This window comes from Streptomyces roseoviridis, from assembly GCF_039535235.1.
GTDB lineage: Bacteria > Actinomycetota > Actinomycetes > Streptomycetales > Streptomycetaceae > Streptomyces > Streptomyces roseoviridis.
In genome coordinates this window covers 6,465,580-6,522,568 of the sequence record NZ_BAAAWU010000001.1, presented here as the reverse complement: position 1 = coordinate 6,522,568, position 56,989 = coordinate 6,465,580, and the positions used below count along the sequence as shown (strand labels likewise).

Sequence of the window (56,989 nt, the reverse complement as noted above, 5' to 3'; positions counted from 1 at the left end):
GCGTTCGAGCCGGCGGGCCGGGGTCACGGCGGACGCACCGGCTTCCCACCTGATCGAGGCATACGGCGGCGACGCCGGCGGGGCATCCTGTCCGAGCTCTCCGCGGTCTGCTCTCTGTCCCGGCTCACCGGCCGCCGGCTCAACCACCGCCCCGAACGCCACCCCCGCAACGGCCTGGCCTTTCTCGCCCTCGCCGCAGCCATTTGCTGCTACGAGCGGCCCGTCCGTCTCACCACACCGGACACGGTCTTGAGGTGCCGCGTCCACACCCGATCCGGTAAGAGTTCAACAATGGCGGGTGCGTAACCCTTCACGCCTCGAAGCGTTCTACCGAGCAAACGCATTGATTCGGGGCTGTGACGGCCGGCCGGCGACTGTCACCCCAACCTCACGAACTTCGACGAGCACCGCTCGGTGGGGGTGACGGAGGGGCCCGGATACAGGGGGAGGGCGGCGTGCGCGTCATCGGCACCGAGCTGGTCACCAACCGTCGGCTGCGAGGCCAGGGACGGCGCGCACGGCCGCCCCGTCTTGCCGGCGCCCTCTCGGTCGTCGGCGCTCTCCTGTTGCTCTCCTGTTCGGGGCAGAGCCCGGACGGAAGCTCGGGCCCTCCGCCGGCATCATCCTTGAAGAAGGTCGGCGCGGCGGTCGAGCAGGCCAAAGTCCTGCACTGGTCAGGGTCGTGGTCATACGACGACTGGTTCCCGGAAAGGTCGGCTGCCCTCACGTCAACGCACGTCACCGCCGACCTGCGTGCTATGGGCAGCGGTGATGTGTTCGGCACCGTGAGCGCCGATGATCACAAGGCCCAGGTCGTGTCGGTCGCGGGCGCGGCGATGTTCGTCAAGGCCGATCGCGTGATGCTGCAGATGATGGGCGTCGAGGAGCCCCAGGCGCACGTCGGCCGTTGGACCGAGATCCGCCGGTCGGCTGGCACTCGCCAGGTGCTCGGGCTGGATCTGGACTGGTTGGCCCCTTCTCCGCTCGCCTCGGCCCTGGCGTCCGCAGCCAAGGCCACCGGCACCGGTGGGGCCGAGGGGGGCACCTCGTCGGTCTCGTCCTCCGCCGCGGAGCGATTCCCGCGGCCGGACGGGGTGCCCGCCGACGCGGCCCCTGTCGCCGTAGTCGGCAAGGGGAGCACCAAGTCAGGCACGTACTGGGTCACGGCGTCCGAACCGCACCGGCTGCTCGGCTACTCGGGGCTCGACGCCCTGCACGACAGCGACGGTCAGCCCGAGGAGTCCGAGTTCGACCCCGTGGCGAAGCTGTCGGTACGCACGGAGAACGCGGCCACCGCCCGCGGCACGTACGAGGCGATGCACACGGCCATCCGCTCCCTGCCGCCCGTCGTGCCGATCAGCGCCGAACCCGCCCCGAAAGAGGTCTCGGAGACCGTCGACGAAGTGTGCGGGGCGCTGTGCCACACCGTCACCGTGACCGTCAGCCTGACGAACCGCATGCCGTACGAGTCCGTCGCCGCCCGGTACGCACTCGCGCTGGAGGCCCTCCTGCACAAGGACGAGGACGGTTACCGCCTGGGCAATCCCCGCTCCGTGGACATCGGTTCCTGCACCGTGCGGCTGCCCACCGCCAGGCCCGGCACCACCGTACGGGCCGCCTGCACCATGGGCGGTCCCGCACTGCGGAAGGCGGTCCAGGTGGCCAGTGACCAGCACGGATTCGTGCAGATGACCCTGCAGACCGACGCGACCCGTGAGGTCACCGGCCTCACCGGGCCCAGCAACTCGACCGGCCTGTTGCAGAAGCTCGGCTCCCACGCCGACCACCTCCTGGGCGCGAGCTGACCCGGCTGACCCGACCGCACGACGCCGTACGCCTCGAGCCGAGAGCCGCGTACCGGCTCCCGCTCCTGATGCGGGCGGGAAAACCGCCCGCATGCCGCGCCATCCGAGGGAGGAACCGTGGCATCCGCTGCGCACGAAGACGACCCAGCCGGGCCGGGCGACAAGGGCCGGACAACGGCGAAGGTTCACATGGACCTGTTGGAGGAGGAGAGCAGGCACAAGGACGGGGACGTGGTGGAGCCGCGTGTCGGTGAACCGCGTCCGCAGACACGGTTCCTGGTGGTGGGCGCGGTGATCGGTGTGATCGCCCTGGGGACGTCCCTGGCCGTGCAGTTCTCGGGGTCCATCGACCCTGAGATGCCGAAGATCCCGGGGCTTCCCTCCCTCTCCCCGGGGCCCGGGGGCATTCCGACGGGGCTTCCCACCACGCCGGGCGATCCGCCCTCGCTGCCCACCGAGCTGCCCTCCTTCTCCTGGCCCGCCGATCCGCCCGCGGGCGGAGTGCCCACGGATGTCGAACTGCCCACGGACCTTGAGCTGCCCACGGATCTCCCCGGCCTGCCCGGTGATGTCTCGTGACGGAGCGACCCACCATCGGCACCCCCACACCCCCCTCCGACCTCCCCCGCCCCTCCCCTCCAGCGCCCGCGTCCACGCCCGCGTCCACCGTCGCGGCCGGCCGACGGCTCCTGCGGGACGACGAGGTCGCCCGGGGACGCGCCCTGCTCGTGGTCCGGCTGGTCATCGGGGCGTACCTGCTGGAGCTGCTGCTCAACCTGACCCGGCCGCACGTGCTGCCCGACGAGCCCTCGCTCACCATCTTCTGGCGGTTCCCGGGGATGCCGGAGGAGGGTGCGCTGGACTCGTTCGGCTCCCTCTTCGCGATCCCCCGGACCGCCTTCTGGGGTGTGCTCGCGGGCATCGTGGCGGGTATCGCGCTCCAGGCGGTCATCGTCCGGATGCCGTCCGAGGACCGCCGGGCCACCGTCCTGACCTGGGCGGCGCTGGCAGTGCTCCTGGGCCCCTTCGCGCTGTTCTCCCTGTTCGTCCTCGCGAAGTCCCCGCTGCTCGTCCTCGCCTGCGTCCCCACCAGCGCGTTCGCCCTGTGGCTCATCCACCGGGCGCAGCGGTTCGGCTGGCTGCCCCTGCCGATGCTGCTCACGGCGTTCGGCTGGGGCGCGCTGATCCAGTGGGGTGTGGGCCGCGCCTTCACCAACCTGGCGTACGGCACCGTCAACGGCTACATGTACGAGGGCACGGACCTCACCGGGTCCACCACCGATGGATCGGGCAACCAGGTCGACTTCACCTTCACCTTCGACCTCGGCTACCGGACGATCGACGTCACGCTGCTTCACCTGAGCACGGTCAACCAACTGGCCGCAGCCGCCGGCGTCGTCCTGCTGGTCCTGATGTTCCGGCACCGTGTCACCGACGTCGTGACGGGCCTCGTGCTCGGCGCGGCCGCCGGGCTCGGGTACAACTTCACGGAAAGCGTCATCGTCATCGAGCTGTGGTCGATCCTGAGCAGCCTCAACGGCGCGACCGGCGGCTTCGAGTACTGGATCCGCCAGTGCGCGTCCCTGTTCGGCAGCCAGGTCGTCTTCGGCGCACTCGTCGGTGCCGGGATCGGGCTCGCGGCCCAGACGCGGCGACGCGCACAGCGTGTCGGCCTGGTCACCGCGGGGCTGGTGGCGGCGATCGGCGGGGCCGTGGCCAACGAGGTCCTGTCGGCGTGGCTGTCCGGGCTGGTCCGCGACCGTGTCGGCATCGGCGGGACGCTCGACACCCTGGTGATCTCCCCGGCCATCTGGCTGGCGCCGCAGGTGCCGTTCCTCACGGTGTGCCTCCTGCTGCTGCGCTCCGGGAGCCGCGCCCGCGTCGCCGCCGCGCGTGGAGCGGTGACGGCCGAGGCCGCCGAGGCGGGCGTCGGCGGCGCCGTCACCGAACGCGAGGTGCCCTTCCTCCTGGACCCGGCCCTGCGGTTCTGGGCCCTGGTCAGCACGTGGCGACGGCACGGACCGGCCGCGGCACGGGCGTTGCGGCGCTTCCAGCGGGCCCAGTTGGAGGTGGCCGGCTGGCGCTGGCAACAGGAACGTGCCGCGGCGGCGGCCCTCGGTGCGCGGGAACAGCCACAGGCACGGGAAGAACGAGAGACGCAGGACGCTCGAGAAGCACAAGAGACTCAGGAAGCGCAGCGGGCTCAGGAAGCGCGGGAAGCCCGGGAAGAGGGAGAGGCGTTGCGGGCAAGGGCGATGCGGTTGCGTACGGACGTCGGTCGGCTGGTGGGGTCATGACGTCACGCACCGCTCTCACGGCGACGCGACGCACGGCCCGTGCGCTGTGCCTGCTGCTCGCGGCGCTGCTTGCGCCCCTTTCGGCCGCGCCCACCGCGTCCGCCTGCGACGTCAGCTACCGGTATGCGCCCTCGATCAGGTTCGACGGGTCCGGTTTCGGCGTCACGCCGTGCTCCAACGCCACGTCATTGGCGGCCACTTCACTCCTCGCCCTCGTCACGGCAGCGGCCCTGATCGCCGTCGGTGCCGCCCTCTTCCGCAAGGGCGAGGCCACCGCGAGGACCCTCGGCGACGAAACCGGACCGGAGCGGGTCCTGGAGGACTACCTGCGTGCCGCCCACGCCACCGGGGACGCGCCCACGGTCGGGAGAGGCCACGCTCCCACGGCCCGGGAAGGCCGCGTGCCGCACCCCCAGGAAGGCCACGACCCGCGGGCCGAGGGAGGCCGTGATGCGGATCCCCTCGCCTAGGCGGGCGGCGCACCGACGCCTGTGGCGGCGCCTCGTCACCCTGGTCGTCGCATCGGTCGCGAGTGTGTCGCTGGTGGCACCAGGCGCCCTGGCAAAGCCCTCGGTGCCCGGCTCCGATTCCGGCGACGTCCTTCTGATCGTCCCTCGGGGCAAGAGCCTGAACTCCCACCAGGAGAAGCAGGAAGCCGCCGAGAGGCTGCTCGCGACCCCGATGGGACGCGACCTGGCGCGGGCGAGGAAGAAGTTCGGAAAAAGATCCATTCCCGGGAACGTGTCGGTGGAGTACTTCGACCTGGGCTGGTTGAAGGATGACCCCCGGTTCTCCTGGCTCAACGTCGAGCGGTTCTACGACCGTCTGACGAGAGGACTCAATTCCCACTGGTCCCACTTCCGCATCGAGGGGAAGTACGAGATCGACGCGTTCGCTGTCCCGTACCGGGAGGAGAACGAGGACCTGTACGAGGAACTCGGGCTCGGCAGCCGGAGTCGCCTGATCAAAGCCAGGTCCTACAACGTGTACCAAGGGGCCCACTCCGAAGAGATCCCCATCCTGCGCTTCCAGTCCATCGCCGAGGCGGCGATCCGTCTGGAGCGCAAGAACCTCAGCGCCCGGCACGTGAAGGATCTGGCCCTCGCGATGGTGCACGGGTCCGGGGCGGGCCTCATCAGCGAGAACAGTCCCTGCATGAAGAGCTGCGACAAGAAGACCGACTTCTTCCCGGTCAGGAAGGCGATCTCCTACTACGGCTACGGGAAACCCACGTCGGATCTGTCCGTGGTCACCGCACGGGAGGTCATGAGCAAGGCCACGCCCGCGATCCAGAAGAGGGACGAGGCGCGCGGGAAGCAGGCGGAGCCGCAGATGCAGCGGACGATGAACCTCGCGCAGGGTGACTGCCCCACCGTCAGCGCCCCCCTCGTGCCCGGCCGGGCCGACGGCGAGGGGCAGCGGGACGGCCTCGTCCTGGCTGCGGCACCACTGGCCGCGCCCTGTGATCCGGAGGCTTCGTCCAGTGGTCTCGGCAAGGCGCTCACGTCCGCCGACTACGGCGGCGTCGACTTCTCCACGATGGAACTGCGCTACCTCTCCGACCGCCCCGACACCGAAGGAGTGCGGTACGCGTTCTCGGCCCGGTCGAATCCGGCAGGACAGCAGAGCCACCGGGACCCCGAATCCGGTTACAGCGCGCTGACCACCACGGCGGAGGATCTACGGACCTGGCTGGTCCTCGATCCGCAGGATTTCTGGGTCAACCTCAATCCCACGGAACCGGACCGCATCATCGATCCGGCCCTGGGGCGCACCAACGCGGGCCGCGCCATGCTGGAGGCAGATCTGCAGATGAAGCGCACGGAGGCGCAGATCCTGCACCCCGACTCGGAGACGGGGGCACGTTTCTGGCGGGAGTTCCGGTCCGCGGCGGACGGCTCGTCCTGCTTCTCCGGCCGCATGTGGATCGTCCCCGGAAAGGTCGAGGTCCGAGAGGACGGCGACGAGTTGTACGTCCTCGACGCACGACTCGACGTGAGGAGCGAGTCGGAGAACATCGACGACCCCCACGCACCGCCCTGCACGGCCGACGCGGCGACGGACGCCCACAACGAGGACCTGGAGCGGACACTGGTCCTGCCCGAAATCGTCAAGGCGGTCAACACCGCACCTGAGTACGCGCCCCTGCGCCGGGCCTTCCTGGCGCGCGTCGTCGCGCAGTGGGTGCGCGAGAGGCACCAGCAGGGGCACCGCACCTCGTTCGACGACCTCATCGACTCGAAAGACCTCGGCCCGGCCGCGATGAGCGGCGCCTGGCGGCCCCGACAGGTCTTCGACGACTACGTCGAGTCCTACCGGAAGAAGGAGTTCGACCTGACCCGCGAGACCCGCGACGGCGACACCACCCGCATCAACCGCTACGTCTACGGCGGTGCCGACTTCACTGACCTGGACCTGACGACTGTGGGGAAGGCGGAGGCGGAGCGACGCTTTCCGCAGCTGGCCCGGTCGGCACGGACCTCGGTCGGCAGTCCGGTCACCGCGGCCGACGGTTCCCTGTGGCTGGGCGGCGCGGCACACCTGCCGGACAAGGGCTTCTGGGAAGGCCTTGCGGACGAGGTCACCGGTCTGACCGGGGGGAACGGCACGACACTGGTGCTGATCCTCCTCGCCGGCGGCGCCCTCACCTTCGGCTTCCGCACCCGCGGCCGGCAGCGGCCCGCCGCGTGAGCACCCCGTCACGCCCCGTCGTCGACGAAAGGGCACGGGCGGCCGTCCCGGCTCCCGCGCCCGAGGCGGTCGCCGATGTCCTGCCGACGTGGCCGTCCCGCAGGCCGGTCGGTCAGCTCGTCGCCCGTACCGCGTCTTTGATCAGGTCGGCGACCCGGGTGGGCTCGGAGAGGGCGACGGCGTGGGAGGCGTCGGGGAGTTCGACGACGACGGCTCCGGCCCGTGCGGCGCCGAAGCGCTGGACCTCGGGGCTGATCGTGCGGTCCGCCCCGGCCACCAGGGCCCAGGACGGCTTGGTCCGCCACGCCGCCGCGGACGCGGTCTCGGTGAAGGCGGCCGCCGCGAGCGGGCGTTGAGCGGCCGCCAGGACGCCGGCGACGTCCTCGGGCACGTCCGCCGCGAACACGGAGGGAAAGGCCGCCTCCTCGATGGTGACCTCGACCCCGGAGTCGCCGTCGAGGAGGGGGTACGTCCACTCCTTCAGGCTGCCCGTCAGCGGGGACTCGGGGAATCCCCCTTGGAGCTGGCCGAGGCTCTCGCCCTCGTGGGGCACGTAGGCGGCCACGTAGACGAGCGCCACGACGTTCTCCGCGGTGCCGGCCACGGTGATCAGCGCACCGCCGTATGCGTGGCCGACGAGTACCGCCGGGGCGTCGACCTGCGCCAGGACGGAGGCGAGATAGGCGGCGTCCGACGTCAGGCCCCGCAGCGGGTTCGACGGAGCGATCACCGGGATACCGCTGCTCCGCAGTTCCGAGATGACGCCTATCCAGCCCGTCGCGTCGGTGAAGGCACCGTGCACGAGGACGACGGTGGGGTTCATGCGCGTTCTCTTCTCGGTGTCGGGCCACGTGGGGCGCGTCGTCACGACGGTCAGGTCGCGGCCCGGGATTCGGCGAGAGGTCCTTGCGACCGTTACTCACGGTAGGACCGTGGACGTGACGCCTCTTGCGCGTGCGCGCATCCGTGCTGTCACACGCGCGCACGCAGGTCTCGGCGCCGCCGCGCGGCCGGCGCGTCGGCGCTCGTCGCCGCGAAGGCCGATGTCGCCAGCGCCTGCCATTCGCTGGGGCTCATGCCGTAGGCCCCGCGGAACGTGCGGCTGAAGTGCGAGGGGCTGCTGAAGCCCCAGCGGTGTGCCACCGCGGCCATGGTGGTTCTCCGGTCGGAGCGGCCCAGCTCCAGCCGGCAGAACTCGAGCCTGCGCCGCCGCACCCACTGGCTCACCGTGCTGCCGTCGTTCTGGAAGAGCTTCTGCAGGTACCGGACGGAGATGTGGTGGGCGCGTGCGATCGACTCCGGCGAGAGGTCCGGGTCCATCAGATGTTCTTCGATGTAGCCGTGGACACGGGACAGCATCGCGTGGGCGGCCCCGGACGCGTCGTCGGCCCCGTCCGTCGTGTCCGCGTCGAGGAGCTCCATGACCAGGACGGAGAGGAGGTGTACGGCCGTCCGGGCGCGTCGGTCCCCGATCGTGGACCCGCGGGACTCCGCCGTGGCGGCCAGCCCGGTCAGGAAGTCGGACGCCAGCGCCCCGATGCCCTCCCCGCCGCGTACGGGGACGCCGAGCACCCGGTCGAGTTCCGCCTCCGAGACGCTCAGGTAACAGCGGGGCACCCGGAAGAAGATCATCTGGCAGTCCTCGCCGAAGCGCAGCAGGTGCCGTCGGGCCGGGTCGCAGAAGACCAGGTCGTTCGGCTCCAGCGAGGTCGTGGCCGACTCGTGGACGACGGTGACGGGCCCACGGACGTGGACGCCAAGGTAGACGTGGTTGCGGTCCTCGGTGTCCGGCATGTCGGAGAGCATCCGGACCAGCCACCCCGAGGAGGAGGGGGAGGCCGGGGCCGGAGCAGTCGCCTGCCGGGGCACCCGTTCGGGCGCACGTGGCATGAGGGTGAGGGGCATGGTGGTTCCTGACCGTGGTTTCGTGCGGACGGAGGGCGGGGTTCACACCCCTCGCGCCGGCTCCTCGGCCAGGAACTTCTCCACCACGGCGTTGAAGGCCGGCGGGTTCTCCAGGAAGGGGAAGTGCGAGCTCGCCACCTCGGAGGCGAAGACGTGCAGGCGTGCGCCGGGAATCCGCTCGGCGACGTAGCGCTGCGAATCGGGGTGCACATGGCTTCGCTCACAGCCGATCACCAGGGTCGGCACATCGATCCGGGGAAGCACGTCGCGCCAGTCCTGCGCGCAGTGGTCGAACAGCAGCGGTACGCCCGCATGGGGGGGGTGTCGACCGGATCTCCTCGGCGACGAAGGCCAGCACCTCGGGGTCGGGCTCGCCGGAGAACATGCCGCGCACGAAGTCGGCGCGGACCGTGTCGCCCTCCGGCCCCGCGAGGGACGCGCCCAGGTACAGCAGCCCCGACACGTCGAAGATGGCGCCGGAGTCCCGCTGTTCCCGCTCGGTCATCCAGGGCACGGCGGCGACCGCCGCGGGCTGGTCGACGGCGACGAAGCGCCGGATCCGTCCGGTCCCGTACTGGTCGACGAAGCTCCACCACACGGAGACGCCCATGGACCAACCCAGGGCGTCGAACCGTTCCAGGCCGAGGTGGTCGACGAGTTCGAGCACGTCGCGGGAGAGCCGGGCGATGCGGTAGCCGTGGTGCGGCTTGTCCGACCGACCGTGGCCGCGCAGGTCGACGGTGACGACCCGACGGGCCGGTGCGAGCCCCTCGATCTGGTGGCGGAACATCGCCTGCGTCTGCCCCCAGCCGTGCAGCATCACCAGGGGGACGCCGTCGCCGCCGGTGTCCTGGTACGCGAGCCGTGCGCCGTCCGTCGTGATCAGTTGCTCCATGACCTCTCCCCTGGTCAGAGGCGGTACGTCGGCCCCGCCCGTCCCGGACATCATCGAATGGGGCCCGTCGCCCGCACCACCGCGAGCTGTAGGAATCGGGCCGTGGGTCCTCCTCGCTTTGTCGAACCGGGTCGGGGTCAGACGGCCCTGCCGGCGCCCGCGTCGAGGAGTTCGCCGACCCTGAGGCCGAGGTGCAGGGCGAGCCGGTGGGCGCCGTCGTCGAGGTCGAGTCCGGTGATCTTCTGGATCTGGCGCAGGCGGTAGTACAGCGAGGTGCGGTGGATGCCCAGCGTCTCCGCGGTCTTGGGGATCGACCCCGCGTGTTCGAGGAAGCAGCGCAGGGTGTCCCGCAGGCGGTCACCGCCGTGGGCCTCGGCCAGGGTACGGAGGGGCTTCGGGACCAGCGACGCGTTCAGGGCGTGCTCGGGGAGCTGGAGCAGCACGGCGAGCTCGCCGAGGGATTCCCAGTCGCCGATGCCGTTCAGGGAGGGCAGTCGGCGTGCCGCGCGGGCGGCCACGAGCGCCTGCTCGTACGACGTCCACGCCTCGTGCAGGCCGGCGTGCCGGCCGCCGACGCCGATCACGGGGTCTGCCGAGGAGTCCAGGAAGGTGCGGAGTTCGTCGAGGATGTGGGCGGACTGGGCGGCGACCTCGTCCGGGTGCGGTGGCCGGTCGCGGAGCTGGAGCAGTGACGCCCGCTCCTTGCCGATCGCGATGAGTCCCTGGGCGGAGCGCGTCTGCCGGTACCCCTCCAGCGCCGCCCACAGGGCGGCCTCGGACTGGCGTACGAGCTCCGTCCCGCTGTTCAGCTGGACGACGGTGACCAGGACGTGCTCCGCCGCGCCGAGCAACCCCAGCTCCCTGCCGCGCCGATGCGCGGTGGTGCGTGCGGCGGCGTCGGCGCCGACGAGTGCGAGGGCCAGGTCCCGCTCGTCGGACTTCCGGGTGTCGGCGGCGATCCGCTCCCCGTACATCTGGGCCGCCATGGCGTGCGCGGCCCGGGTGATGGCGGTCGTCTCCCGCTCTTCCAGCGTCTTCTCGGGGACGACCACCACGAGCAGTCCGAGGAGGTGCCCGCGTTCGCGCAGCGGCACGATGTACCGGGGCAGCAGTCCGAGATCGTCGCGGCCGTCGATGAAGCCGGGCCTCGACCACTGGGTCACGCCCTGGTCGAGGACGTAGCGGATGGCGGCGTTGTCGGCGCGGCCCTGCAGCAGGGTGGCGATGCGCACCGGGTCCTCGTCGCCGAAGTGGCGGCTCGTGCAGACCATGCGGACCAGCGGGTCGTCGACGGCGACGGACCGGCCGAGCCGCTCCGCGAGCTCGTCGACGAGTGCCTGGAGCTCGGGGCTGCCGGGGCGGGCTCGCTGGAGCCTTCCGGTCATGCGTTGTTCCTCTCTCGATCACTTGTCCCCGCGGGCTTCTCCCTTCCGCGGTTCTTGATCAGTCTGAGGAAACGACGACGTCGGCACATCGCATGAATCGTCCATTGCCACGGCACCCACGCGGGATACGAAGCGGTTACTCTCCGCTGTCACGATGCTTCACCAGCCGGGTCAGCTCCGCGCGCGAGGTGACGTCCAGCTTGGTGAAGGCCCGGCGCAGGTGCGAACCCACCGTGTGCGGCGAGAGGGAGAGCTGCTCGGCCACCTGCCGATTGGTCAGCCCCCGGGCCACGAGCCGTACCACCCGTGTCTCCGCGGCCGTCAGCTCGGCCCATTCGCCGTCCCGTCCGGCCGGCGAGGGCCGCTTGCGGAACCCGCCGGCCCGCAGGCGCCGGCGCACCCGTGCGGCGTCCCGTTCGGCGCCCGCCCTCGCGTAGAGCGCGAGGGCCTTCTCGAAGTACGGCACCGCTTCGGGCTTGCGGGTGGCCGCCGACTTGCGTCCGGCGTCCTCCAGTGCGGAGGCCCGGGCCAGGACCCGGGGGCAGTCCTCGTACAGCCGGACGGCGCGCACGAGAGGGGCGAGGTCGTTGTCGAGGAGCCCCCGGGCGTGGGCGGCGGTGGCGGCGAGGAACGGCAGGCCGGGATTGAGCACGGCCCGCTTCTCGGCCATCGCGACCGTCTGCACGGCCCGTTCGTGCCGGCCCGCGCGCAGTGCCATGCGGACGAGCACGGGGGCGTCGGCCGGGTCGATGAGGCCGGCGTAGGCGGGCCGGTCCGCGGCGGGCGACGTCATCACCGCGTCGAGTTCGGCCATGGCGCGGTCGGGCCGGCCTTCGTGGTCGGCCATCAGTGCCAGCATCCAGGCGCCGAAGTGCCGGACGACGAGTGCGTCGTCGCCGCGCATGCGCCTCGCCTCCGCCGCGTACGCCTCCGCGGTCCGCCGGTCGCCGGTATGGAGGGCGACGCGCAGCATCACGTACCGGACCGTGACGTCGGCGAGGTTGCCCGGGCCGGGTTCGCCGGCCGCCGGGGACGCGGCTTCGGCGTCGGCCCGGGCGTCCGACAGCCGTCCGGTCTCGAGGAGGACGCGGGTGCGGGTCATGAGCCACATGCGGGTGGCGGCCGTCCGGCCCTGCTGCCTGGTGGTCCGGATGCCCTCCTCCGCGACGGCGAGCGCCTCGGCGGTGCGTCCGGTGGTGTTGGACAGGAGGGCGTGCCACAGGGCTTCCGGGACCCACTGCGAGGTGCTGACGCCCAGGGCGTCGGCCAGCGCGGCGGACCGCTCGGCCTGCCGGAACGCCTCGGCCAGGTCCATGCGGTGGAAGCTCACGGCCGAGCGGACCGTCGTCAGGGTGGCCTCGGCGGCACGGTCCCCCGCTGCCCGGGCGGTCTCCCACGCCTGCGCGGCGACCTGCTCGGCCGCCGCGTGTTCGCCCGACATCGACAGGCCGACGGCGAGCATGGCGAGCAGTCGCCCCCTGGCGGTCGGGGAGATCCCGGGCAGCGCCGCCCCGGCGCGGGCCTGCCGGACCGCCTCGGAGAAGTCGGACTGTACGGCGAGGCGTGCCAGGGCCAGGCGGATGAACGCCTCGTCCTCGGGTCCGAGACCGCCGGCCGCCAGGGCGGCGGTTCCCAGTTCACGCGCCTGGGCGGCCCGGCCCGTCTGCCAGAGCAGCGGGATCGTCTCGGCCACCACCCGCGGCCGCTCCGGAGCGTGCGCCGCGATGAGTTCGAGGGCCTCGATGCTGCGTTCCGCGGCGGCTGCGGGGGCGGTACCGGCGAGTTCCGCCGCTTCGGCGCGCAGCCGGTCGGCCTCCGCCGCGTCTCCCGGGGCCGCTCCCCCTGCCCCCGTCGCGTCCGCCTGCGTCCTCCCCGGCGGCAGCCCGGCGGCATGCCGGCGCAGGGCCTGCCGCAGGGGCAGAGGGAGGCCGGCGTCCACGGCCTCGCGGACCAGGTCGTGGCGGAAGGCGAGGAGATCGCCGCTCTCGGCGAGCAGGTCGGCGTCGAGGGACTCCCGTACGGCTGTGATGAGCGCCGCCGAGGACCTGCCGAGCAGTTCGGCGAGCAGCGCGACGGTGACCGTGCCGCCCACGGCGGCGGCCGTCTGCACCAGCTCCCGTGCCTCGTCGGACAGCTGGTCGAGGCGGCGCGCGACGGAGGGGAGTGGCCGTGGGGCGGGAGGTCCGGCCGGCAGCCCGGCCGTTCCGTTCTCGATCGTCACCGCCTCCTCGCGCAGCGAGCCGAGCAGCTCGACCAGCAGCTGGGGGACCCCCTCGGCGCGGCGGGCGAGGCGGAGGACGTCCGGGTCGGGAGGGGCGCCGAGGACGTCCTCGGTGATCCGGGCGACCGCACGGTCCTCCAGCGCTTCCAGGACGAGTTCGCGTGCGCCCGCCTGACGGATCCGGTCCAGGGTGGTGCGTACTCCCGACGGCACGCTGCCGCCGCGCACGGCGACCAGCCACAGGATGGGGTGCGAGGAGAGTCCCGCCGCGAGGGTGTGGAAGGTGAGGAGGGTCAGGTCGTCGCACCACTGGAGGTCGTCGAGGACGACGAGCAGGGGTCCGTTGCGGGCCGCTTCCCGCAGGCGGTCCCCCAGCTCCTGAAGCAGCCAGAACCGCTGGCCGGGTGTCGTGGCGAGGTCCCGGAGGCGTCGGGCGCCGGGCAGCGGTTCCTCGCCGGAGAGTACGCCTTCCAGGAGCGGCCCGAGCGGTACGAACTGTTCGTCGGGGTCCGCCGCTCCCTCGAACACCCGCGTCCCGCGCCGCCTCGCGGCCGCCGCGGCCTCGGCGAGGATCCTGGACCTGCCGATTCCGGCGGGGCCCTCCACACGGACGATCCCGCCTTCGCCCCGGCCGAGCGCGTCGAGCCGCTCCTCGATGAACGCCAGCTCGGCGTCCCTGCCTCGGAGGGGTGTCCGTACGCCGTCGGGCTCCTCGGGCACGGTCCTCGTCGTCACTCGGTTCACGCTCATACGGCGGAACAGTATGAACCATGTGCACCACCCCGGTGTCGCCCGGCCCGGTGGCCCGCTCAGTCGAAGCGGAGGTCGGCGAGCTGCCGTTCGAGGACGGTGACGTCGTCCTCGGGCTCTTCCCGGACCGGGCGCGCCGCCATGAGCGCGGCGAGCTCGTCGCCCGCGCGGCGGCCCCGGCCGGGCAGGCCGTCGGTGTGGTCGTCTCCGCCCGAGCCCCAGTCCTCGGACGCCGCGAACACGGCGGTGGGGACGACGACGGCGCGGAGATAGGCGAAGAGCGGGCGGACGGCGTGCTCCAGGACCAGGGAGTGGCGGGCGGTTCCGCCCGTCGCCGCGGTCAGGACCGGCTTCCCGGTGAGGGCGTCCGGGTCGATCACGTCGAAGAAGGACTTGAAGAGTCCGCTGTAGGAGGCGGCGAACACGGGAGTCACGACGATCAGGCCGTCGGCGGCCGTCACCGCGTCGATCGCGGACCTCAGCCGCGGCGGTGGGAACCCGGTCACGAGGTGGTGGGCGATGTCACCGGCCAGTTCGCGCAGCTCCACGACCTCCGTCGACGTCTCGTGCCCCCGGGCCGCGAGTGCGTCGCGGGCCGATCCGGCCAGCCGGTCCGCGAGCAGGCGGGTGGAGGAGGGGGTGCTCAGCCCCGCGGAGACCACGGTCAGCCTCATGCGGCGGGCACCTCCCCGACGGCTCGGAGCGAGGCGTGCGTGGGGGCCGCCGGTACGTCGGCCGGTCGCAGGTTCGCGAACTCCCTGCGCAGCACGGGCACGACCTGCTCGCCGAGGATGTCGAGCTGTTCCAGGACGGTCTTCAGGGGCAGGCCGGCGTGGTCCATCAGGAACAGCTGGCGCTGGTAGTCGCCGACGGTCTCGCGGAACGACAGGGTCCGCTCGATGACTTGCTGGGGAGATCCCACGGTCAGCGGGGTCTGCTCGGTGAAGTCCTCGAGGGACGGGCCGTGGCCGTACACCGGCGCGTTGTCGAAGTACGGGCGGAACTCCCGTACGGCGTCCTGGGAGTTCGTCCGCATGAAGACCTGGCCGCCGAGGCCGACGATCGCGTCCTCCGGCCGGCCGTGGCCGTGGTGCGCGAACCGGCGCCGGTAGAGCTGCACCATGCGCCGGGTGTGGTCGGCGGGCCAGAAGATGTTGTTGTGGAAGAAGCCGTCGCCGTAGAAGGCGGCCTGCTCCGCGATCTCGGGGGACCTGATGGAGCCGTGCCAGACGAAGGGCGGGACGCCGTCCAGGGGCCGCGGTGTCGAGGTGAAGCCATGGAGCGGGGTGCGGAACGTGCCCTCCCAGTCCACGACGTCCTCGCGCCACAGCCGGCGCAGCAACGCGTAGTTCTCCTTGGCGAGGTTGATGCCCTGGCGGATGTCCTGTCCGAACCACGGGTAGACCGGGCCGGTGTTGCCGCGGCCCATCATCAGGTCGACCCGGCCGTCGGCAAGGTGCTGGAGCATCGCGTAGTCCTCGGCGATCTTCACCGGGTCGTTGGTGGTGATGAGCGTCGTGGACGTGGACAGGATCAGGTGCTCCGTGCGGGCCGCGATGTAACCGAGCATGGTGGTCGGTGACGACGGCACGAACGGCGGGTTGTGGTGCTCGCCGGTCGCGAAGACGTCCAGGCCGACCTCCTCCGCCTTGAGCGCGATCGCGACCATCGCCTTGATGCGCTCGCGTTCGGTCGGGGTGCGACCGGTGGTGGGGTCGGTCGTCACGTCACCGACGGTGAAGATGCCGAACTGCATGGGGTGTCTGCTCTCCTGAGCTCGCCCGGTTCCCGCGCCGGGGAACCGCGGGGCCGGGGTGACGCCGGGGCCCGGACGTCACCCCGGAGGGGGGTCAGCGGTGGGGGATCACTTCGCCAGGAAGGCGAGGAGGGCGCTGTTGACCTCCTCCGCGTGGGTCCACAGCAGGCCGTGCGGGGCGCCCTCGATCTCGACGTAGTCGGCCGACGGCAGCGCCTTGTGGAAGGGGCGCGCGGTGTTCTCGGCGGGCAGGATGCGGTCGGCGGTGCCGTGCAGGATCAGGGCGGGCACGTCGACGGACGGGATGTCGGCGCGGAAGTCGGTGTACCAGGTCGACGGGGCCGCGGAGGCGGCGAAGGAGCCGCCGCCGGCCGCGGTGTTCCAGCTGTTGCGGAGGGCTTCCTCGCTGATCCGGGTGCCCAGGTTCTCGTCGAGGTTGTAGAAGTCGCTGAAGAAGGCGGTGTAGTAGGCGTAGCGGTCGGCCCTGACCGCGGCGACGACTCCGTCGAAGAACTCCTTGGGTGCCGCGCCGTCCGGGTTGTCGTCGGTCTTGAGCAGGCAGGGCTCCAGCGAGGCCAGGAAGGCGACCTTGGCGACGCGGGCGGAGCCGTACGTGGACACGTAGCGGGCGACCTCGCCGGTGCCCATGGAGAAGCCGACGAGGACGGCGTCGTTCAGGTCGAGGGTCTCCATCACGGTGTTCAGGTCGGCCGCGAAGGTGTCGTAGTCGTAGCCGGTGGTCGGCTGCGAGGAGCGCCCGAATCCGCGGCGGTCGTAGGTGATCACGCGGTACCCGGCGTCGAGCAGCGCGGCGGTCTGCCGCTCCCAGGAGTGGCCGTCGAGCGGGAAGCCGTGGATGAGGACGACCGGCTGCCCGGCCCCCTGGTCCTCGAAGTACAGCTCGACGGGGTTGGTGTTCTCCTGGCCCACGGTGATGTACGGCATGGGGATGCTTCCTCGATTCGGGGTGGCTGGTCCGCGCGTCGAAGCGGCGCGGCGTGTCCGTCACGCTAGGACCGGCTGCGCGCCTCCTGTTGCCGTACCGCGCACCACCCCTTGCACGGGGGCGCAGAACCCGTGCTCAGTCGTCGTGGGCCGTTGCCTCGTCGTCCTCCGCGAGGACGATCCGGGCCAGGTGGACCCTGGAACGCACCGCGAGCTTGCGGAAGATCGACGCCAGATGGGTGTTGACCGTGTGCGGCGAGACGACGAGGGCCTCCGCGGCCGACCGGTTGGTGTGGCCCGCGGCGATCAGCCGGGCCACCTTCCGTTCCGAGGCCGTGAGCGCGTCCCAGCCCTGGTCGGTGCGCGGCCCGAGTCGTCCGGTGCGCCGGCCGGGGCGGCGTGTGCTCCGTTCCAGTTCGGCCCGGACCCGGTCGGCCTCGGCCTCGGCCCCCGCCTGGGCGTAGATGTCGTGCGCCCTGGTCAGGGCGGGTGTCGCGGCGGGGTCGCCCGAGGCCAGAAGGGCACGCCCCAGGTCGGCGGACGCGGCGGCGAGGGGCAGCGGCCGCGGGCCGTCCAGCAGGATGTCCACCGCCCGCTCCAGGAGTCCGTGGTCGGCGTTCACCAGGGCGGACGCGTGGGCGGCCGTGCCCCGGGCGGTCGGCACGGCGGGATTGCGGGCGGCGTGTGCGGCGGCCTGTGCGGCGAGGTCCGCGGCGAGCTTCCGGTCCCCGCCGCGCAGGGCGATCCGCACGGCCTGGACGACATGAGGGCGCAGGAGCCGCCAGCGGAGGAAGGGGTGGTCCTGCTGCACCGACCGGACGAGTTCGGCCGCTGCCGCGTGGTCGCCGTCGGCGTCGGCGACGGCGGCCTCGAAGTACCGGTGCGTGGCGTGGTTGCCCGTGTTCGGCCGGTCGGCCACGGCCCTCCGCACGACGTCGAGGTGTTCCCGCGCGGCGTCGTGGTCGCCGCGCAGCAGGGCGAGGAGGCCGCGGTTGACGCGGATGTTGACCAGGTTGCCGGGCACGTGGAGGTCCGCTTCGAGACGTTCGGCGGTGACGAAGTCGGCGTCCGCGTCGTCGAGCCGCCCGAGCCCCATGTTCAGCGTTCCCTGGGTCCAGAGGAGCATGGCGGGGCGCAGGGGGAGGTCGCCCGCCGTACGGAGCAGTCGCCGTACGGCGTCGAATTCGTCCATGTGGATCAGGGCGACGGCCTCCTCGGGCAGGAAGGCCGAGTCGAACACGCTCAGCGCGGTGTGGTGTGCGACGGCCGCGGCGCAGTCGCCCGCGTTGAGGGCGATCTCGCCGAGACCCCACAGGGCGAGGACGCGGGCCTCCCTGTCACCTGCTCGCTCCGCCTCGGCGAGTGCCCGTTCACCGGTCTCCCGAGCGGCCGCGAGGTCGCTCCCGCGGGACCGGGCCAGGGCCTGACGGGCGATCAGGCGGGCACGGACCGCCGGGTCGGTGACGGCTGCCAGCGCCGTCGTCGTGCGGCGGGTCAGCTCGTGGACGTCGTCGAGGTGCCAGAGCATGTCGCCGAGCACGGACTGCAGACGGGCGAAGACGTCCAGGGGCGGCTGCCGGGCGAGCAGCACGTCGCCTATGTCCCGTGCCTGCGTGTACCGGCCCGCGCGGGTCAGCGCGACGATGGCCCGCTCCCCCACGTCGTACGCCATGGGCGCACGGGCCGGTACGAGTTCCAGGGCTCGTACGGCCAGGTCGGCGGCGAGGTCGGGCATCACGGCGATCACGTCCTCGGCGGCCGTGCCGAGGAGTCCGATCGCCTCCATGTCGCCGGGTTCGGCGCTCTTGAGCAGGTGCGGGACCGCGTCGCCGGAGCTCCGGCCCGCCGCGACGAGCCGGCTGGCGGCCTCCCGGTGCAGTGCCCGGCGTACGGAGGGGGCGAGGTCGGCGTAGACCGCTTGGCGGAGCAGGTCGTGGCGGAACAGGAGGCGTTCGCCGTCGTCGTGGAGGAGGGCGGCCGCGATCGCCTCGTCCACTTCGGCGCTGAGTCCGGAGGCGGGCCGGCCGCACAGGGCTGCGGCGTCGGTGAGCGAGAAGGCGCGGCCGAGGACCGAGCCGATCCGCAGGAAGTGCAGGGTGTCCGGCCGGAGGTCGGCCAGGCGGCCGCGTACGCCGAGGACCAGCCGCTCGGGCGGCTCCGCCCCGTCCGCCCCCGTCGCCGCGATGCCCGAGAGCATCTCGGCCGCGAGGAAGGGGTTGCCGCCCGCCCCGTCGAGGAGTTCCCCCACCCGCGCCGGGACGTCCGCGCCGAGGACGTCGCGGGCCAGTTCGGCCAGGGCCGTCCCGGACAGCGGCCGCAGGGGGAGGGTCGTCGTCAGCGGCCCCTGCCCGTGCAGCCCCGGGTCCTCCCTGCTGGTGAGCAGCCAGAGGACCGGGGAGCTGAGCAGCCGTGCCGGCAGGACGCTCAGGGCGAAACGGCTCAGCGGGTCGGCCCATTGGACGTCGTCGACCGCGATCAGTACGGGTCTGCCCGCCGAGCGTTCCTCGATCAGCTGGGCGAGCCGTTCGACGAGCCAGATGCGCTGGTCGTGGTGGCCCGCGAGGTCCGCGAGGTCCGTGCCGGAGAGCAGCGGCGGGTCACCGTGCAGGAGGCCCGAGGCCAGTGAGGCCAGCGGCGCCAGTGCGTGCAGTTCCTCGGCGCGGCCCTGGCTGACGAGGAATCCCCGCTCCCGTGCGAGCGGAACGGTCTCCCGCAGGAGCGCGGTCTTGCCGATCCCGGGCTCGCCGAGGAGCAGCGCGACCGCGCCTCCCTCGCCGTCCCTCACCGCTTCGACCAGGGCGCGCAGCTGCTCCAGTTCGACTTCGCGGCCCCGCAGCCCGGGCCGGCTCAGCCCCGTCGCCGCGCCCTGCCCGTCGGGCCTGTCGGGGCTCATCCCTTGACCGATCCGGCGAGCAGTCCCCGTGCGAAGTGCCGCCGGAGGAGGAAGAGGACGAGCAGCGGACCGAGCGCCGCCACGAAGGCTCCCGCGGTGAGCCGCTGCCACTCGTTGCCGTAGGTCCCGGCCAGGCTCGCCAGTCTGACCGTCATGGGCGCGGTCTCGGCCGTTCCGCCCGACAGGGTCAGTGCCACGAGGAGGTCGTTCCACACCCAGATGAACTGGATGACGGCGAAGCCGGCAAGGGCCGGGCGGGCCAGCGGCAGCACGATCCGGAGCAGCAGCGTCCCGTGCGAGGCGCCGTCGACGCGGGCGGCCTCGATCAGGTCCCGGGGCAGCGCCGCCAGGAAGTTGTGCAGGAGGAACACCGCGAAGGGCAGCGCGAAGGCCGTGTGGGCGAACCAGATCTGGCCGAACCGCGCGGGACCGGTGAGGTGCCACGCGGGCAGGAACAGCCAGCCCTGGGAGAAGAGCCTCAGGAGGGGGACGAGCGCCATCTGGAGCGGCACGACCTGGAGCGCGAAGACGCCGACGACGAGCGCGTCGCGCCCCTTGAAGTCGATCCAGGCCAGGGCGTACGCCGCGAAGAAGGCCAGGACGAGCGGGAACAGCACCGAGGGAACGGTGATGACGACGGAGTTGACGAAGTGCTCCGCGAGCCGCCCCGACCCGTTCCCGCCGCCGGACAGCACCTCGCCGTAGTTGTCGAGCGTGAGGTTCGGCGTGCCGAGGACGGTCCACCAGCCCGTCGTCTTGATCTCCTCCTCGGGGCGGAAGGAGGAGAGCAGAAGTCCGAGGGTCGGTGTCGTCCACAGGACCGCGATCACCACGGCGGTCGACGTGCCGGCGCGGGAGGCCAGTCGCTCCCGGACGCCGTTCATCCCGTCCTCCGCCGCGCCCGGACCTGGTGGGCGACGAAGGGAGTGACGAGGAGGAAGAGGAGCACGGCGAGCGCCGCGCCGCGGCCCGTCTCGCCGTAGCGGAACGCCTGGTCGTACATCTCGTGGGCGAGGACGCCCGTGTCGAACTGTCCGCCGGTCATGGTCTTCACGATGTCGAAGGCCTTGAAGGTGGCGACCGCCTGGGCGAGGAGCACGACGAGGAGCGTGGGCCGGATCGACGGCACGGTGATCCGCCGGAGGACCTGCCCGGGGGACGCACCGTCGAGCCGGGCGGCCTCGGTCAGCTCAGCGGGTACGGCTCGGATCGCGCCGGCCAGCAGGACGGCCGCGAAGCCCGTCTGCGTCCACACCATGGCAACGACGAGGAACAGGACGTTCCAGGGAGGGTCCACGAGCCACTGCCTCGGTTCGCCGCCGATCGCGACGACGAGCTGGTTCAGCAGTCCCACCTGCCCGGCTTCCGCGGGCCGGTAGGCGTAGACGAACTTCCAGACGACACCCGCACCGACGAAGGAGATCGCCATCGGCGTCAGGACCAGGGACAGCGCGAACGTTCTGAACCGCGACCGTGCGACGGCCGCCGCGTAGAGCAGACCCACCGCGGTGGACGTCAGCGGCACGAGGACCACCCACGCCACGGTGTTGCGCAGTGCCACCAGCGCTCGGTGGTCGGTGAACATCCAGACGTAGTTGTCGAGGCCGACCCACGCGTCTCCGCCGTTGTCGGTGAACGACAGCGCCAGGGTGCGCAGACCCGGCAGGAGAAGACCGATCGTGAGCAGTGCCAGTGCGGGAGCCAGCAGGATCAGGGCCGCGGCCCTTCTCCGTACCGGCCCCCGGTGCAGGGCGAGGAGGACGAGGGAGACGACCGCCGCGAAGGCGGCGACGCCCTGGAGCAGGTACAGCAGCTTGGGCTGCTGGGCGACGGCGTCGAACGACATCAACTTCTCGGCCAGGAACGTTCGATGGAGCCGGCGACCTGGCGGGTGCTCGCGCCGCCGATCCAGTCGACGGCTCCCTTCCAGAACGTCCCCGCGCCGACCGACGCGGGCATGAGATCCGAACCGTCGAACCTGAACTGTGTCCTCGGGTCCTGGAGCAGCCGGATGGAGAGCCTGTCGACCTCGGTCGCGGCGTTCGCCGGGTCCACGCCCCTGTTCGCCGAGACGTACGGGCCCTTCCTCATCCGCGCGTTCGCGAAGTCCGCGGTGGCCAGATACTCCTGGAACGCCCGTACTTCGGGACGGTCGGCGAACGCCGCGGTGAACACCCCGCCGCCCAGGACGGGGCGGCTCGCCGGGTCGGCGCCCGGCAGGAGGAAGACGTGGACGTCCTTGTCCGGTCCGATCTCGGTGCCCTTCGGCCACATGTCGGCGTAGAACGACGCCTGGCGGTGCATCGCGCAGTCGCCGGAGAGGACCGGTGTGCCGGCCTCCTGGAAGGAGATCGACGCCATCGACCGGGCGGGGCCGAAACCGCCGTTGGCGTACCGGTCGTTCTTGAGGATGGACCCGACGGTGTTCATGGCCTGGATGACACGGGGGTCGTCGAACGGGATCTCGTGGGCGACCCACTGGTCGTAGACGTCCGTGCCCTGCTGGCGGAGGAGGACGTCCTCGATCCAGTCCGTCACGGGCCAGCCGGTCGCCTCGGCGGACTCGACGCCCGCACACCACGGCTTGACTCCCGACGCCGCGACCTTCTCCGTCACGGCCATCAGCTCGGACCAGGTACGGGGAACGCTCAGTCCCTTGTCGCGGAAGAACGTCGGGGAGTACCAGACGAACGACTTCACGTTGGCGACGAGTGGAGTGCCGTAGAGGGTGCCGTCCACGGTGGCGTAGCTGTTCCAGTCCGCCGACCAGCCCTGCTTCGCCAGGGTCGCGACCCCGGGGCTGACGGGCTTGAGCTTCCCCGCCCGCGCGAAGCGTTCCAGGAGGCCGGGCTGGGGGAAGAACGCCACATCGGGCGCGCTGCCGCCGTCGACCCGGACCTGGATCTGGGCCTCGAACTCCCCGTCCCCCTCGTACCGGACGTCGATTCCCGTGCAGTCGGCGAAGTCGGCCCAGGTCTCTTCGAACAGGTCCGCTTCCCGGTCCCGGTTCTCCGCGTAGACGGTGACCCTGGTGCCGGGGTGCTTGCCGTAGCGGGCGTACGGTGCGCAGTCCGCGGTGGTGCGCGACGGTGAGCCGCTGTCCCGCGGGGTGCCGCAGGCGGTGGCGGTGACGGCGAGGGTGATGACGGCGAGCGCGAGCCTCGCGCCGAACCTCATGGGTGTGCTTCCTCCGATCGCCCGCCGGGTGTTCTCGGCGGGCGTTCCGGAAAGCTACCTCGTTCGAACGACGGAGACCAATCGTTCGATGTTCAAGCGTCGTGTCAGTGCGCCGTGGACCGGGCCGCGTCGACGATCAGCTCCGCCACGGCCTTGGGCTGGGAAAGCATGACCAGGTGCGAGGAGTCGACCTCGACGGTGGTCATGCCGGCCCGCTCGTATCCGTACCGCTCCACGTCGGGGTTGATCGTGCGGTCGGAGGAGGCCACCAGGCCCCACGAGGGCCTGGTCCTCCAGGCGGCGACCGGTGCCGCCTCCGAGAAGGCCCGTGCGGCCAGGGGGCGCTGGGAGACCGCGAGCACGGCGGCGAGGCCGGGGTCGACGTCCGCGGCGAAGAGGGCGGGGAACTTGCCGATCTGCACCGAGACGTCGGTGCCGGTCTCGGTGGAGCCGGCCACGGGGAAGGGTGTCCGGACGAGCGCGTCGGCGAGGCCGGAGTCGGGGAAGCGGCCCTGCAGCTCGCCGAGGCTCTCGCCCTCTTCCAGGGCATACCCGGCCAGGTAGACCAGCGCGCGGACGTTGTCCTCCGTGCCGGCGAGGGTGATGACGGCGCCGCCGTAGGAGTGCCCGACCAGGATCACGGGGCCTTCGACGGCGCGGATCACCGAGGCGATGTAGGCGGCGTCGTCGACGAGGCCGCGGTTGGGCACCGCCGGAGCCAGCACGTCCAGGCCGGCGGCGGTCAGTTCCGGGATGACGCGGGCGAAGGTGGAGGCGTCGGCGAAGGCACCGTGGACCAGGACGACGGTGGGGCGGGCGTGTCGGGGCATGGGGGAACTCCTCGGTGAGTGGCGGGGAAAGGGTGCGGCGGGTTGTTCACAGACCGAAGCGGGCGCGGCGCGCCTCGGGCACCAGGTCGGCGTACTCGGGGTGCTTGGCGATCCAGCCGCGGACGAAGGGGCAGTACGGCAGGACGCGCAGCCCACGGGCCCGGGCGTCGTCGAGGGCGCCGCGGGCGAGCAGCCCGCCCAGGCCCTGGCCGCCGAAGCGGGGATCGATCTCGGTGTGGATGAAGGCGATCTCGCCCTCCGAGAGGTGGTACTCGGCGAATCCGGCGGTCTCGGTGGCGTCGTCGCCGGCGAGGACCTCGTACCGGGACTTCTCGGGCCGGTCGATGAGCCGGGGTTCCATGGGTGCTCCTGTCCGTGGGGGTGTTCGGGGTGGTTCGGGGGCCGGTGGGCGGGGTCAGAGCGTGCGGCGCACGCCCGCCTGGCGTTCCAGGTTGCGGAGCTGGACGGCGAGGTCGCCTTCCACGGCGAGGTGGGCGGGGCCGCTGCGGCCGATGGGCAGGACCTGCTCGCTGCGCATGTCCTCGAGCATCAGGGCGAACGCCGTGTACATCGCGACGAGCGCCACCACGAGGCCGAGCGCCCCGGACGTACGCGTCAGCCATTCGGCCCCGGTGAGGCCCGCGAGGCCGGTGGCCGCCCAGCGGGGCAGGGAGACCGCGAGGACGAGCCACAGCGCCCGCTTGGGCCCGGTCACGGCGGTCATCAGCGCGCCGAAGCAGAGGAGCGCCAGGTTGAGGACGCCGAGGACCTTCGGGCCGTCGGCCGCGCCGCTGAGCATGATGAGCGAGTAGGGCAGCCAGCTGCCCGCGAACACCGCCATCAGGGTCGCCGCGATGACGTCACGGGCGCCGAAGGCCAGGATGCTGACGAGGAGTTGGAGGACGAAGGCCGGCAGCACCGTGAACGCGACGGCGGCACGGGCCTCCTCCCCGAGGATCCCGAGCTGCAGGCACCCGGTCATCACGGACGCGAGGGCGATCGTGAAGAAGCCGAGCGGCATGGGCGAGGCGATGGGCCGCAGGGTGATCCGTGTCATCGACCGGAGGTCCGGTTCGAAGCGGCGTCCCGGGGGCGCGGCCGGGTCCTGTTCGTCGCCGCCGTCGGCGGCCGGGGAGACGGCAGTCATCGGATGTCTCTCTTTCAGTGATCGAAGCAGGGGTCGACGAAGGACGGCGCCGTCTCGGGGGCGGATCCGCGCGCGACGCGCCACCGGCGGTGCTGCTCGGACTCGGCGACGGCCTCGGCCACCAGCGCGGCCTGGTGGGCGCCCCCCTGGCCCGGCTGGTGGCCGCCGAAGCGGGCCACCGGGCTCCACTCCGGACCGACCGGCGGGACGGGCTCGTCGAGTCCCTCGTACTCGGCGGTCGCGTAGACGATGCGGCCGCCGACGACGGTGAGGACGGACTCGATGCCGGGGATGACGTCCTCGGGAACGGTGAGGTAGTCGTCGGAGAGGATCGCGAGGTCGCCGTACGACCCTTCCCGCAGGGTCCCCTTGACGTCCTGCTCGCCGGTGAGCCGCGCTCCGCCGCGGGTGTAGAGGCCGAGGGCGGTCTCCCGGTCGAGCAGGTTCGCGGGCGGGTAGAGCGCGGTGCCGCCGACGGTGCGCCCGGTCACCAGCCAGTGCAGTGCGACCCACGGGTTGTACGAGGAGACGCGGGTGGCGTCGGTTCCGGCCGCGACGGTCAGGCCCCGGTCGAGCATGGCCCGGACGGGCGGGGTGTGGGCGGCGGCCTCGGCGCCGTAGCGGTGGAGGAACGCGGTGCCCTGGAAGGACATCCGGTTCTGGACCGAGACGGCGCCGCCGAGGGCGGCGATCCGGTCGAGGCTGTCGGCGGAGACGGTCTCCGCGTGGTCGAAGAGCCAGCGGTTGCCGCCGGGGAAGAGTCCCTCGGCGGCGAGCTTCTCGAAGACGGCCAGGTCGCGGCGGATCGTCTCGTCGTAGGTCGCGTGGAGCCGGAAGCCCCAGCCGTTCTCGAGCAGGAGCCGGACGGCCTGCTCGAATTCGGTCTCGTAACCGGCGGCGAGTTCGGGCCGGGGCTCGGAGAAGTTCTCGAAGTCGGCGGCGGCCCAGGTCAGGTTCTCGCCCGCGCCGTTCAGCCGGAGCCACTCGTTCCCGTCCCCGGGCCTGACCGTCTCGGTCCAGCGCTTCAGGTCGGCGAGCTCCTGCCCGGCCGTCTGCGGGAAGAGGTGGTAGGCGATCCGGAGGGTCAGCTCTCCCGACCTGGCGAGGTCGACGACCGTCGCGTAGTCGTCGGGGAAGTTCTGGAACCCGCCGGCGGCGTCGACCGCCGAGGTCAGCCCGAAGCGGTTCAGCTCCCGCAGGAAGTGACGGGTCGACGTCCGTTTGTCGGCCTCGTCGAGGACGGGGGCCTTGGCCAGGGTCGAGTACAGGACGAGAGCGCTCGGCGCCGCGAGGAGCACGCCGTTGGGTTCGCCGTCCCGGCCCCGGACGATCTGTCCGCCGCGCGGATCGGGCGTGTCGCGGGTGAATCCGGCGGCCTGGACCGCGGCCCGGTTCATCAGCGCCGACTGGTACAGGTGCAGGACGAAGACCGGGGTGTCGGGGGCGGCGGCGTTCAGCTCGGCGACGGTCGGCATCCTGCGCTCGGCGAACTGCTCGGCGGTCCAGCCGCCCACGACCCGGATCCACTGCCCCTTCGGGGTGCGGCCGGCCTGCTCGCGCAGCATCGCGAGGGCGTGCCGGAGGCTTCGTACGCCGTCCCAGCGCAGCTCCAGGACGTAGTTCAGGCCGCCCCGGATGACGTGCAGGTGCGAGTCGTTGAGGCCGGGGATCACCCGCCGGCCCAGCGCGTCGACGACCCTCGTTCCCGGGCCCACGAGGCGGGCGAGGTCGTGGTCGTCACCGAGGGCCGCGACCCGGCCGTCGCGGAGGGCGACGGCACCGGCCTCCGGGCGGTCGGCGTCCCCCGTGAACACCTTGGCGTTGCGGACGAGGAGATCGGCGTGCTCGTGTTCCCTCCGCGGGGCGGGCACCAGTCCCGCCACGGGCATGCTGGTCGACGGCCCGGTCATGCGAGGGCCTTGCGGAGCGTGTCGGTGGCGAGACCGATGGCGAGTTCAGCGCCCCGCGTCTCGCGCAGCGCGTTCAGCATCACGAAGTCGTGGATGACGCCCTGGACCCGCAGGGCGGTGACGGGAACGCCGGCGGCACGGAGCCTGGCCGCGTACGCCTCGCCCTCGTCGCGCAGGACGTCGGCCTCGGCGGTGATGACCAGGGCCGGCGGCAGGCCGGTCAGCTGCTCGGTGGAGGCGCGCAGCGGCGAGGCGGTGATCTGGGCCCGCTCGGCCTCGTCCGTCGTGTACTGGTCCCAGAACCACTTCATGGCGTCGCGGCGCAGGAAGTACCCCTCGGCGAACTCGTGGTACGAGTCGGTGTCGAGGCCCGCGTCGGTGACCGGGTAGAAGAGGACCTGCTGGACGAGCGTCACGTCGCCGCGCTGCTTGGCCATGAGGGTGAGGGCGGCGCTCATGTTGCCGCCGACGGAGTCGCCCGCGACGGCGAGACGGGTGCCGTCGAGGCCCTTGTGGTGGCCTTCGCGGGCGATCCACCGGGCGACGCCGTAGTTCTGCTCGATGGCGACGGGGTAGCGCGCCTCGGGCGAGAGGTCGTACTCGGGGAACACCACGGCCGCCCCCGCGCCGACGGCGAGTTCGCGGACGAGCCGGTCGTGGGTGTGGGCGTTGCCGAAGACCCAGCCCGCGCCGTGGATGTAGAGGACGACGGGAAGCGGGCCGGTGGTACCGCGGGGGCGGACGACACGGGCGCGGACGTCGCCGGTCGGGCCGCCGTGGACGGTGACCCACTCCTCGTCGACCTCGGGCAGGGGCACGCCCTCGCCACTCTGGACGTCGTCCACGGCCTTGCGGCCCTCGGTGACGGGGATCTGGTAGAGGTACGGCGGCCGGGCGGTGGCGTCGGCGAACGCCTGGGCGGCGGGTTCGAGGACCGGACGGTTGCTCATGGGGGCTCTCCTTCGGGGTGTACGGGAGCGGGGCGGGTCGGAGGTCGGGGGTCAGCGGGTCGCCCGTGCGGCGGCGAGGATCACGCGGGTCACCACGGCCGGGCGGGAGACGGCCACGGCGTGCGACGCGTCCACCTCGGTGACGTGCGAGCGGGCGCGCCGGGCCATCCACTGCTGGGCCGCCGGAGGGATGTTCTTGTCGGCGGTGGCGACCAGCGCCCAGGACGGGATCGTCTTCCAGGCCGCCTCGCCGGCCCTTTCCTCCAGCGCGGCGGTGGCGACCGGGCGCTGGGTCGCGGCCATGACGGCCGCTTCGGGGGTGGCGACGTCGGCGGCGAACTGCCGGTGGTACGCGGCCTGTTCGATGACGAGTTCGGTGCCGGTGCCCCCGCCGGGCAGCGGGTACGACCGCGGGTTCACGGTGTCGCCGAGGGTCGAGCCGGGGAACTTGGCGGCGAGCCCGGCCGCGCTCTCGCCCTTGTCCGGGGTGAACGCGGCGATGTAGACGAGGGCCCGCACACGCCTGTCGCCCGCCGCGGCGCCGCTGATGACCGCGCCGCCGTAGGAGTGGCCGACCAGGACGACGGGTCCGTCGATGGCCGCCAGCACGCTGCGCAGGTAGGCGGTGTCGTCGGCAAGACCGCGCAACGGGTTGGCGGGGGCCAGGACGGGGTAACCGGCGTGCTGCAGCCGGCGGATCGTTCCGCTCCAGCTGGAGGCGTCCGCGAACGCTCCGTGGACCAGGACGATCGTGGGCTTGGGATCGTGCCGGTCGGCGCCGACGGCAGCCGACCCGCCCGCCGGTCCGGCGCCGACGAGGGCGGCCAGCGTCGCGGGCAGGGCGAGGCCGAGGGCGAGGGTGCGCCTCGTGGGATGCATGGGTGGGTGACTCCTTGTCGGGTGGTGAAACGTTCGGGTGTGCTCGGCCGGGCGGCGGGAGCGGTGAGCCCGTTCGGGTGTGCTCGGCCGGGCGCCGGGCTCCGGGTGCGGTGCGCCGACCGGGCCGAGCGGGTGCGGTGCGCCCGTTCGGGTGTGCTCGGCCGGGCGGCGGGCTCCGGGTGCGGTGCGCCGGCCGGGCCGAGCGGGAGCGGCGCGCTACGGGTGCGGCGCGCCGACCAGGCCGAGCGGGTGCGGTGCCCCGACTCGGGCCCAGCGGGTGCGGTGCCGCGACCGAGCCGAGCGGGTGCGGTACGCCACGGGAGCGACGCGCCGACCGGGCCGAGCGGGTGCGGTGCGCCACGAGTGCGGTACGCCACGGGAGCGGCGCGCCGACCGAGCCCCAGCCAGTGCGGTGCGCCGACCGGGCCGAGCGGGAGCGGCGGTCGGCGGGGCTGGCCTCAGAGGCCGTACGCCTCCAGGAGCCGGAGCCAGACCTCGCTCACCGTCGGGAAGGCGGGCACGGCGTGCCACAGGCGCTCCAGGGGGACCTCGCCCACGACGGCCACGGTGGCCGTGTGGATGAGCTCGGTCGCCATCGGGCCGGTGAGCGTGCAGCCGACGACGACCCCTCGGCCCTCGTCGACGACCAGCTTGGCGAGGCCGCGGTAGCCGTCCGCGTGGAGCGCGGCACCGGCGACGTCGTCGATGCGGTACTCCACCACACGTACCGCGAGAGCCGCTTCGCGTGCCGCGCGTTCCGTGAGGCCGACGCTCGCGACCTCGGGTCGGGTGAAGACGGCCTGCGGGACGGCGAAGCGGTCGGCCTCCGCGCTCCACGGCTGCCGGTCGCCGGTGACGGCCGGACGCCCGGCGGCCCGCTCGGCGATCGCCGCCGCGCAGGCACGCGCCTGGTACTTGGCCATGTGGGTCAGCGGCGCACGGCGGTTGACGTCGCCGACGGCGTAGAGCCAGTCGCCCTCGACCGCGGTGACCCGGCAGGTGTCGTCGACCGGGAGCCAGTCGCCGGCGGGCACTCCCACGGAGTCCAGGCCGAGGTCCGCCGTCCGCGGGCGCCGTCCGACGGCGGCGAGGACCTCGTCGCAGACGAGGGTGGTGCCGTCGTCGGTGTCCACGGTCACCGTGCGGGTGGCGTCGTCGCGGGCGACCCGGACGGCCGACACCCCGAAGCGGACGGTGACGCCCAGATCGTTCAGCCCTCGGGTGACTTCCTCGCCCGCGCACGGCTCCCAGTCGCTCAGCAGGGCCTGATCGCGCACCAGCAGGGTGACGGAGGAGCCGAGCGAGCGCCACGCGGTGGCCATCTCGCAGGCCACCACTCCCCCGCCGATGACGACGAGCCGCCCCGGCACGGCGTCGACGGTGGTGGCCTGCCGGTTGGTCCACACACCGATCCGGTCGATCCCCTCGACCGGCGGAAGGGCGGGCTCCGTGCCGGTGCAGACCACGACCGCGCGCCGGGCCCGCAGCGTACGGACCCCGCCGTCGGCCTCCGTCACCTCGACCCGGCGCTCACCGGCGAGCCGCCCGTGCCCCCGTACCAGCGCGATGCCCGCACCGCCGAGCCAGTCGGCCTGGCCGGTGTCGTCACCGCGCCCGGTGAAGCGGTCGCGGCGGGCCAGGACGTGGACCGGGTCGAGAGCAGCGGTGACCGCCTGCCGGGCCCCCTCGACCGACCGGGCCTCCGCTCGGGCGGCGCCGGGGCGCAGCAGGGCCTTGCTCGGCACGCAGGCCCGGTAGGAGCACTCGCCGCCGACGGCCTCCGCCTCGACGACGACGGTGGTCAGCCCCGACCGTACGGTCCGGTCGGCGACGACCTCGCCGGCCGGTCCGCCGCCGACCACGACGACGTCGTAGGTGTCCATCAGCCGCGCACCAGCGGGGTGTCCACGAGGTGCTCGGCCAGGAACCACACCTGCGCCTCGCCGGTCCGGATGACCTCGGAGACGAGCAGGTCGGTGCTGCCCTCGTCGCCCTCCGCCGAGATCCGGGCGGCGGCGTCCCGGGCGTCGATCAGGATCCGCTCGTGCGCGTCGAGGAGCCGCGACAGCATGACGGGAACCGGCTCCACGCCGTCGGGCGGCCGGGGGATGGCCGTCAGCTCGGCGACGTGGCGCGGGTCGCCGACCGCGACGCCGCCGAGGCTCTGGACCCGCTCGGCCAGCGCGTCCACGATGGCCAGTTGGGCCTCCGCGTGCTTGTCCAGCATGAGGTGGAGCGAGTAGAAGGTCGCACCGCGCATGAGCCAGTGGTGCTTCTTGTACAGGGAGTGGAGGATCTGCGTGTCGGCGAGGACGCGGTTCAGCCGCTGGCACGCGTACATGCGGGTGTCGTGGCCGAGGCCGATCGGCAGCTGCTTGAGCGTGCCGAACGCCTGGGTCTCGGCCCCCTTCTGGTGCAGCAGCGGCTGGCCGCCGCCGTGCGGGTTCGTGAGGGTGTCCATCGAGTGCTCCTGATGGGTGAGGGGTGGGAAGGGCCCGGCCGTCCGGTCGGGGGTACGCGAGCGGCCGGACCCGGTCTGCGTGGTTCGCGCTCAGCGCTCGGCGACGGCCGGTGCCGCAGGCCGGTGCAGGACGAGCCGGGTGAGGAGTCCGCTGCCGAGACCGGCCGCGAGCGCGAGGGCGGCCCACCACAGCGGGTACGGCGTGAGGCCGAGGGCCGCGTCGACGGACCAGGCGCCGGGGCCGGTGGCGGCGAGGGCGGCGGCGGTGCCGATGAGGACGAGCGGGTACTCGTATCCGTCGTTCTGCACCCAGAGGCCGTGGCGCCATTTCACGGTGAGCGCGACCGTCATGACCCCGATGGTGCCGGTCGCGGCCAGCGGGGTGAGGAGGCCGGCGGCGAGCAGCAGACCCGAGCCGATCTGGCCGCCGCCCGCCGCCAGGGCGGTGAGGGCACCACCCCGGAAGCCGTCGGCACGGAACTCCTCCGTCCCGCCCTGAAGCCCCTTGCCGCCGAGGTGCGCACTGACCTTCTGCACCCCGTGCCCGGCGACGAGCAGTCCCACCAGCAGACGCAGGATCAGAATGCCGGTGTCCACGGAGGTCAGCCCGCCGCGTGCGCGCCGATGACGCTCTGCGCGTACACGACACCCAGGCCGTACGCGCCCGCGTGGGCCTTGACGATCTCCATGACGGCGCCGTACGTCTCCTGGCGCGCCCAGTCGCGCTGCAGCTCCAGCAGCACCTGCACCCAGGTCACCGGGACGGCGCCGGCGGCGATCATCCGCTGCAGAGCGTGCTCGTGGGCGGCCGGGCTGACGCCGCCGGAGGCGTCGGTGACGACGTACACCTCGTAGCCCTGCTCGAGCGCCGAGAGCGCGGGCAGCACCAGGCAGACCTCGGTCCACAGGCCCGACAGGACGATCTTCTTGCGCCCGGTCGCCTTGACCGCCGCCACGAGCGCCTCGTCCTCCCAGGCGTTCATGGTGGTGCGGTCGATGATCTCGTTCTTGGGGAACACCTCGGCGAGCTGCGGCAGCAGGGGACCGGAGAAGGACTCGGCGGCGACCGTGGTCAGGACGGCCGGCACGTCGAACGCCTTCGCCGCCTTGGCGAGACCCACGGTGCTGTTGATGATCGCGGCACGGTCACCGCTGCCGGTGCCGAAGAACATCTGCGGCTGGTGGTCCACGAAGAGCATGACCGCGTTGTCAGGCGTCAGCAGGTCCTTGCTCGGGGCGGCCTGCACCGTGGCGATGTCGAACATGAGGGGTCCTCTCGGAGCTGTCGGTAACGTGCCCACCGCCTCCGCGGCTCGGCACTTCCTCACGCTACGAGCGACCCGACCGGCCGAATTGACCTCCGGCGCCCAGGGGTTGGCACGACGGCGCACAACCGGTGACCGGACGCTGAGCACCGCCACCGAGCACGAAGGACACTCCGGTTCGGCAGGACGGACGGACACCGGGCGGCCTCCTGACCCGCGAGGGGTGCGCTTCTGCCGCGCGGGCGCGCCGGGCGTCCGGGTGATCCACGGGACCGTGCCGGGCGGGGACGGCCGGCCGCTACGGTCGGCCCCGTGCCGGAGCGAGGAAGGGAACTGACGTTTCCGCAGGTGGCAGCGGCTCTTGCCGGGGCTGTGGTGCTCGCGGTCGCGGTGGTGAACGCGCCGTACGCGGCGCGGGCGGCCGCGACGAGAGCGAGACCCGGGGGAAGCCGGCGGTCGACGAGGGCGAGGTGCAGCCCGAGAGCACGTCGTGCCGGATCGCATGGTCGCGGCGGGCCCTCGGGGACGCGTTCGCCGTCACGCCAGACCAGCGTGGGCAGGGTCTCCGGACGATGGAGCATGCCGGAACACGTCTACGCCGGCGGGGGACCCGGCGCCCGACCGGTGCGGCGTTCAGGCGATCACGTACAGGGTCTCGCCGTCCGGAGGGCGGGGCGGCGAGCTCGGGCAGGCGCTGCCACGGCGGCGCGGGCCGCACCGTGCCGGGGGCGACTCCGTGGTGCTCGCCGATCGGTTCATCAAGGCGAGAAGGGCTGTTCGGTCCTTCTGACCACCGGGGACGCGTTAGTGAAGCGTTAGCTCGACGCAAGAGGCCGCGCTGAGACTGGTCCGCGTGAGGGACGGAGCGGGGGGCGTCCGAACCGGCGCGGGCGGAGGCAAGTGGGATGGTGCGGCAGCGATTCGACCCTCTGGTGGAGCCGGAGGACGAGCGGCACTGGCGGTCGCAGTTGATCCATGAGGGGCTGCTCTTCCCGCGGGTGCACGCGGAGTACGAACGGTACTCCCGGCTTCCTGATCGGCCCGGAGCACTCAAGGACCTGCAGCGTGAGCGCCTTACCGCGGTGCTTCGACACGCCGTCGGCGCCGTACCGGCGTACCGACGGATCGGGCTCACGCTCGCCGACGGGGAGGAGCCCTGGAGATGGCTGTCCGCCTTCCCTTCCGTGAGCAAGCTCGAACTGGCGGAAGGCATGATCGACCACTGCGACGACGACATCGATCCGACGGCGTGCCGGGTCCTGGAGACCTCGGGGACCAGCGGGGTGCCGTTGCGGATGGTCCGTGACGACGACGCCTTGGTCCATGAGTGGGCAACCGCGCTCGTCAGGAACCAGCGGCAGGGCAAGGCGTTCGACCGCACGGTGCTGATGCCGTGCCTGGCACGGACGGGCCGCTGGTTCGAGTACACCTCTCCCGGGGCAGGGCTCGCGCGAGTCGCCCAGTTCGGCCTGGCCGGATGCGAGGCGTCCGACGGCGCCATGTTCGCCGAACGCGCGAGGTACTTCCGTCCGGACGTGCTCGCGGGGACACCGCGCAACCTCGTGGACTTCATGCAGCTGCTGCAGGCGCACGGCGGGCAGCTGCCGTCGGTCCGGTCCGTCGTGACGTGCGGCGAGCTCCTCGTCCCCGCCGTACGCGACGCGCTGACGGAGTTCTTCGGCCTGCCGGTGACCGACATGTACGCGATGAAGGAAGTCGGCACCATCGCGGTGCAGTGCGAAGCGGGCTCCTACCACGTCGAGTCCGAGCGGCTCTGGCTGGAGGTCGTCGACGACGACGGTGCACCGCTCCCGGAGGGCCGCACCGGCGAGATCGTGATCACCGACCTGACCAACCGGGCGATGCCTCTGATCCGCTACCGGACCGGTGACTTCGGCTCGCTGGCCTCCGCCGCGTGCCTCTGCGGTCTCCCGCACAAGGTGATGGACCTGGTCGAAGGCCGTAATCCGGGTGAGCTGCGGCGGCCCGACGGGACCACTCTCCCCGTGCTCTGGGCCACGCGGACGGTCCGCCGTCACCCGGTACGGCGCTACCAGATCGTGCAGGAGGCCGACTTCTCCGTGACCGCACTACTCGCACCGGCCCCGTCGTTCACCGCGGCGGATGCCGCGGAGCTGACGCGGAACCTCGAAGACGTCCTCGGCACCGGCATCCCGTGCCAGGTGCGGACGATCGCCGAAGACGCGTTCCACGACGCCGGCCGGCGCAAGGACGTCGACTTCGTCAGCTTTCTCACCGGTGTCTCCCCGACCTTCGGGCAGGGAGCGGCCGCGGAGCCCGAGGACCGCCCCCACCCCGTAGGGGGCCCGGCGTCCGATCACGGAAGGAGGTGACCCGACATGACCAAGGAGGAGCGCATCGCGCAGATCCAGCAGTTCCTGCGCGCCGACGGCGTGATCTAGCAGATCGACCGGGACTCCGTACGCAAAGGACGGAGTCCCGGGCGGGCCGGTACCACGCCGGCCCGAGGGACAGGTCCGGGTTCCGTCGAACGAATCCGGAGGACGACCAAGGTGACGAGGAACGAGGGCTGTGGTGGGACCGTGCCGGCCGGATGGAGAGGTTCTGCGGGTGGAGAAGCTCCACCGGACCTTTCCGGGGACCCCTCCCGTCGAGGCGCTGCGCGGGGTCGGCTTCACCGTGCGTGCCGGTGAGGCGGTCGGACTGCTCGGAGGCAACGGTGCGGGCAAGACCACGCTTCTGAAGATCCTCTCGACGTTGCTCCTGCCCTCGGCCGGCACGGCCCACGTCTGCGGCATCGACCTGGCCGGGGACGGGCGCCGGGCCCGGCGCCACCTCGGTGTGGTCTTCGGCGGCGACCGGGGCCTGTACCCCCGTCTCTCCGCCCTCGACAACATCATGTTCTTCGGCGGACTGTCCGGCCGTCACCGGCACCTGCGGGCGCACGCCCTCGCCGCTCTGGAAGAGGTCGGACTCGCCGACCGCGCCAAGAGCCGGGTGGAGACCTTCTCCAAGGGCATGCGGCAACGCCTCCACCTGGCCGTGGGACTGCTCGACCGGCCCTGCCTGCTGATGCTGGACGAGCCGACCATCGGCCTCGACCTGATGGAGGCGGAGCGGGTCCGGGAGACCATCGCCCGCCTCGCCCGCGACGGCACAGCGGTCGTTCTCACCAGCCACTACCCCACGGACATCGACCGGCTGGCCGGCCGGGTCGTCCTGCTCGACTCCGGAACGGTCTCCCACGACCTGCCCATCGCCGAGTTCCGGCGCCAGGCCGGTTTCACCGCCGAGGTGCGCCTGTCCGGCCCCGGCGTCGCCCCACGGGACGCCGCCGTCCTCCTGAGCGACGCGTCGCCAAGGATCCACCAGGACGAGAAGGGCTGGAGGATCACCTTCCAGGTGGCCGCCTGGGACGCAGCCGTCCTCGACCGGCTGACCGAGGTCGTACGGCGGCATCCGGTGACGGACATCGACGTCGACTCGCCCGGTGTCGAGGCCGTGCTGCGCCGACTGGCGCTGAACCATGCGTGAGGCCCTGCGTGCCGCGAAGGCCGAGCTGTGGGCGATGTGGCGCGCCGCCGTCCTCCAGGTGCGGGAGACCGCCCGGGTCAGGACCGCGATGGTGATCTCCGTGATCCAGCCGGTCGTGCTGCTGGCCGTCGTCTCCCGGGGCAGCGCGCTGGACCGGATGCGGACGACCGAGGTCGTGTTCGGCGTCGTGATGATCGCTCTGTGGTCCGCGACCCTGTGGGGGGCGGGAACGCTGCTTCGTCGTGAGGCATCGCAAGGCACCCTCGCGAGCCTGCTGGTCCGCCCGGTGTCGCTGCTGTCGGTGCTCCTGGGGAAGACCCTCGGCGTCGCCGCGGCAGGTCTCGTACGCACCCTGGCCGCGGCGGCCGTCGCCGTTCCCGCACTGGGGCTGCATCCGCAGCTGCCCCCGCCGTCGACGGCCGCCCTCGTCATCGTGGCGGCCGTGGTCTCGGCGGCGGCCATGGGACTCGTCCTGAGCTGCGTCGTCTTCCTCTCCCGGGCGGGACTTCGCATCATCGAGGCCCTGGGCTACCCGGTCTTCGTCCTCGGCGGCATCGTCATTCCGCCGGACCTGCTCGCCCCCGCGCTGCGCTGGCCGGCCCAGGCCGTCAGCCTGCACCACGTGGCCGGCCTGCTGCACGACGCCTCGCACGGCCGGGCGCCCGCCGTCGCCCCACTGACAGGCGTGCTGCTGCTGACCACCCTCTACCTCGCCGGCGGGGCGTGGGCGTTCAACGCCGTGCTGCGCCGCGGCCGAGCCAGGGGGACCCTCGAACATGCCTGACACCCTGCGCCACGCGCTCACCACGGGTCTGCGGATCTGCCGTCTGTCGTGGAAGGACTACCGCCTGACCTCGGTCGGCCCCGGGGCGTCGGCCGGCATCGCCCTCCGGACCGTCTTCCAGGTCGCCTTCTTCACCCTCCTCGGCCAGCTCGCCGCCCAGGACGCCGGACGCGCCCACGCGTTCGTCGGCTCCGTCGCCTTCGCCCCGGTCGCGGCGGTCACCAGCCACGTCTCCTCCGTGGTGACCTCCGAGGTCCCCCTGGGGACCATGTACCGCCTCCGCATGGGCGACACCCCGCTGCTCGTCGTCATGCTCCTGCGCTCCTGGGTATACGTCGTCGAAGGACTGGCGGCCTCGCTCGTGGCACTGCTCGTCCTGGGCCCGACGGTCCTCGGCGGGCGCGGCACGGTCGATCTCGCGGTCGGGTACCCGCTGATCCTCCTCACCACGGTGAGCTGCCTCTGCGCGGGCCTCTTCTGCTGCGCCCTCGTGCTGACCGGCCTCGACGAGGGACTCGTCGTCAACGTCGCCGGCTACCTCATCCTGCTCTGCGCCGGCGTGGTCGTTCCCCTGGATCCGCAAGGGCTCCTGCATCTGGCGGGCCAGGCGCTGCCCTTGGGAGCCGGACTGAACGCCCTGCGCGCCCCGGGCACCGCCTCGACCGGTGAGCTGTGGGGCGCGATCGCGCACGAAGCGCTCGTGGCAGGGCTGTGGCTGCTCGCCACCGCTGTTCTGTTGCGGCTCCATGCCCGGCGCGTACGCACCGGTGCCGCACCCGAGCCGGTGTGACGCCAACACCTCCCACGGGGGCGGACGGCCACCCCGCCGTCCCGTCCTCGACGCCACCTGCCCGCCCCACCCCCTGTCGGAAGGCACATCGTGACCGTACCGGGCCGCGACCACATTCACGCCCTGACCCAGGCGCTGCACCGCCTCGACACAGCGGAGCTCGACCGGTGGGGCCGCGCCCTCGCCACCGTCCTGACGACCGGCGGGCGGCTCCTCGTCGCGGGCAACGGCGGCTCGGCCGCCGAGGCCCAGCACCTCACCTCCGAGCTCGTCGGGCGCTTCCGCGCCGAGCGTGCGCCGTTGTCGGCGATCGCGCTGCACGCCGACTCCTCCTCGGTCACCGCGCTCACCAACGACTACGGCCCCGAAGAGGTCTTCGCCCGGCAGGTCCGCGCGCACGGGCGGCCCGGTGACGTCCTTCTCCTGCTGTCCGCTTCCGGGACCAGCCCCAACGTGCTCGCCGCCGCCCGTGCGGGCCGGGAAACGGGACTGACCGTCTGGGCGCTGACCGGCCCCGGCCCGAACCCCCTGGCCGAGGCCGGCGACCTGGCCGTGTGCGTGGACGCCGACCAGGTGGCAACCGTCCAGGAATGCCACCTCGTCGCCGTCCACCTGCTGTGCGCGGCCGTCGACGCCCACATCGTCGAGACCGAGCCCTGCCCCGCCGCCCTTCCCGAAAGGTGCGACGGGACACGGCGGTTGGTGGTGGTCGGTGACGTCCTGCTCGACCGTGACATCACCGGCAGGGTCGAGCGGCTGTCTCCCGAGGGCCCCGTCCCGGTCGTCTCCGGCGTGCGCAGCAGCGAACGGCCGGGCGGTGCGGGAATGGCCGCCGTACTCGCCGCGCGGGAGCCCGGCTGGCGGGTCACCCTCGTGTGTGGTCTCGGGCAGGACGAGCCCGGGGCACGGGTCCGCGCCCTCCTGAGGAAAGCGGGAGTCGAGGTGGTGAGCCTCGCTCCGAGCGGCGCCACTCCATTGAAGACCCGCGTCCGCGCGGCCGACCGTACGCTGCTGCGCTTCGATGCCGACGGCGATGTCGACGGGGACGTCGAGAACGGCCCAGCCGACTCCGAGGGCCCCGGCGCGCACGGAGACACCGGCAGCGTCACAGCACCTCGGCACGGCCCGCTCCCGCCCGAGTTCCAGGCCCGGCTCGCGGAGGCATCCGCCGTTCTCGTCTGCGACTACGGACGCGGCATCACCGCACGGGAAGACGTCCGTCGGATCCTGACCGAAGCGGCCACCAGCCGGCCCCTGGTCTGGGACCCACACCCCCAGGGCGCCCCGCCGGTCCCGGGCACCGCGCTGGCCGTGCCCAACGCGGACGAAGCCATCGCTCTCACCGGGTGCGCGTCACCGCGCGACCTCAAGGGCGATGCGACACGGGCCGTACGGCTGCTGGCCCGATGGCCGGTCAAGCAGGTGGCCGTCACCAGAGGGGGCGACGGCGCGGTACTCGTCTCCGATCCCGACAGTCACCCCCTGGTGGTCCCGACGCGGCAGGTCGCGGGGGACACCTGCGGGGCCGGCGACCGTCTGGCCGTCACCGCCGCGCTGGTGCTCGGAACAGGACGGCTGCCCTCACACGCGATCGCTGCGGCCGTCGACGCCGCCACGCGATACGTCGCCTCGAACGGCCCCGCCTCGCTGACCGCCCCGCCCGACACGGCCACCAGCGACCCGCGAGAACTGGCCGCCCGCGTGCGGGAGCGCGGCGGCCGCGTGGTCGCCGCCGGTGGATGCTTCGACCTGCTGCACGCCGGGCATCTGGCTCTCCTGGAGCAGGCCCACCGCCTCGGCGACATCCTGCTCGTATGCCTCAACAGCGATGCCTCCGTGCGCCGCCTCAAGGGCGAGAGCCGGCCGGTCGTCGGCGAGCGGGAACGCGCGATGCTGCTGCGAGCGCTGGACTGCGTGGACGGGGTGCTCGTGTTCGACGAGGACACCCCGGAAAGGGTCCTGGCCGAGCTGCGCCCGGACATCTGGGTCAAGGGCGGGGACTACACCGGGCGACGCGTCCCCGAAGCCGGCCTCGTAGAGAGCTGGGGCGGCAGTGTCGTCACGGTGCCCTACCTGGACGGGCATTCCACCACCCTCCGGATCGACCGGCTCACCGGGCGGGCCGCCGCCCAGTGACTCACACCGACGGCACTACGGACGACTCCCGACGACCCGCTGTACTCCTTGATCGCGACGGCACCCTCACGCAGCACCGCCCTTACCCCGCGCACCCGGACGAGCTTCTCCTCCAGCCGGACATCGGGGCGCCGCTACGCGCCCTCCAGAAAGAGGGCTTCGCACTGGTCGTGGTCACCAACCAGAGCGCGGTCGCCCGCGGCCTACTCGACACCACCGTCCTGAACGCCATGCACGACCGGCTCCGCGCCCTCTTGTGCGGCCAAGGGGTTCGGCTCGACGCCATCTACGCCTGCCCGCACCACCCAGAGGGCACGGTGCCCCGGTACCGGCTCGCCTGCCGCTGCCGGAAGCCGGCCCCCGGGATGCTCCTCCAAGCCGCCCGCGACCTGGATCTCGACCTCACCCGGTCGTGGATGGTCGGCGACTCGTTGTGTGACGTAGAGGCAGGCAGGCGGGCCGGGACCCGCACCGCACGGGTGGGCGCTCGACCCGACGGGAGTGCTGGTGCCGATCTGGCTGGGGCGACGACGTCCGAGGTTCTCCGCCACCTGGCGGGCGCCACACGGTGCCATAACGGCACCGATGATCCACCCTGAGCGCAGGGGCGGGGATCACAGTCGACGGGAGGGGACGAGCACGGCGTCCGAGGACGGTCTCCGGCGAGGAGCGTCCGACTCCGACCGGGCTGTGGGGTTCGCCGCCGTGGGATTCCTCCCGTGAATCGGGTAGCGGTATGGCATGAGCGACGCACAGGACCCGAGCAAGGACGTCGAGGACTGGGTGACCGGCGACGAGCCGGCCACCGGCCCGCAGCTGAGTTACCTGCGGACACTGGCCCGAGAGGCGGGCGAGGAGGTACCGCCCGACCTGACGAAGGCGCAGGCGTCCAGGATGATCGACCGCCTGCAGGGGGCTTCCCCGCGCACCGGCGGGAACGGGAGTGCGGACTCCGGCACGCCGGAAGACGGCACCGGCGGTGGCTGACACCGCCGGCCGGCTCCGTGAGGCGGCCGGGACGGCGTTCGGCTGGGACGAGCTGCGGCCGGCGCAGCTGAGGGCGATGCACGAGGTCATGGCGGGGCGCGACACCCTGGTCGTGATGCCGACCGGGGCCGGGAAGTCGGCGGTCTACCAGGTGCCCGCGCTGCTGCTCGACGGTCCCACCGTCGTCGTCTCACCGTTGCTCGCCCTCCAGCGGGACCAGATCGCCGGGCTGCTGGAGCACCGGGCCCCGCAGGCCGTCGCCGTCAATTCGGCCCAGTCCGCGAAGGAGACGGAGGAGGCGTGGCAGGCGGTGCGCGCCGGGGACGCGGAGTACCTGTTCCTCTCCCCCGAGCAGCTGGCCAAGGACGAGGTGCTGGAGCGGCTCTCGCGGCTGTCGCCGGCGTTGTTCGTCGTCGACGAGGCACAGTGCGTCTCCGCCTGGGGGCACGACTTCCGGCCCGACTACCTGCGCCTGGCCCAGGCGGTCCGGCGGCTCGGCCGTCCGCCGCTGCTGGCGCTGACGGCGACGGCGGCTCCCGCGGTACGTCAGGAGATCGTGGACCGGCTCGGCATGCAGGAGCCGGCTGTGGTCGTCGCCGGTTTCGACCGGCCGAACATCGCCCTGCACGTGGTGCGGTTCCAGGACGACGACGACAAGCGCCGCGCCGTGGTGGAGCGTGCGGCCGGGGAGCCGAAGCCGGGGATCGTCTACGCCGCCACCCGCAAGGACACCGAGCGGTACGCCGAAAAGCTGGCCGGCCTGGGGCTGACGGCCGCCGCCTACCACGCGGGCCTGCGCAGCGGTGAGCGGTCCCGGGTGCACGACGCCTTCCTCGACGGAACCCTCGACGTCGTCGTGGCGACCTCGGCCTTCGGCATGGGCATCGACAAGGAGGACGTACGCTTCGTCCTCCACGCCGCCGTTCCCGGTTCTCTGGACGCGTACTACCAGGAGATCGGGCGCGCGGGCCGGGACGGGGAACCGGCGGTCGCCGTGCTGCACTACCGGCCCGAGGACACCGGCATGCAGAACTTCTTCGCCGCCCGCACGCCCGGCCGCGAGACGCTCGGCAAGGTCGCCCGCCGGCTCGACGAGCGGCAGGAGCCCGTGGAGCTGGACGCGCTGCGGGACGAGACGGGGCTGTCCCGCAACCGCCTCACGGCCGCGGTCAACCTCCTGGAGGAAGCGGGGGCGGCAGACACCGATGACCCGGGCGCCCTGCGTCCCGCGCCCGGCGTGTCCGCCGACGAGGCGGTCGCGCGGGCCGACGAGGCCGCGCAGACCCACCGCAGGCTGGAGCGGACGAGGGTCGAGATGGTCCGCGCCTACGCGGAGACCACGGGATGCCGCCGCAGGTTCCTCCTGGGCTACTTCGGAGAGCCCTACGAGGCTCCGTGCGGGAACTGCGACGTGTGCGAGGGCGCCGCGTCGGACGCCTTCGACGCGGCACCGGCCGCGGACGCCCCCGAGGCCGGGGGCACGGAGCGGGGCCGGGCCCCGTCCCCCTTCCCGACCGGGGCGCGGGTCCGCCACCCGGAATGGGGCGACGGCACGGTCCTCAGCGAGGAGGACGACCGGATCACCGTGCTGTTCGACACCATGGGTTACCGGACCCTGTCGCTGGCGACCGTCGAGGACCGCGACCTGCTGTCGGTCCTCGAACCACCGCCCGGCTGACACCGGCGGCTTCGACGCACGCGGAGGGCCGGGCCCGCTCCGGCTTCGGGGCCAAGAACGAGTGCGCCCCGCACGCCCCGTACGAGCGTCCGCGAGCCCCTGTGCCACGGGCATGTGCCGCCACCGCGGTGTCTATGTTGATCGACATGTCACGGTTTATGACCTGCTGCGCCGCGCTCGTCGGCCTGCTGCTCGCCGCGTCCGCCCCTGCCTCGGCGACGCCCCCGGCCCCCGCCGAAGGCATCGCCTCCTCGTCACGGGCGTCGGTCCTCTTCGACATCTGGTTCAACCAGTTCGGTTACTCGCCCACCAAGAACCTCACCGTGGGCCGCCACTGGTACACGCTCTCCGCCGACTGCGACGGCGGCGGCTCGGTGGCGGGCCAGCTGTACCACTCCGCGCTCGGCGTGGACAAGAAGGTCGGCTCGGTCTTCCTCGTCCCCTGCGGGGGATCGCGGAACGTCACCTACAACGTGCAGGGCGGTTGGTACTACTTCTACTTCCTCTCCGGCGTCGACAACACCCGTGTCATCGGTGAAGGCGCCTGACCGCGCGCACTCCCGTCCCGTCTGTCTCCCGCACCGCTCGGAAAGGTCCTCATGCGTGCTGTTCTCGTGGCCGTGACCACGGCCCTCACCCTCGGTCTCGCCGGCGTCCCGGCGGCGTCGGCCGAAGCGACCCCGTCGGCTGCCGCCGCCTCGTTCGACGTCTGGTTCAACGGAAACGGCTACTCACCGAAGGCCGACCTCGCGGCCGGAGCGCACAGCGTCTCTCTGCGCGCCGACTGCGACAGCGACGTCGTGGCGGGCCAGCTCTACCACGTGACCTGGGGACGCGACCGGAAGGTCGGCAACGTGGTGAGGATCCCCTGCGGGGGATCCGCCCACCCGCTCTACCAGCTGAGCGGTGGTGAGTACTACTTCTACTTCCTGTCCGGCGTCGACAACACCCGGGTGGTGGGTACCTGGGCCTGAGGGGCCGAGGCCGGAGCCGGCTCCGGAGCCGGCTCCGGCCGGCGTGGTCAGTGCCACAGCTGATAGCTGGAGTTGTTGCACCTGAACGTGCGGACGCCCTGCTCGCTGTCGTCCAGGCACAGCCCCGTCGCCCGGTTCCGCAGGATGATGTTCGGTCCCGCTCCCACGGCGAGCCACCGCTGGTTGCGCGACTGGTGGTCGCACGGTTCCGTCTTCAGACTGCCCGCCCACCCCCCTTGGTCCACCAGGCAGTCGGCCGTCACGAGGTTCTGCAGCACCGCGTAGGCGCCGTCGACCCGGTGGACCTCCCATTTCTGCCAGGCATCGCCATGACAACGGAACGTGCGCAGCCCCGCCTCCTGACTGTCGTCAAGACACAGGCCCGTGTACACGTTCTCGAACGTCTGCAAGGGGGCGGCCCGTCCTGCCGCGGGGGAAGCGGGAGCCGGTGAGGCCGTGGTCAGGGAGCACGCTGCCGTGAGGATCACCGCACTGGCCATGATTCGGATGCGCATGAGGCCGACGGTAGGGACATCGGGGCCCGGCCGATGGGTCGGCGGCCCCTGATTCACCCCAAAGGACGCCCCGTCCGGCCGGCCCCGTCCCGGGAACGGCAACAAAGATTGCCCGGGGCGGCGGCGGACCGCACCCTGGCGGCGGAGGTGATCGCCATGACCGGCGCCAACAACGACACCAGGAACCGAACCTCGTACGACGTCATCGTGATAGGCGGCGGCGCGGGCGGGCTGAATGCCGCGCTCGTGCTCGCCCGGGCCCGTCGCACCGTCGCCGTCGTCGACTCCGGGGAGCCCCGCAACGCCCCCTCGGCCCACATGCACAGCTTCCTCTCCCGCGACGGCGTGCCCCCGCTCACCGTGCTGGAGGCCGGCCGGGCGGAGATCGCGCGCTACGGCGCGGTCCGGATCGAGGGCCGGGTGGACCAGGTGGAGGCCGGGGAGGCCGGCGGGTACGTGGTGCGGCTGGAGGGCGGCGCGAGCCTGGACGCCCGGCACGTGGTGCTGGCCACCGGGCTGCGCGACGAACTGCCCGAGATCCCGGGCGTGCGAGCGATGTGGGGCGAGGACGTGCACTTCTGCCCGTACTGCCACGGCTACGAGGTCCGCGACCAGCCGATCGTCGTGCTCGGCGTGCACCCGGCCTCCCCCGGGCAGGCGCTGCTGCTGCGCCAGTGGTCGCGGCACGTCGTGTACGTGCCGCACACCCGCCCGCTCGACGACGAGGAGCGCGAGCGCATGGACGCCCGCGGGGTCGAGGTGGTCGAGGGGCCGGTGTCCACGCTGCTGAGCAAGGACGGCCGGCTGCACGCGGTGGAGCTCGCCGACGGACGGACGGTGGAGTGCGCCGGTGTGTTCCTGTTCCCGAAGATGACGCCCAACGACGGTGCCTTCGACGGCCTCGGCTGCGAGAAGGACGAGCAGGGCTGGCTGGTCACCGACCGGGCCGGCCGCACCAGCCGCCCGGGCCTGTGGGCCGTGGGCAACGTGGTCGACCCCCGGGCCCAGGCCGTGACCGCGGCGGGCATGGGCGCCGCGGCCGCGTTCGCCCTCAACCACGACCTGGTGGACGAGGAGATCGAGCGTGATCTCGCCGCGCACCGCGCCGCCGTCCAGGGCGCGGAGGTCTCCGTCACCGCGTCCTGAACGCACGGGCGACGGCCACCGCGCCCCCTCCGCCCCGCGCCCGCCGCCGGCTCACTCGCCGGAGGCGGGCGTCCGGCGTGTCGGGCGGGCGCGTACGTGCATCCGCTCGCCCTGGCGGCCGAAGACGCTGAGGACCTCGACCGGCCCCTCCCCCGTGCTGCCGAACCAGTGCGGCAGCCGGGTCTCGAACTCGGCGACCTCGCCGGGGCCGAGGACCAGGTCGTGGTCGGCCAGGACGAGCCGGAGCCGTCCGGAGAGGACGTACAGCCACTCGTAGCCCTCGTGGGTGCACAGCTCCGGCGTGGACCGACTGGCCGGCAGGATCATCTTGTAGCTCTGCAGCGGGCCGGGCTGGCGGGTCAGCGGCAGCACGGTGTTGCCGTTCACGGCGTGCGGCTTGAGCCGGACGCGCGGGTCGCCCACCTCCGGGGCGCCGACCAGTTCGTCGAGGGGGACCTGGTGGGCCTGGGCGATGGGGAGCAGCAGTTCGAGGCTGGGGCGGCGCTGTCCCGCTTCGAGGCGCGACAGGGTGCTCTTGGAGATGCCGGTGGCCTCCGACAGCGCCGCGAGGGTGACACCGCGAGCGGTGCGCACCCGCTTGAGCCGGGCTCCGACAGCGGACAGGGCCTGGGTGATCGTCGGTGACTGCTCCACGCCGTCATTAGACCGATCTGTTCCCGAAGTCGCAACCAGAGGTGCGGTTTTCGGACCGCGTGTGCCCCGCTCCCGGCCATGTCGACCGGAAGCGGGGCGGACGGGGACGCGGGACGGGCGGGGGACGGACCGGGGGGACGCCCGGGGGGGACGCCGGAGGGACGCGGGACGGGCGGGGGACGGACGCCGGGCGGACGCGGGGCGCTTCAGAGGCCGAGGGACCGGCCGATCAGCTCCTTCATCACCTCCGTGGTCCCCCCGTAGATCGTCTGCACCCGGCTGTTGGCCCACTCGCGGGAGATCGCGCTCTCCTTCAGATAGCCGTAGCCGCCGTGGATCTGCAGGCAGCGGTTGGCGATGTCGACCTGGAGCTCCGTCGTCCACCACTTCACCTTGGCGGCGTCCGTCACCGACAGCCGCCCGGCGTTGAGTTCGGCGACGCAGTGGTCGAGGAAGACCTGGGCGATGGTCAGTTCGGTGTCCATGGTGGCGAGCTGGAAGCGGTTGTGCTGGAAGCTGCCGACGCTCTGCCCGAAGACCTCGCGGGTCTTGGCGTATTCCAGCGTGTCGGCCAGCATCCGCTCGGCGGCCGCGACGGCCACGGTGGCGATGCTCAGCCGCTCCCGGGGCAGCCCGGCCATCATGTAGGCGAGGCCCGCGTTCTCCTTGCCGATCAGGTTCTCGGCCGGCACCCGGCAGTCGTCGAAGAACAGCTCGCAGGTGTCGCTGGCGTGCCAGCCCAGCTTCTCCATGCGCCGCCCGCGGGTGAAGCCGGGTGTGCCGCGCTCCACCACCAGCAGGCTGATGCCCTGGGCACCGCGCTCGGGCGCGGTCTTGGCGGCGACCACGACGACGTCGGCGTTCTCGCCGTTGGTGATGAACGTCTTCTGCCCGTTGAGGACGTAGGAGTCGCCGTCGCGGACCGCCGTGGTGCGGATGTCGGCGACGTTGGAGCCGGCGTCCGGCTCGCTCATCGCGATCGCGGCGATCAGCTCGCCCGAACACAGCCCGGGCAGCCAGCGCTTGCGCTGCTCCTCGGTGGTCCGCTCGGCGAGGTAGGTGGCGATGACGTCGTTGTGGGCGACGAAGCCGGGGGCGGTCGCCCGGGCCCACATGATCTCCTGCGAGAACACCGCCGGATAGCGGTAGTCGGGCTCGCCGCCACCGCCGTAGGCGGGGTCGACGCCGATGCCGAGGAGGCCCGCCTGCCCGGCCTTGCGCCACACCTCGCGGTCGACGATGCCCTCCCGCTCCCAGCGGGCGTGGTGCGGCAGCACCTCCCGGTGGAGGAACTCCCGGCAGGTGACCCGGAACTGCTCGTGCTCGGCCTCGTACCTGCTGCGTGCCATGCGGTCACCCCTTCCCGGGGTCGGTGTCGTCGACGATGGTGGTCAGGGTGTCCTTGGGGCGCTGGACGGCGGCGAAGTGGCCGCCCTCGATCTCGACCCGGCGGACCGGGGCCGTGCTGTGCGCGGCCCACTGCCAGACCTTCTCCGGCGGGGCGTGGACGTCCTGGCGGGCGGCGATCAGGGTGAGCGGGAAGTCCACCCGCAGCCCGGACGCCTCCCGCGCGAACTCGCCGCGCACGGCGTCGTCCTCGCGGAGCATCCGCAGCAGGATGCGGCTCATCGTCGGGTCGGCGAGGACGGCGGGCGGTGTCCCGCCGTCGGCGGCGGTCCGTTCGAGCAGTTCCTCGTCGGACACCGAGTCCAGGAGCGGACCGGGCCGCTGGAGCGCGGGCGGGATCGCCCCGGAGAGCACCGCCCGCTCCGGGGGGACGCCGACCTGGCGGGTCACCTCCGCCGCCACCGCCAGGCTCGTGGTCGAGCCGAAGCTGTGTCCGAAGGTGGCCCAGCGCAGGCCGGGCGTCCGCTCGCGTTCGGTGAGCAGATCGGCCACCACCTGCTCGGCCATGCACCGCACGAGGGCGTGGTAGCCGGCGGCCTTCCGCTCCTGGCGGCGGGTGCCGCGGCCCGGGGCGTCGACGCCCCGGACCAGCAGGTGCGGCTCGCCGAGCTGCTGCCAGCCGCGGTAGACCAGGGAGGTCGCCCCGGCGTGCGGGAAGCAGTAGAGCCGCACCGGGGGCCTTGATACGGGCTGCACGGTCACTCCTTCGTACTCCGGGCCAGCTTCTCGGCCAGCATCAGGGTGGTGAGGTTGGTGGGAGCGCTGGGGATGGTCGGGAAGAGCGAGGCGTCGGCGATGCGCAGGTTCTCGGTTCCGTGGACCCGGCCCTCCTGGTCGGCGACGGCCCACGGGTCGGTGGCCGGTCCCATCCGGCACGAACCGGCCGCGTGCCAGCCGGGGTTCATGATGTGCCGGACGCCGCTGCGCAGCACGCCGTCGTTGGCGACCATGCGGTCGCTCCAGAACTGGGTCCTGACCAGCCGGCTCGACAGGCCCGGGGACCGCAGGAAGCTCCAGGCCCGGCGCACGCCGTGGCACAGCCGCTCCACGTCCTCGGCGTCGGTGCCCAGGCCCAGTTCGATGACGGGCGAGGCGAACGGGTCGGCGCTGTCGAGGAAGACCCGGCCGCGGGAGCGCGGGCGCATCAGCATGACCGAGATGCCGACGACGAGCGGCCAGCCGAGCCGGTCGACGAAGCCGGGGATGGTGTGGCTCTCCACGTTGTTGAGCAGCCCCACCTGGACGTCGACGTCGTCGTCGTAGCCGCTGCTCATCCTGGCCGCGACCTGCCGCCAGGGCAGGCCGGGGGTGCAGACCCCGTCGGCCGGCTTGGACCAGATGACGACCGAGGGGTGGTCCACCAGGTCGCGGCCCACGCCGGGCAGGTCGGCCACGGGGGTTATGCCGAGCGCCGCGAGCAGCCCGGCCGCGCCGACGCCCGAGCGCTGGAGGATGACGGGGGTGCCGACGGCCCCGGCGCTGAGCACGACGTTCCGGGCCCGGATCGTGACGAGCCGGCCGTCGAGCTCGGCCTCCACGCCGACGGCCCGGTTCTTCTCGAACAGCACCCGGGTGACGCGCAGTCCGGTGCGCAGCCGGAGGTTGGGCAGCTCGCGGACGCCGCTCAGGAAGGCGGTGGAGGCGTCGATGCGCTCGCCGTCCACGGCGTTGCCGGGGATGGGGCCGACGCCGGCCTCGCGGCCGTCGTTGAGGTCGGGCAGGTCGCCGACGCCCTGCCGGTTGCACTCCTCCCAGAAGGCGGCGTCCAGCGGGTGGACCCGGTCGCGGGGGGTGCGGCGGATCGGCAGCGGCCCGCTGTCGCCGTGCAGCCGGCCGGGGTGGTCGGCGTCGTTCTCGATGTCCTTGTAGAAGGGCAGCACCCGCTCCCAGGACCAGTCGGGGTTGCCGGCGGCCTCCCAGGCGGCGAAGTCGCGGGGCAGGCCGCGCAGGGCGATGGCGCCGTTGACGGCGGAGCCACCGCCGACGACCTTGCCGAGCTGGTACGGGAAGCGGTCCCGCAGCGCCCGGGCCTCCGCCCGGCCGCCGGTCCGGCCGGTCCCGGCCGCCGGTGCCCCGCCCCGGACCAGCTCCTCCAGGCGGTCGCTGGTGCGCAGGTTGGCCCGGTAGTCCCAGTTGTGGCCGGCGAGCACGAGCCGTCCCGCGTCGGCCAGCGGGTGGGCCCGGTCCCGGGGGCGCGGCTGGTCCTCGCCCGCCTCGATGAGCAGGACGTTCCCGGAGTCCCGGGCGGCGAGCCGGGCGGCGGTGAGGGCTCCGGCCGAGCCGGCTCCGACGATCAGGTACTCCCACTCGCGGGTGTCCGCGGCGGGGTCGTGGTGGGTGGTCACGCGACGGGCTCCTCGAGCTTGGCGATCAGTTCGGCGAAGGACGCGATCGACGCGTTCATGAACAGGCCCTCGACCATCTCCTGCTCCGTGTCGGGCTCGATGGCGAACTCGCCGCGCAGCAGCGCGAGCAGGCCGACGGCGTGCAGGGAGTCGCCGCCGATGTCGAAGAAGCCCTCCTCCACGCCGAAGTCGCTGTGGCCGAGCTGCTGGGACCAGAGGGCGAACAGGCGCTCCTCGACCCTGCTGCGGGGGGCCACCCGGCTGGAGGCGGTGTCGGAGTCGTCGTTCCACGGCGTGGGCAGCGCCTTGTGGTCGATCTTGCCGTTCGCCGTCAGGGGCAGGGTGTCCAGGGTGAGGAAGCGGCTGGGCACCATGTAGCCGGGCAGCACGGCGGTCAGTGCCTCGCGCAGCTCGGCCGGGTCGGGTTCCGCTCCGGGCTCGGGCACCACGTACGCGGCGATCTGGCGCTGTCCGGTGCGGGCGTGGGCGGGCGCGGTGACGAGCGCGGTGCGCACGCCGGGCCGGCGCAGCAGGGCGGCCTCGATCTCGCCCAGCTCGACCCGGTAGCCGTTGATCTTCACCTGGAAGTCCTCGCGGCCCAGGATCTCGATGTCGCCGCCGGGCAGATAGCGGCCGAGGTCGCCGGTGCGGTAGACCCGCTCCCCGGTGACGGGGTGGACGAGGAAGCGTTCGGCGGTGCGCTCGGGGTCGCCGAGGTAGCCCTGGGCCACGCCGGTGCCGCCGATGAAGATCTCGCCGGTGACGCCGACGGGCGAGGGCTCCAGCCACTGGTTGAACACGTGCATGGTCTGGTTGGCGAGCGGCTTGCCGTAGGGGATGCTCGACCAGTCGGGCGAGACGTTCTCGATCGGGTGGTGGATCGACCAGATCGAGCCCTCGGTGGCGCCGCCGAGGCTGATCACCCGCATCGCGGGGATCTTCTCGCGGATCCGGTTCGGCAGGTCGACCGGGATCCAGTCGCCGCTGAGCAGGGCGAGCCGCAGCCGGCAGCCGCGCGGGACTCCCCCGTCGCCGAGCGAGTCGATCCACATGCGCATCGGGGCGGGCACGCTGTTCCAGATGGTGACGCCGTAGCGGCCGATGAGCTGCGACCAGTGGGCGATGTCGTTGCCGCGCGCCGGGTCGGGCACCACGACGGCTCCGCCGGCGCCCAGGACGCCGAAGACGTCGTACACGGACAGGTCGAAGCCGGTCGGGGCGAGCGCCATCGTGCGGTCGTCCTCGCCGACGCCGAAGCGGCGGTTGATGTCCTGCACGGTGTTGGCGGCGCTGCGGTGGGTGATCATCACGCCCTTGGGTTCGCCGGTGGAGCCCGAGGTGAAGATGACGTAGGCGAGGTCGTCGGGGCCCTGCCGGCGCTCGGGGCGCTTCGCGGAGCACGAGCGGGTGGCCTCGTCCTCGGCGGTCACCACCGTCACGCCGGCCGGCCAGGCGAGGGTGTCGCGCAGTTCCGGGTCGGTGACCACGGCCCGTACGGAGCACCGGGCGAGGAGCTTCAGGCGACGCTCCTCGGGCAGTTCGGGGTCGATGGCGACGTACGCGGCGCCGGAGTGGAGCACGCCGAGCAGTGCGGAGTACTGGGCGGCGCCCGGCCGCATCGACACGGCGACGATCTCGTTGGGCGCGGTGCCGGGATCGTCGATGAGCCGGTGCGCGATGCGGTGGGCGTCCTCGGTGAGGGTGCGGAAGGTGGTCTCGGTGCCGGGCGTGACGACGGCGACGGCGTCCGGCCTGCGGGCGGCCGCCTCGGCGACCAGCTCGTGCAGCAGCGCGGGCGGGATGTCCTCGGCGGTGGCGTTGGCCCGCTCCCGCTCCTCGCGCTGGGCGGCCGGCAGCGGCACGATCCCGCGGGTGGCGTCCCACACGGAGGCGTCGTGGGCCAGCCGGTCGAGCAGCGTCACGTACGCCTCGAACATGGCCTCCAGGGTGCCTTCGGGGAACAGTCCCTCGACCGCGTTCCAGTTGACCGTGAGGCGGCCGTCGAGTTCGAGGATCTGGTTCTCCAGCCACACCTGAGGGGTCCGGCTGTGGTCGTGGACCAGCTCTCCGAAGGACTCCAGGCGTCCCTCGTCGGGAGCGCCGTCGCCGGCGCCGAGCGTGCTGGAGAAGACGACGGGCATCGAGGCCCGGCCGTCGTCGTTGCGGCGGGCCAGGTCGCGCAGCACCCTGATGCCGCCGTACGAGGAGTGCGCCAGGTCCTGAAGGGCCTGCCGCTGCACGGCGCGGGCCCGCTGCTCGAAGGTCTCCTCGGCGCGGCCGCGGACGGCGAGCAGGCTGGGGGCGAGGAAGTCGCCCATGACGGAGTCGAGCTGCGGGTGCAGCCCGAGCCGGTGGAACTGGGTGACGGTCAGGGTGAACTCCTGCCGGCGGGACCAGGTCCGCACCACCTCGGCGTACGCCGCGAGGAGCGCCCCGGACGCGGTGAGCCCGTGCCGGGCGGCCGCGGCCCGCAGCGCCTGCCAGCGCTCCGGTGCGAGGACGGCCCGGTGCCGTACGAAGCGGGGGGTGCCGAGCTGCTCGGGCGCGGCGGCGAGCGGCAGCTCGGGGGCGGGCGGCAGGGTGTCGAGGCGGTCCGCCCAGTAGGCGGCGGCCTCCCGGCCCAGGGCGTCGCCGCGCAGTTCCTCCTGCGCGAGCACGTAGTCGCGGAACGACAGCTCCAGCGGCTCCGGGCGCCGGTCGGGCTCGTCGTAGAAGCGGCGCCACTCGTCGAGGAGCCGACGCAGTCCGCGCATGTCGAGGAAGAGCAGGTCCACGGCCAGGTGGAGCCGGATCCGGTCGTCGTCGAGCAGGGTGGCGCGGATGTCGAGCTGCGGGGCGCGGTCCGCCGGCAGCACCTGCTCGGTGAGCTCGGCCCGTATGCGGTCGATCTCGGCGGTCTGTTCCCCGGCGGAGCGGCCGCGCAGGTCGGTGCGGCGGATGACGTACGGCTCCACCTCGTCGACGGCGAGGACCCGCTGGGTCTGGTCGGGGCCGGCCACCGTGCGCAGGGCGTCGTGCCGTTCGACGACCTTCCGCAGCGCGTCGGTGAGCCGGTCGAGGTCGAGGCTTGGACAGTCGAACTCCAGGTAGTACTGGCTGGAGATGCCGCCGAGTTCGAGGCCCTTGTGGCGGCCGATCAGATAGGCCTGCTGGATGTCGGTGAGCGGGAACGGCTCGTGACGGCGTTCCGGCTGCGGCTTGAGGTCGGGCAGCCGGGTGTCGTCCAGGCGGGAGTGGCCGGCTCCGCCGCGCAGCTCCGCGAAAAGATCCTCCATGGAGGTCCGCCCCTTTTCAATCAGTTGCCCTGACGGGCTTTCGAATTCCCATACGAAAAGGGAGGTTAGGAGGGGTGGTATAGGGCCTCAATACGGTCCGACCGTAGGGACGACCGTAGGGTTTGGGCCGCACTCGACCGCCGCTCGACTCAGGCCCGACTCCCTTGCCTCGTACCGGACTTGACCATTGACCGGCGGTGGGATCACGACGACATCATCGGGGCATGGAAATTCAGAACTCCCCGGCGGCGACCGGGAAACGCATACTCGTCGGCGGCACCGGATCGATTGCGGTGACCCGGCTTCCTTCGTATATCGAGGCGATGCGCCGGCAGATCCCCGGCAGCACGTTCACGGTTCTGCTCACCCACACCGCCACCTCGTTCATCGCGCCGGAGAGCCTGGCGCTGTTCGCCGAGCGGGTGGTGTACGGGGAGTCCCCGGCCGACTGGCCGACGGACAAGCCGTCGCGGCTGGCCGGCGACCACGACGTCCTGGCGGTCCTGCCGGCCACCGCCCACACGCTGGCCGCCGCGGCGGGCGGGGCCGCGCCCAACCGGCTGATGACGGTGGCGCTCTCGGTGGACTACCCCGTCGTCTACTTCCCGGTGATGGGCGCGAAGATGTGGCACAAGCCGGCCGTGCAGCGGAACATCGCGCGGATCCGTGAGGACGGCGCGCTGGTCAACGAGCCGGAGTGGCACGACGGTTTCGACCCGACGACCGGCACGGTCAGCCACCATCCGGCGCTGCCCTCGCCGGAGACGGTGGCCGCGGTGATCGAGGACCTGCTCGCCAAACCGCGGCACTGAGCCGGAGACGTCGTCAGGCCCCGCCGGGAAGTCCGGCGGGGCCTGGCGACGTGTGCGGTGGTGCGTGCGGCTGTCAGGAGGTGATGGCGGTGGCCTCGATCTCGATGAGGAAGTCGGGCTCGGCGAGGGTGGCGACGCCGACCAGGGTGGTGGGCCGGATCACGTCCGCGCCCAGCTTGGCGGCGGCGCGCTCGGCGCCCGCCGTGATGGCCTCCCACTTGTCGAGCGACCAGTCGACGACGTACATGGTCAGGCGCAGGACGTCGTCGAACGTGGCGCCGGCCGCTTCGAGACCGGTGGCTATGTTGAGGTAGACCTGCTCGGTCTGGGCGGCGAGGTCGCCCGTGCCCACGGGTTCGCCGTCGGCCGTGCGCGGGGTCTGGCCGCTCAGGAAGACCACCCGGCTGCCGGTGCCGACGGCCAGCTGCCGCCATCCGTAGGGCTTGGGGAGACCGGGCGGGTCGATGGGCTCGACTGCCATGACTGTCCTTTCTCGACGTGCCGTGCGGGCAGGGGCGGGCCGCCCCTGCCCGCACGGCGGCGGTGTGGGTGTGGTTGTGGGTGCGGGTCGGGTGGAGCAGCGGGCGTCAGCTGTGCTCGCGGCAGGTCGCGTAGTACTTGCGCAGCAGGCTGACGAGCTCGGGGTCGAAGCGGGAGGCGAAGAGCAGCTCGGCCGGCGGGGTGAACTCCGGGTCGAGTTCGTTCGCCCAGGCGAGGGTGGCCGGGCGCAGGTCCATCTCGATCCAGTGGTGCCACTCGACGGGGATGGTCCAGTCCTGCTCGTAGCCGATGCCCATCTGGTGGTCGATGAGGACGTCGACGATCTCCTCGCGGGTGCCCGTCCGCAGCGGCTGCCGCAGCGGGGCGAAGCGGTCGAGGTCGGCGACCGGCTCCTCGCCGAGGATGCGGGCGGCGAAGTCCTTCGCCAGGAGCGGGGAGAGGTGCAGTCCGTCGCGGTAGGTGCCGGTCATGATCCACAGGCCCTGCATGCCGCCGTGGCCGAGCAGCGGGAAGCCGTCCATGGACACCGGGCGGTTGCCGACCTGGACCTTGGCGACGTCGCTGTTCCAGAGGTTGCGGCGTACCTGGCGGTGGGCGCACTGGAGGAGGAAGACCAGGTCGCGCATCTCGGCGGTGTCGCGCGGCTCCACGGAGATGACGTTGGTGGCGCCGAGGTAGACGTGCCCGTCGCCGCGCGGGACGACGTGCAGGCCGCAGGCGAAGGAGCGGTTGGGGGTCCGGATGACGCTGTCCGGGGTGGTGCCGTCCACGGTCTTGATCAGGGAGGAGACGCCGTAGCCGCTGACGAGGCGGGGGACGCGGGAGCCGATGGGCAGGCTGTCCAGGAGTTCCTGGCTGTTGGCGCCGGCGGCCAGGGTCACGTGGTCGGCGCTGATCGTCCGGCCGGAGGTGGTGACGACACCGGTGACGCGCTCGCCCTGGTGCACGACACGGGTGGCGAACTCGGGGACGAGGGTGGCGCCGGCCCGGACCACGGCCTGCTCGAGCCGCTCCAGGAGGGCGGCGGCGTTGACGGCGTGCTCGCCCGGTATGTGGAAGGCCCTCAGCGGGCGGGAGATCGGCTCCGCGTCCACCCAGTCGAGGTCGGTGGGCTCGATGTCCTCGAAGGGCTCGTCGTAGCGGGTGAGCTCGGCCCGGATGGCGTTGTAGTTGGCGTCGTCGATCTCGGCGGTGCCGATGGTGTTGAGGATGACGGTGGTGCCGTCGGCGGTCTTGACGGGGGCACCCTCGGTTCCGGCCTCGAGCTCGCTCAGCCACTGCGGCCACAGCTTGCCGGCCTGGATGCCGAGTTCGAGCTTGGCGCGGCCGTGCTCGGTGGCGAGCAGGGAGGTGGTGACCTCGCCGAAACAGCCGAGCATCGCTCCGGCCGCGGCGGATCCGGCCCACGGGCGGTGTGGCAGGCCGAGCACGGCGACGCGCTGTCCTCGCTGTGCCAGGACCCAGGCGAGCGAGAGTCCGAGGACTCCGTTGCCGGCGATGACGACGTCGAAACCGGTACCGTTCGCGTTCCCGTTGGTGCTCATGACATTCCCATCTTCCGGGGCGGTCCGCCGCCCTTTCGTGAATTCGAATTCGTCTGAACAGGTACTGGGTCAGCCGCGCAGGAACTCGTACATGGTGAAGTCCATGTCGACGATTCCGCGCTCGTCGGTGTGGGCCGCGACCACGGGCGAGGCGGGGAAGTCCGCGGCGGGCAGTCCGACGGTCTCGCTGCGGTAGCGGCGGCCCCGGAATCCGGCGTCGGCGGCGGCGCGCAGCAGCTTGTCCTTGTTGCCCATGGCCTCGCTGGTGCCGATGTAGAGGCGGCCTCCCGGCGCCAGGTGGGGTACCGCGTCGCGGAAGAAGCGGCGCACCATCTCGTAGCCGGGGTCGAAGACCGCGCGTTCGATCTGGCCGGCGTAGGGGCGGCTCTCGGGCGCCTCGATGAACGGGGTGTTCCAGAAGACCAGGTCGAAGGGCTCGGCGGGCTCCAGGGCGTCGAACAGGTCGCTGGCCAGGGCCGTGACCCGGTCCGAGACGCCGTGCCGGGCGGCGTTGCGGCGGGTGTTCTCGGCCGCCGCCGGGTTGATGTCGAGGGCGACGACGCGCTCGGCGCCGCGCTGGGCGGCGATCACCGCCGCGATGCCGGCGCCGCAGCCCATCTCCAGGAAGCGGATGCCCTTCTCGTAGGGCACCCAGGAGGCGAAGGACGCGGGGCCGGGGTCCGTGTAGGGCGGGAAGACCTCGGGGAGCAGTTCCCATTCCTGGTCGAGCAGGGTGAAGGTCGTCTGCGTCGGACGGTCCGGGCTCTGGATCTGTGACACCACCCAACTTCCGAGTTCGTAACCGAGTTCGTTGTCCATGAGATCCTCCGTGAGGGGAGCCGGCGGAGGAATTCCTCCGGGGGAATTCCTCCGCGGCTCCGGTCGTGGGATGTACGGGGAGCGCGGACCGGGGAGCGGACGGGCGGGGTCAGTTCTCGCTCGTCTGCGGGCTCCGCGCCCGACTGCGGGCCATCGTCCGGTCGATCAGGACGACCGGGACGGTGATCAGGGCCAGGCCGGCGCCCAGCCAGGGGATGGAGGTCAGTCCGGCGCCGGCGCCGAGGGCGACGCCCGCGAGGACCGGGACCAGGCTGATGCCGAGCTGGAACATGGAGACGGCGGTCGCTCCGGCGAGCGTCGGCGCGTCGGCCGCCACGGTGAACACCCGCCCGTAGATCGCCGGGTTGAGCACGAATCCGGCGACGCCGAGGAGCAGCACCAGGACGACGACGGCGATCGGCTGCTCGGCGAGGAGGGCGAGCAGCACCGAGGTGACGAGGATGCCGCCGGCCCCGATGAGCAGGGCGTGGTGGGGTCGTCCGTCGGCGATCCGGCCGCCGATGGACAGGCCGACGAAGGCGCCGATGCCGAACAGGACGAGGATCGGCGGCACCCACACGGCGTCGACTCCGGTGATGTCCGTGAGGAACGCCGCCAGGTAGTTGTACGAGATCATGTACGCGGCGGTGCTGAGCAGCGTCGCGGCGTACACCACCCACAGCTGCGGCTGCCGCATGGTGCGCAGTTCGCGGCCGACGCTGGGCTCCTGGGCGGCGGTGGTCGCGGGGACGGCGACGGCCGTCGAGACGGCGCCGAGGACGGTGAGGGCGACGACCGCCCAGAAACCGCCCTCCCAGCCGGTGAAGTGGCTGAGGAAGGCGCCGGCCGGTCCGCCGCCGACCATGGCGATGCTGAGTCCGCTGACCACCACGCCGGAGGCGCGGGCGGTGCGGTCGGGGGTGACGAGTCCGATGGCGGTGACG

Annotated in this window: 50 protein-coding genes and 1 pseudogene (1 of these 51 cut by a window edge); 18 read left to right on the top strand and 33 right to left on the bottom strand. The window is 72.6% G+C overall.

From position 1 onward, the window contains the following. Positions 1-785 precede the first annotated feature (785 nt). The 5 genes from ABD954_RS29480 to ABD954_RS29460 all read left to right on the top strand — a co-directional run bounded on the left by ABD954_RS29480 (position 786) and on the right by ABD954_RS29460 (position 6,793). Positions 786-1,805: a hypothetical protein gene (locus ABD954_RS29480; RefSeq protein WP_345490583.1), complete on the top strand. Its 1,020-nt coding sequence runs from the start codon at positions 786-788 to the stop codon at positions 1,803-1,805. A 189-nt stretch (positions 1,806-1,994) separates the two neighbouring features. Next, the gene (locus ABD954_RS29475) at positions 1,995-2,384 is read left to right on the top strand and encodes a hypothetical protein (RefSeq protein ID WP_345490581.1); all 390 of its coding nucleotides are present in this window, start codon (positions 1,995-1,997) and stop codon (positions 2,382-2,384) included. Continuing rightward, positions 2,381-4,102, top strand: a complete 1,722-nt coding sequence (locus ABD954_RS29470; protein ID WP_345490579.1) for a PrsW family glutamic-type intramembrane protease — start codon at positions 2,381-2,383, stop codon at positions 4,100-4,102. The genes ABD954_RS29475 and ABD954_RS29470 overlap by 4 nt, the downstream gene beginning before the upstream one ends. Beyond that, entirely contained in the window at positions 4,099-4,572 is a 474-nt protein-coding gene (locus tag ABD954_RS29465; protein ID WP_345490577.1) for a hypothetical protein, read from the top strand. The genes ABD954_RS29470 and ABD954_RS29465 overlap by 4 nt, the downstream gene beginning before the upstream one ends. Further along, the gene (locus ABD954_RS29460) at positions 4,553-6,793 is read left to right on the top strand and encodes a hypothetical protein (protein ID WP_345490575.1); all 2,241 of its coding nucleotides are present in this window, start codon (positions 4,553-4,555) and stop codon (positions 6,791-6,793) included. Before ABD954_RS29465 ends, ABD954_RS29460 begins: the two co-directional genes overlap by 20 nt. 112 nt (positions 6,794-6,905) lie before the next feature. Here the strand turns inward: ABD954_RS29460 and ABD954_RS29455 are convergent, their stop codons facing one another. The 23 genes from ABD954_RS29455 to ABD954_RS29345 all read right to left on the bottom strand — a co-directional run bounded on the left by ABD954_RS29455 (position 6,906) and on the right by ABD954_RS29345 (position 32,162). Continuing rightward, a complete protein-coding gene (locus ABD954_RS29455; RefSeq protein ID WP_345490573.1) occupies positions 6,906-7,616 on the bottom strand; it encodes an alpha/beta fold hydrolase in 711 nt (236 codons plus the stop codon). 149 nt (positions 7,617-7,765) lie between these two features. Further along, entirely contained in the window at positions 7,766-8,698 is a 933-nt protein-coding gene (locus tag ABD954_RS29450) for a helix-turn-helix domain-containing protein (protein WP_345490571.1), read from the bottom strand. Between the two features lie 42 nt (positions 8,699-8,740). After that, a complete protein-coding gene (locus tag ABD954_RS29445) occupies positions 8,741-8,908 on the bottom strand; it encodes an alpha/beta fold hydrolase (protein WP_345490569.1) in 168 nt (55 codons plus the stop codon). 10 nt (positions 8,909-8,918) lie between these two features. Next, positions 8,919-9,593 carry an alpha/beta fold hydrolase gene (locus ABD954_RS29440; RefSeq protein ID WP_345490568.1) on the bottom strand — a complete coding sequence of 225 codons (675 nt, stop codon included), beginning with the start codon at positions 9,591-9,593 and terminating at the stop codon, positions 8,919-8,921. A 137-nt stretch (positions 9,594-9,730) separates the two neighbouring features. Then, positions 9,731-10,978, bottom strand: a complete 1,248-nt coding sequence (locus ABD954_RS29435; RefSeq protein ID WP_345490566.1) for a PucR family transcriptional regulator — start codon at positions 10,976-10,978, stop codon at positions 9,731-9,733. A 136-nt stretch (positions 10,979-11,114) separates the two neighbouring features. Then, entirely contained in the window at positions 11,115-13,949 is a 2,835-nt protein-coding gene (locus ABD954_RS29430) for a helix-turn-helix transcriptional regulator (protein ID WP_345490564.1), read from the bottom strand. A 59-nt stretch (positions 13,950-14,008) separates the two neighbouring features. Then, positions 14,009-14,623 carry an FMN reductase gene (locus tag ABD954_RS29425; RefSeq protein ID WP_345490563.1) on the bottom strand — a complete coding sequence of 205 codons (615 nt, stop codon included), beginning with the start codon at positions 14,621-14,623 and terminating at the stop codon, positions 14,009-14,011. Further along, positions 14,620-15,705 carry an LLM class flavin-dependent oxidoreductase gene (locus tag ABD954_RS29420; RefSeq protein WP_345490561.1) on the bottom strand — a complete coding sequence of 362 codons (1,086 nt, stop codon included), beginning with the start codon at positions 15,703-15,705 and terminating at the stop codon, positions 14,620-14,622. The genes ABD954_RS29425 and ABD954_RS29420 overlap by 4 nt, the downstream gene beginning before the upstream one ends. 108 nt (positions 15,706-15,813) lie before the next feature. Next, a complete protein-coding gene (locus tag ABD954_RS29415) occupies positions 15,814-16,650 on the bottom strand; it encodes an alpha/beta fold hydrolase (protein WP_345490559.1) in 837 nt (278 codons plus the stop codon). A 136-nt stretch (positions 16,651-16,786) separates the two neighbouring features. After that, positions 16,787-19,543, bottom strand: coding sequence for an ATP-binding protein (locus ABD954_RS29410; RefSeq protein WP_345490557.1), 2,757 nt, complete (start codon positions 19,541-19,543; stop codon positions 16,787-16,789). Beyond that, entirely contained in the window at positions 19,540-20,427 is an 888-nt protein-coding gene (locus ABD954_RS29405; RefSeq protein WP_345490555.1) for a carbohydrate ABC transporter permease, read from the bottom strand. Before ABD954_RS29405 ends, ABD954_RS29410 begins: the two co-directional genes overlap by 4 nt. Continuing rightward, positions 20,424-21,389, bottom strand: coding sequence for a carbohydrate ABC transporter permease (locus tag ABD954_RS29400; protein WP_345490553.1), 966 nt, complete (start codon positions 21,387-21,389; stop codon positions 20,424-20,426). The genes ABD954_RS29405 and ABD954_RS29400 overlap by 4 nt, the downstream gene beginning before the upstream one ends. Then, positions 21,389-22,720 (bottom strand): ABC transporter substrate-binding protein, encoded by a 1,332-nt coding sequence (locus tag ABD954_RS29395; RefSeq protein WP_345490551.1) that lies wholly within the window; start codon positions 22,718-22,720, stop codon positions 21,389-21,391. The genes ABD954_RS29400 and ABD954_RS29395 overlap by 1 nt, the downstream gene beginning before the upstream one ends. A 104-nt stretch (positions 22,721-22,824) precedes the next feature. Continuing rightward, positions 22,825-23,550, bottom strand: a complete 726-nt coding sequence (locus ABD954_RS29390; protein WP_345490549.1) for an alpha/beta fold hydrolase — start codon at positions 23,548-23,550, stop codon at positions 22,825-22,827. Positions 23,551-23,596: 46 nt separating this feature from the next. Beyond that, positions 23,597-23,911 carry a GNAT family N-acetyltransferase gene (locus ABD954_RS29385; protein ID WP_345490547.1) on the bottom strand — a complete coding sequence of 105 codons (315 nt, stop codon included), beginning with the start codon at positions 23,909-23,911 and terminating at the stop codon, positions 23,597-23,599. Between the two features lie 54 nt (positions 23,912-23,965). Continuing rightward, on the bottom strand, positions 23,966-24,697 hold the full coding sequence (locus ABD954_RS29380; protein ID WP_345490545.1) for a GPR1/FUN34/YaaH family transporter: 732 nt from the start codon (positions 24,695-24,697) through the stop codon (positions 23,966-23,968). A gap of 14 nt (positions 24,698-24,711) precedes the next feature. Further along, complete coding sequence (locus tag ABD954_RS29375) at positions 24,712-26,607, bottom strand: amidohydrolase (RefSeq protein ID WP_345490543.1); 1,896 nt, start codon at positions 26,605-26,607, stop codon at positions 24,712-24,714. Then, positions 26,604-27,557 carry an alpha/beta hydrolase gene (locus ABD954_RS29370; RefSeq protein WP_345490541.1) on the bottom strand — a complete coding sequence of 318 codons (954 nt, stop codon included), beginning with the start codon at positions 27,555-27,557 and terminating at the stop codon, positions 26,604-26,606. Before ABD954_RS29370 ends, ABD954_RS29375 begins: the two co-directional genes overlap by 4 nt. A gap of 51 nt (positions 27,558-27,608) precedes the next feature. Then, complete coding sequence (locus ABD954_RS29365; RefSeq protein WP_345490539.1) at positions 27,609-28,436, bottom strand: alpha/beta fold hydrolase; 828 nt, start codon at positions 28,434-28,436, stop codon at positions 27,609-27,611. A gap of 458 nt (positions 28,437-28,894) precedes the next feature. Beyond that, a complete protein-coding gene (locus ABD954_RS29360; protein ID WP_345490537.1) occupies positions 28,895-30,319 on the bottom strand; it encodes a dihydrolipoyl dehydrogenase family protein in 1,425 nt (474 codons plus the stop codon). After that, entirely contained in the window at positions 30,319-30,897 is a 579-nt protein-coding gene (locus ABD954_RS29355; protein ID WP_345490535.1) for a Dps family protein, read from the bottom strand. Before ABD954_RS29355 ends, ABD954_RS29360 begins: the two co-directional genes overlap by 1 nt. Before the next feature lie 90 nt (positions 30,898-30,987). Beyond that, positions 30,988-31,494, bottom strand: coding sequence for a DoxX family membrane protein (locus ABD954_RS29350; RefSeq protein WP_345490533.1), 507 nt, complete (start codon positions 31,492-31,494; stop codon positions 30,988-30,990). Between the two features lie 5 nt (positions 31,495-31,499). After that, entirely contained in the window at positions 31,500-32,162 is a 663-nt protein-coding gene (locus tag ABD954_RS29345) for a hydrolase (protein WP_345490531.1), read from the bottom strand. Positions 32,163-33,067: 905 nt separating this feature from the next. Here ABD954_RS29345 and ABD954_RS29340 point away from each other — a divergent pair. From ABD954_RS29340 to ABD954_RS29295, 11 genes and pseudogenes are all read left to right on the top strand, one after another. Next, complete coding sequence (locus ABD954_RS29340; RefSeq protein ID WP_345490529.1) at positions 33,068-34,516, top strand: phenylacetate--CoA ligase family protein; 1,449 nt, start codon at positions 33,068-33,070, stop codon at positions 34,514-34,516. A 238-nt stretch (positions 34,517-34,754) separates the two neighbouring features. Next, positions 34,755-35,678: an ABC transporter ATP-binding protein gene (locus tag ABD954_RS29335; RefSeq protein WP_345490527.1), complete on the top strand. Its 924-nt coding sequence runs from the start codon at positions 34,755-34,757 to the stop codon at positions 35,676-35,678. After that, complete coding sequence (locus ABD954_RS29330) at positions 35,671-36,462, top strand: ABC transporter permease (RefSeq protein ID WP_345490525.1); 792 nt, start codon at positions 35,671-35,673, stop codon at positions 36,460-36,462. Before ABD954_RS29335 ends, ABD954_RS29330 begins: the two co-directional genes overlap by 8 nt. Beyond that, complete coding sequence (locus tag ABD954_RS29325; protein WP_345490524.1) at positions 36,455-37,252, top strand: ABC transporter permease; 798 nt, start codon at positions 36,455-36,457, stop codon at positions 37,250-37,252. Before ABD954_RS29330 ends, ABD954_RS29325 begins: the two co-directional genes overlap by 8 nt. Positions 37,253-37,309: 57 nt before the next feature. Next, positions 37,310-37,888, top strand: a pseudogene (locus ABD954_RS29320) (D-sedoheptulose-7-phosphate isomerase); the annotation flags it as partial. 66 nt (positions 37,889-37,954) lie between these two features. Continuing rightward, positions 37,955-39,388 carry a D-glycero-beta-D-manno-heptose 1-phosphate adenylyltransferase gene (gene rfaE2 / locus ABD954_RS29315; protein ID WP_345492534.1) on the top strand — a complete coding sequence of 478 codons (1,434 nt, stop codon included), beginning with the start codon at positions 37,955-37,957 and terminating at the stop codon, positions 39,386-39,388. Then, complete coding sequence (locus ABD954_RS33700; RefSeq protein WP_382745925.1) at positions 39,385-39,987, top strand: D-glycero-alpha-D-manno-heptose-1,7-bisphosphate 7-phosphatase; 603 nt, start codon at positions 39,385-39,387, stop codon at positions 39,985-39,987. Before rfaE2 ends, ABD954_RS33700 begins: the two co-directional genes overlap by 4 nt. A gap of 142 nt (positions 39,988-40,129) precedes the next feature. Then, a complete protein-coding gene (locus ABD954_RS29310) occupies positions 40,130-40,375 on the top strand; it encodes a DUF3072 domain-containing protein (protein ID WP_345490522.1) in 246 nt (81 codons plus the stop codon). Next, positions 40,368-42,053, top strand: coding sequence for a RecQ family ATP-dependent DNA helicase (locus ABD954_RS29305; RefSeq protein ID WP_345490520.1), 1,686 nt, complete (start codon positions 40,368-40,370; stop codon positions 42,051-42,053). The genes ABD954_RS29310 and ABD954_RS29305 overlap by 8 nt, the downstream gene beginning before the upstream one ends. A gap of 146 nt (positions 42,054-42,199) precedes the next feature. After that, the gene (locus ABD954_RS29300) at positions 42,200-42,601 is read left to right on the top strand and encodes a hypothetical protein (protein WP_345490518.1); all 402 of its coding nucleotides are present in this window, start codon (positions 42,200-42,202) and stop codon (positions 42,599-42,601) included. 51 nt (positions 42,602-42,652) lie between these two features. After that, positions 42,653-43,027, top strand: a complete 375-nt coding sequence (locus tag ABD954_RS29295; RefSeq protein ID WP_345490516.1) for a hypothetical protein — start codon at positions 42,653-42,655, stop codon at positions 43,025-43,027. A 47-nt stretch (positions 43,028-43,074) separates the two neighbouring features. Here the strand turns inward: ABD954_RS29295 and ABD954_RS29290 are convergent, their stop codons facing one another. After that, a complete protein-coding gene (locus tag ABD954_RS29290) occupies positions 43,075-43,542 on the bottom strand; it encodes an RICIN domain-containing protein (RefSeq protein ID WP_345490514.1) in 468 nt (155 codons plus the stop codon). Between the two features lie 156 nt (positions 43,543-43,698). On the opposite strand from ABD954_RS29290, the gene ABD954_RS29285 reads away from it, so the two are divergent. Then, positions 43,699-44,688 carry an NAD(P)/FAD-dependent oxidoreductase gene (locus ABD954_RS29285; protein WP_345490512.1) on the top strand — a complete coding sequence of 330 codons (990 nt, stop codon included), beginning with the start codon at positions 43,699-43,701 and terminating at the stop codon, positions 44,686-44,688. Between the two features lie 51 nt (positions 44,689-44,739). Here ABD954_RS29285 and ABD954_RS29280 read toward each other — a convergent pair whose 3' ends face one another. The 5 genes from ABD954_RS29280 to ABD954_RS29260 all read right to left on the bottom strand — a co-directional run bounded on the left by ABD954_RS29280 (position 44,740) and on the right by ABD954_RS29260 (position 52,369). Then, on the bottom strand, positions 44,740-45,342 hold the full coding sequence (locus ABD954_RS29280) for a helix-turn-helix domain-containing protein (protein WP_345490510.1): 603 nt from the start codon (positions 45,340-45,342) through the stop codon (positions 44,740-44,742). A gap of 206 nt (positions 45,343-45,548) precedes the next feature. Beyond that, on the bottom strand, positions 45,549-46,691 hold the full coding sequence (locus ABD954_RS29275) for an acyl-CoA dehydrogenase family protein (protein WP_345490508.1): 1,143 nt from the start codon (positions 46,689-46,691) through the stop codon (positions 45,549-45,551). Between the two features lie 4 nt (positions 46,692-46,695). Continuing rightward, positions 46,696-47,445, bottom strand: coding sequence for a thioesterase II family protein (locus tag ABD954_RS29270; RefSeq protein WP_345490506.1), 750 nt, complete (start codon positions 47,443-47,445; stop codon positions 46,696-46,698). 2 nt (positions 47,446-47,447) lie between these two features. Continuing rightward, positions 47,448-49,094: a GMC family oxidoreductase gene (locus tag ABD954_RS29265; protein ID WP_345490504.1), complete on the bottom strand. Its 1,647-nt coding sequence runs from the start codon at positions 49,092-49,094 to the stop codon at positions 47,448-47,450. After that, complete coding sequence (locus ABD954_RS29260; protein WP_345490502.1) at positions 49,091-52,369, bottom strand: non-ribosomal peptide synthetase; 3,279 nt, start codon at positions 52,367-52,369, stop codon at positions 49,091-49,093. Before ABD954_RS29260 ends, ABD954_RS29265 begins: the two co-directional genes overlap by 4 nt. 224 nt (positions 52,370-52,593) lie before the next feature. On the opposite strand from ABD954_RS29260, the gene ABD954_RS29255 reads away from it, so the two are divergent. Further along, the gene (locus ABD954_RS29255; protein ID WP_345490500.1) at positions 52,594-53,181 is read left to right on the top strand and encodes a flavoprotein; all 588 of its coding nucleotides are present in this window, start codon (positions 52,594-52,596) and stop codon (positions 53,179-53,181) included. A 73-nt stretch (positions 53,182-53,254) separates the two neighbouring features. On the opposite strand, the gene ABD954_RS29250 is transcribed toward ABD954_RS29255, so the two are convergent. The 4 genes from ABD954_RS29250 to ABD954_RS29235 form a co-directional block, all read right to left on the bottom strand. After that, positions 53,255-53,662, bottom strand: a complete 408-nt coding sequence (locus ABD954_RS29250) for a RidA family protein (RefSeq protein WP_345490498.1) — start codon at positions 53,660-53,662, stop codon at positions 53,255-53,257. Between the two features lie 106 nt (positions 53,663-53,768). Continuing rightward, the gene (locus ABD954_RS29245; protein WP_345490496.1) at positions 53,769-55,226 is read right to left on the bottom strand and encodes an NAD(P)/FAD-dependent oxidoreductase; all 1,458 of its coding nucleotides are present in this window, start codon (positions 55,224-55,226) and stop codon (positions 53,769-53,771) included. Between the two features lie 69 nt (positions 55,227-55,295). Beyond that, a complete protein-coding gene (locus ABD954_RS29240; RefSeq protein ID WP_345490494.1) occupies positions 55,296-56,045 on the bottom strand; it encodes a methyltransferase in 750 nt (249 codons plus the stop codon). 109 nt (positions 56,046-56,154) lie between these two features. Continuing rightward, positions 56,155-56,989 carry the 3' portion of a Cmx/CmrA family chloramphenicol efflux MFS transporter gene (locus ABD954_RS29235; protein WP_345490491.1) on the bottom strand. The gene runs 392 nt beyond the window's last position, so only the last 835 of its 1,227 coding nucleotides appear in the window; the start codon falls outside the window, past its right edge; it ends in the stop codon at positions 56,155-56,157.

Bases quoted from the DNA above. Each gene is read 5' to 3' on its own strand.
- ABD954_RS29475 (WP_345490581.1), top strand. From the start codon at position 1,995: ATGGACCTGTTGGAGGAGGAGAGCAGGCACAAGGACGGGGACGTGGTG.
- ABD954_RS29465 (WP_345490577.1), top strand. From the start codon at position 4,099: ATGACGTCACGCACCGCTCTCACGGCGACGCGACGCACGGCCCGTGCG.
- ABD954_RS29460 (WP_345490575.1), top strand. From the start codon at position 4,553: ATGCGGATCCCCTCGCCTAGGCGGGCGGCGCACCGACGCCTGTGGCGG.
- ABD954_RS29455 (WP_345490573.1), bottom strand. From the start codon at position 7,616: ATGAACCCCACCGTCGTCCTCGTGCACGGTGCCTTCACCGACGCGACG.
- ABD954_RS29450 (WP_345490571.1), bottom strand. From the start codon at position 8,698: ATGCCCCTCACCCTCATGCCACGTGCGCCCGAACGGGTGCCCCGGCAG.
- ABD954_RS29440 (WP_345490568.1), bottom strand. From the start codon at position 9,593: ATGGAGCAACTGATCACGACGGACGGCGCACGGCTCGCGTACCAGGAC.
- ABD954_RS29435 (WP_345490566.1), bottom strand. From the start codon at position 10,978: ATGACCGGAAGGCTCCAGCGAGCCCGCCCCGGCAGCCCCGAGCTCCAG.
- ABD954_RS29430 (WP_345490564.1), bottom strand. From the start codon at position 13,949: ATGAGCGTGAACCGAGTGACGACGAGGACCGTGCCCGAGGAGCCCGAC.
- ABD954_RS29425 (WP_345490563.1), bottom strand. From the start codon at position 14,623: ATGAGGCTGACCGTGGTCTCCGCGGGGCTGAGCACCCCCTCCTCCACC.
- ABD954_RS29420 (WP_345490561.1), bottom strand. From the start codon at position 15,705: ATGCAGTTCGGCATCTTCACCGTCGGTGACGTGACGACCGACCCCACC.
- ABD954_RS29415 (WP_345490559.1), bottom strand. From the start codon at position 16,650: ATGCCGTACATCACCGTGGGCCAGGAGAACACCAACCCCGTCGAGCTG.
- ABD954_RS29410 (WP_345490557.1), bottom strand. From the start codon at position 19,543: ATGAGCCCCGACAGGCCCGACGGGCAGGGCGCGGCGACGGGGCTGAGC.
- ABD954_RS29405 (WP_345490555.1), bottom strand. From the start codon at position 20,427: ATGAACGGCGTCCGGGAGCGACTGGCCTCCCGCGCCGGCACGTCGACC.
- ABD954_RS29400 (WP_345490553.1), bottom strand. From the start codon at position 21,389: ATGTCGTTCGACGCCGTCGCCCAGCAGCCCAAGCTGCTGTACCTGCTC.
- ABD954_RS29395 (WP_345490551.1), bottom strand. From the start codon at position 22,720: ATGAGGTTCGGCGCGAGGCTCGCGCTCGCCGTCATCACCCTCGCCGTC.
- ABD954_RS29390 (WP_345490549.1), bottom strand. From the start codon at position 23,550: ATGCCCCGACACGCCCGCCCCACCGTCGTCCTGGTCCACGGTGCCTTC.
- ABD954_RS29385 (WP_345490547.1), bottom strand. From the start codon at position 23,911: ATGGAACCCCGGCTCATCGACCGGCCCGAGAAGTCCCGGTACGAGGTC.
- ABD954_RS29380 (WP_345490545.1), bottom strand. From the start codon at position 24,697: ATGACTGCCGTCTCCCCGGCCGCCGACGGCGGCGACGAACAGGACCCG.
- ABD954_RS29375 (WP_345490543.1), bottom strand. From the start codon at position 26,607: ATGACCGGGCCGTCGACCAGCATGCCCGTGGCGGGACTGGTGCCCGCC.
- ABD954_RS29370 (WP_345490541.1), bottom strand. From the start codon at position 27,557: ATGAGCAACCGTCCGGTCCTCGAACCCGCCGCCCAGGCGTTCGCCGAC.
- ABD954_RS29365 (WP_345490539.1), bottom strand. From the start codon at position 28,436: ATGCATCCCACGAGGCGCACCCTCGCCCTCGGCCTCGCCCTGCCCGCG.
- ABD954_RS29360 (WP_345490537.1), bottom strand. From the start codon at position 30,319: ATGGACACCTACGACGTCGTCGTGGTCGGCGGCGGACCGGCCGGCGAG.
- ABD954_RS29355 (WP_345490535.1), bottom strand. From the start codon at position 30,897: ATGGACACCCTCACGAACCCGCACGGCGGCGGCCAGCCGCTGCTGCAC.
- ABD954_RS29345 (WP_345490531.1), bottom strand. From the start codon at position 32,162: ATGTTCGACATCGCCACGGTGCAGGCCGCCCCGAGCAAGGACCTGCTG.
- ABD954_RS29340 (WP_345490529.1), top strand. From the start codon at position 33,068: ATGGTGCGGCAGCGATTCGACCCTCTGGTGGAGCCGGAGGACGAGCGG.
- ABD954_RS29330 (WP_345490525.1), top strand. From the start codon at position 35,671: ATGCGTGAGGCCCTGCGTGCCGCGAAGGCCGAGCTGTGGGCGATGTGG.
- ABD954_RS29325 (WP_345490524.1), top strand. From the start codon at position 36,455: ATGCCTGACACCCTGCGCCACGCGCTCACCACGGGTCTGCGGATCTGC.
- ABD954_RS29310 (WP_345490522.1), top strand. From the start codon at position 40,130: ATGAGCGACGCACAGGACCCGAGCAAGGACGTCGAGGACTGGGTGACC.
- ABD954_RS29300 (WP_345490518.1), top strand. From the start codon at position 42,200: ATGTCACGGTTTATGACCTGCTGCGCCGCGCTCGTCGGCCTGCTGCTC.
- ABD954_RS29295 (WP_345490516.1), top strand. From the start codon at position 42,653: ATGCGTGCTGTTCTCGTGGCCGTGACCACGGCCCTCACCCTCGGTCTC.
- ABD954_RS29290 (WP_345490514.1), bottom strand. From the start codon at position 43,542: ATGCGCATCCGAATCATGGCCAGTGCGGTGATCCTCACGGCAGCGTGC.
- ABD954_RS29285 (WP_345490512.1), top strand. From the start codon at position 43,699: ATGACCGGCGCCAACAACGACACCAGGAACCGAACCTCGTACGACGTC.
- ABD954_RS29275 (WP_345490508.1), bottom strand. From the start codon at position 46,691: ATGGCACGCAGCAGGTACGAGGCCGAGCACGAGCAGTTCCGGGTCACC.
- ABD954_RS29260 (WP_345490502.1), bottom strand. From the start codon at position 52,369: ATGGAGGATCTTTTCGCGGAGCTGCGCGGCGGAGCCGGCCACTCCCGC.
- ABD954_RS29255 (WP_345490500.1), top strand. From the start codon at position 52,594: ATGGAAATTCAGAACTCCCCGGCGGCGACCGGGAAACGCATACTCGTC.
- ABD954_RS29250 (WP_345490498.1), bottom strand. From the start codon at position 53,662: ATGGCAGTCGAGCCCATCGACCCGCCCGGTCTCCCCAAGCCCTACGGA.
- ABD954_RS29245 (WP_345490496.1), bottom strand. From the start codon at position 55,226: ATGAGCACCAACGGGAACGCGAACGGTACCGGTTTCGACGTCGTCATC.
- ABD954_RS29240 (WP_345490494.1), bottom strand. From the start codon at position 56,045: ATGGACAACGAACTCGGTTACGAACTCGGAAGTTGGGTGGTGTCACAG.